Annotated in this window: 53 protein-coding genes and 2 pseudogenes; 14 read left to right on the top strand and 41 right to left on the bottom strand. The window is 59.0% G+C overall.

Features of this window, described 5'->3' with window-relative positions:
* Positions 1–47 precede the first annotated feature (47 nt).
* Both ACP5E6_RS02590 and ACP5E6_RS02585 read left to right on the top strand, forming a co-directional pair.
* Positions 48–182: pseudogene (locus tag ACP5E6_RS02590) on the top strand (IS1595 family transposase); the annotation flags it as partial.
* Between the two features lie 15 nt (positions 183–197).
* Positions 198–350: pseudogene (locus ACP5E6_RS02585) on the top strand (IS5/IS1182 family transposase); the annotation flags it as partial.
* 22 nt (positions 351–372) lie between these two features.
* On the opposite strand, the gene ACP5E6_RS02580 reads toward ACP5E6_RS02585, so the two are convergent.
* The 3 genes from ACP5E6_RS02580 to purM form a co-directional block, all read right to left on the bottom strand.
* Positions 373–534 carry a hypothetical protein gene (locus tag ACP5E6_RS02580; protein WP_427951261.1) on the bottom strand — a complete coding sequence of 54 codons (162 nt, stop codon included), beginning with the start codon at positions 532–534 and terminating at the stop codon, positions 373–375.
* Between the two features lie 89 nt (positions 535–623).
* A complete protein-coding gene (purN, locus tag ACP5E6_RS02575; RefSeq protein ID WP_427951259.1) occupies positions 624–1,244 on the bottom strand; it encodes a phosphoribosylglycinamide formyltransferase in 621 nt (206 codons plus the stop codon).
* Entirely contained in the window at positions 1,241–2,311 is a 1,071-nt protein-coding gene (purM, locus tag ACP5E6_RS02570) for a phosphoribosylformylglycinamidine cyclo-ligase (protein ID WP_427951256.1), read from the bottom strand. Before purM ends, purN begins: the two co-directional genes overlap by 4 nt.
* Before the next feature lie 79 nt (positions 2,312–2,390).
* Here purM and ACP5E6_RS02565 point away from each other — a divergent pair, with 79 nt between their 5' ends.
* Genes ACP5E6_RS02565 through ACP5E6_RS02550 form a run of 4 tightly spaced genes read left to right on the top strand, consistent with a single transcriptional unit; the run spans position 2,391 to position 7,088 of the window.
* The gene (locus ACP5E6_RS02565) at positions 2,391–3,038 is read left to right on the top strand and encodes a CDP-alcohol phosphatidyltransferase family protein (RefSeq protein ID WP_427951254.1); all 648 of its coding nucleotides are present in this window, start codon (positions 2,391–2,393) and stop codon (positions 3,036–3,038) included.
* Entirely contained in the window at positions 3,035–4,129 is a 1,095-nt protein-coding gene (locus ACP5E6_RS02560) for an AI-2E family transporter (protein ID WP_427951251.1), read from the top strand. Before ACP5E6_RS02565 ends, ACP5E6_RS02560 begins: the two co-directional genes overlap by 4 nt.
* A complete protein-coding gene (locus ACP5E6_RS02555) occupies positions 4,122–4,874 on the top strand; it encodes a DNA replication protein (protein WP_427951249.1) in 753 nt (250 codons plus the stop codon). The genes ACP5E6_RS02560 and ACP5E6_RS02555 overlap by 8 nt, the downstream gene beginning before the upstream one ends.
* 30 nt (positions 4,875–4,904) lie before the next feature.
* The gene (locus ACP5E6_RS02550; protein WP_427951246.1) at positions 4,905–7,088 is read left to right on the top strand and encodes an RNA degradosome polyphosphate kinase; all 2,184 of its coding nucleotides are present in this window, start codon (positions 4,905–4,907) and stop codon (positions 7,086–7,088) included.
* 246 nt (positions 7,089–7,334) lie between these two features.
* On the opposite strand, the gene ACP5E6_RS02545 is transcribed toward ACP5E6_RS02550, so the two are convergent.
* The 29 genes from ACP5E6_RS02545 to ACP5E6_RS02405 all read right to left on the bottom strand — a co-directional run bounded on the left by ACP5E6_RS02545 (position 7,335) and on the right by ACP5E6_RS02405 (position 33,452).
* Entirely contained in the window at positions 7,335–7,715 is a 381-nt protein-coding gene (locus tag ACP5E6_RS02545) for a hypothetical protein (RefSeq protein WP_427951243.1), read from the bottom strand.
* Positions 7,716–7,726: 11 nt separating this feature from the next.
* Positions 7,727–7,948, bottom strand: a complete 222-nt coding sequence (locus tag ACP5E6_RS02540) for a hypothetical protein (RefSeq protein ID WP_427951241.1) — start codon at positions 7,946–7,948, stop codon at positions 7,727–7,729.
* Positions 7,949–7,964: 16 nt separating this feature from the next.
* A complete protein-coding gene (locus ACP5E6_RS02535) occupies positions 7,965–8,318 on the bottom strand; it encodes a hypothetical protein (RefSeq protein WP_427951239.1) in 354 nt (117 codons plus the stop codon).
* Positions 8,319–8,322: 4 nt separating this feature from the next.
* Positions 8,323–10,467, bottom strand: coding sequence for a hypothetical protein (locus ACP5E6_RS02530; RefSeq protein WP_427951237.1), 2,145 nt, complete (start codon positions 10,465–10,467; stop codon positions 8,323–8,325).
* Between the two features lie 2 nt (positions 10,468–10,469).
* Positions 10,470–12,362, bottom strand: coding sequence for a collagen-like triple helix repeat-containing protein (locus ACP5E6_RS02525; protein ID WP_427951235.1), 1,893 nt, complete (start codon positions 12,360–12,362; stop codon positions 10,470–10,472).
* A 47-nt stretch (positions 12,363–12,409) separates the two neighbouring features.
* Positions 12,410–14,953 carry a right-handed parallel beta-helix repeat-containing protein gene (locus ACP5E6_RS02520; protein ID WP_427951232.1) on the bottom strand — a complete coding sequence of 848 codons (2,544 nt, stop codon included), beginning with the start codon at positions 14,951–14,953 and terminating at the stop codon, positions 12,410–12,412.
* 10 nt (positions 14,954–14,963) lie between these two features.
* Positions 14,964–15,455, bottom strand: a complete 492-nt coding sequence (locus tag ACP5E6_RS02515; RefSeq protein ID WP_427951230.1) for a hypothetical protein — start codon at positions 15,453–15,455, stop codon at positions 14,964–14,966.
* Positions 15,456–15,470: 15 nt separating this feature from the next.
* Positions 15,471–16,799 (bottom strand): glycine-rich domain-containing protein, encoded by a 1,329-nt coding sequence (locus ACP5E6_RS02510; RefSeq protein WP_427951228.1) that lies wholly within the window; start codon positions 16,797–16,799, stop codon positions 15,471–15,473.
* On the bottom strand, positions 16,778–17,455 hold the full coding sequence (locus ACP5E6_RS02505; RefSeq protein ID WP_427951226.1) for a hypothetical protein: 678 nt from the start codon (positions 17,453–17,455) through the stop codon (positions 16,778–16,780). The genes ACP5E6_RS02510 and ACP5E6_RS02505 overlap by 22 nt, the downstream gene beginning before the upstream one ends.
* Positions 17,456–17,458: 3 nt before the next feature.
* Positions 17,459–18,583, bottom strand: coding sequence for a baseplate J/gp47 family protein (locus ACP5E6_RS02500; RefSeq protein WP_427951224.1), 1,125 nt, complete (start codon positions 18,581–18,583; stop codon positions 17,459–17,461).
* A gap of 142 nt (positions 18,584–18,725) precedes the next feature.
* Positions 18,726–19,088 carry a hypothetical protein gene (locus tag ACP5E6_RS02495; RefSeq protein WP_427951222.1) on the bottom strand — a complete coding sequence of 121 codons (363 nt, stop codon included), beginning with the start codon at positions 19,086–19,088 and terminating at the stop codon, positions 18,726–18,728.
* Positions 19,088–19,633: a phage baseplate assembly protein V gene (locus tag ACP5E6_RS02490; RefSeq protein ID WP_427951220.1), complete on the bottom strand. Its 546-nt coding sequence runs from the start codon at positions 19,631–19,633 to the stop codon at positions 19,088–19,090. The genes ACP5E6_RS02495 and ACP5E6_RS02490 overlap by 1 nt, the downstream gene beginning before the upstream one ends.
* Positions 19,633–20,646: a hypothetical protein gene (locus ACP5E6_RS02485; protein WP_427951218.1), complete on the bottom strand. Its 1,014-nt coding sequence runs from the start codon at positions 20,644–20,646 to the stop codon at positions 19,633–19,635. Before ACP5E6_RS02485 ends, ACP5E6_RS02490 begins: the two co-directional genes overlap by 1 nt.
* 1 nt (position 20,647) lies before the next feature.
* Positions 20,648–20,839, bottom strand: coding sequence for a hypothetical protein (locus ACP5E6_RS02480; RefSeq protein WP_427951216.1), 192 nt, complete (start codon positions 20,837–20,839; stop codon positions 20,648–20,650).
* The gene (locus ACP5E6_RS02475) at positions 20,836–21,522 is read right to left on the bottom strand and encodes a hypothetical protein (RefSeq protein ID WP_427951214.1); all 687 of its coding nucleotides are present in this window, start codon (positions 21,520–21,522) and stop codon (positions 20,836–20,838) included. Before ACP5E6_RS02475 ends, ACP5E6_RS02480 begins: the two co-directional genes overlap by 4 nt.
* Positions 21,523–22,672: 1,150 nt before the next feature.
* Positions 22,673–22,978 carry a hypothetical protein gene (locus ACP5E6_RS02470; protein ID WP_427951212.1) on the bottom strand — a complete coding sequence of 102 codons (306 nt, stop codon included), beginning with the start codon at positions 22,976–22,978 and terminating at the stop codon, positions 22,673–22,675.
* Positions 22,975–23,403, bottom strand: a complete 429-nt coding sequence (locus ACP5E6_RS02465) for a hypothetical protein (protein ID WP_427951210.1) — start codon at positions 23,401–23,403, stop codon at positions 22,975–22,977. Before ACP5E6_RS02465 ends, ACP5E6_RS02470 begins: the two co-directional genes overlap by 4 nt.
* 12 nt (positions 23,404–23,415) lie before the next feature.
* Positions 23,416–24,972 (bottom strand): phage tail protein, encoded by a 1,557-nt coding sequence (locus tag ACP5E6_RS02460; protein ID WP_427951207.1) that lies wholly within the window; start codon positions 24,970–24,972, stop codon positions 23,416–23,418.
* Positions 24,973–24,975: 3 nt separating this feature from the next.
* Positions 24,976–25,113: a hypothetical protein gene (locus tag ACP5E6_RS02455; protein ID WP_427951204.1), complete on the bottom strand. Its 138-nt coding sequence runs from the start codon at positions 25,111–25,113 to the stop codon at positions 24,976–24,978.
* 9 nt (positions 25,114–25,122) lie between these two features.
* Positions 25,123–25,785: a hypothetical protein gene (locus ACP5E6_RS02450; protein WP_427951202.1), complete on the bottom strand. Its 663-nt coding sequence runs from the start codon at positions 25,783–25,785 to the stop codon at positions 25,123–25,125.
* Positions 25,786–25,967: 182 nt separating this feature from the next.
* On the bottom strand, positions 25,968–26,612 hold the full coding sequence (locus ACP5E6_RS02445) for a hypothetical protein (RefSeq protein ID WP_427951199.1): 645 nt from the start codon (positions 26,610–26,612) through the stop codon (positions 25,968–25,970).
* An 8-nt stretch (positions 26,613–26,620) separates the two neighbouring features.
* Positions 26,621–27,025 carry a hypothetical protein gene (locus tag ACP5E6_RS02440; protein WP_427951196.1) on the bottom strand — a complete coding sequence of 135 codons (405 nt, stop codon included), beginning with the start codon at positions 27,023–27,025 and terminating at the stop codon, positions 26,621–26,623.
* A 1-nt stretch (position 27,026) separates the two neighbouring features.
* Positions 27,027–27,176, bottom strand: coding sequence for a hypothetical protein (locus ACP5E6_RS02435; protein WP_427951194.1), 150 nt, complete (start codon positions 27,174–27,176; stop codon positions 27,027–27,029).
* Positions 27,177–27,348: 172 nt separating this feature from the next.
* The gene (locus tag ACP5E6_RS02430) at positions 27,349–28,671 is read right to left on the bottom strand and encodes a DUF4043 domain-containing protein (protein ID WP_427951192.1); all 1,323 of its coding nucleotides are present in this window, start codon (positions 28,669–28,671) and stop codon (positions 27,349–27,351) included.
* Positions 28,672–28,871: 200 nt separating this feature from the next.
* A complete protein-coding gene (locus tag ACP5E6_RS02425; RefSeq protein ID WP_427951189.1) occupies positions 28,872–29,276 on the bottom strand; it encodes a hypothetical protein in 405 nt (134 codons plus the stop codon).
* The gene (locus ACP5E6_RS02420) at positions 29,273–30,685 is read right to left on the bottom strand and encodes a phage portal protein (RefSeq protein WP_427951187.1); all 1,413 of its coding nucleotides are present in this window, start codon (positions 30,683–30,685) and stop codon (positions 29,273–29,275) included. The genes ACP5E6_RS02425 and ACP5E6_RS02420 overlap by 4 nt, the downstream gene beginning before the upstream one ends.
* A 2-nt stretch (positions 30,686–30,687) precedes the next feature.
* Entirely contained in the window at positions 30,688–32,109 is a 1,422-nt protein-coding gene (gene terL, locus ACP5E6_RS02415) for a phage terminase large subunit (protein WP_427951185.1), read from the bottom strand.
* Positions 32,110–32,255: 146 nt separating this feature from the next.
* Complete coding sequence (locus ACP5E6_RS02410) at positions 32,256–32,540, bottom strand: hypothetical protein (RefSeq protein WP_427951182.1); 285 nt, start codon at positions 32,538–32,540, stop codon at positions 32,256–32,258.
* Between the two features lie 654 nt (positions 32,541–33,194).
* Complete coding sequence (locus tag ACP5E6_RS02405; RefSeq protein WP_427951179.1) at positions 33,195–33,452, bottom strand: usg protein; 258 nt, start codon at positions 33,450–33,452, stop codon at positions 33,195–33,197.
* 275 nt (positions 33,453–33,727) lie between these two features.
* Between ACP5E6_RS02405 and groES the strand changes: the two genes are divergently transcribed.
* From groES to ACP5E6_RS02390, 3 genes are all read left to right on the top strand, one after another.
* Complete coding sequence (gene groES / locus ACP5E6_RS02400; protein WP_029312329.1) at positions 33,728–34,045, top strand: co-chaperone GroES; 318 nt, start codon at positions 33,728–33,730, stop codon at positions 34,043–34,045.
* A gap of 39 nt (positions 34,046–34,084) precedes the next feature.
* Positions 34,085–35,734 carry a chaperonin GroEL gene (gene groL, locus ACP5E6_RS02395; RefSeq protein WP_427951176.1) on the top strand — a complete coding sequence of 550 codons (1,650 nt, stop codon included), beginning with the start codon at positions 34,085–34,087 and terminating at the stop codon, positions 35,732–35,734.
* Between the two features lie 115 nt (positions 35,735–35,849).
* Positions 35,850–36,425 carry a TMEM175 family protein gene (locus ACP5E6_RS02390; RefSeq protein WP_427951174.1) on the top strand — a complete coding sequence of 192 codons (576 nt, stop codon included), beginning with the start codon at positions 35,850–35,852 and terminating at the stop codon, positions 36,423–36,425.
* Positions 36,426–36,722: 297 nt separating this feature from the next.
* Here ACP5E6_RS02390 and ACP5E6_RS02385 read toward each other — a convergent pair whose 3' ends face one another.
* The 5 genes from ACP5E6_RS02385 to ACP5E6_RS02365 form a co-directional block, all read right to left on the bottom strand.
* A complete protein-coding gene (locus ACP5E6_RS02385; RefSeq protein WP_427951171.1) occupies positions 36,723–37,751 on the bottom strand; it encodes a WD40 repeat domain-containing protein in 1,029 nt (342 codons plus the stop codon).
* A 342-nt stretch (positions 37,752–38,093) separates the two neighbouring features.
* Positions 38,094–39,104, bottom strand: coding sequence for a CobW family GTP-binding protein (locus ACP5E6_RS02380; RefSeq protein WP_427951169.1), 1,011 nt, complete (start codon positions 39,102–39,104; stop codon positions 38,094–38,096).
* Complete coding sequence (locus ACP5E6_RS02375) at positions 39,101–40,426, bottom strand: O-antigen ligase family protein (protein WP_427951167.1); 1,326 nt, start codon at positions 40,424–40,426, stop codon at positions 39,101–39,103. Before ACP5E6_RS02375 ends, ACP5E6_RS02380 begins: the two co-directional genes overlap by 4 nt.
* 7 nt (positions 40,427–40,433) lie before the next feature.
* Positions 40,434–41,480 (bottom strand): glycosyltransferase family 4 protein, encoded by a 1,047-nt coding sequence (locus tag ACP5E6_RS02370; protein WP_427951165.1) that lies wholly within the window; start codon positions 41,478–41,480, stop codon positions 40,434–40,436.
* Positions 41,481–41,524: 44 nt separating this feature from the next.
* Complete coding sequence (locus ACP5E6_RS02365; RefSeq protein ID WP_427951163.1) at positions 41,525–43,324, bottom strand: PHA/PHB synthase family protein; 1,800 nt, start codon at positions 43,322–43,324, stop codon at positions 41,525–41,527.
* Between the two features lie 110 nt (positions 43,325–43,434).
* Here ACP5E6_RS02365 and ACP5E6_RS02360 point away from each other — a divergent pair, with 110 nt between their 5' ends.
* From ACP5E6_RS02360 to recJ, 5 genes are read left to right on the top strand one after another with little or no spacing between them, the layout of a single operon-like run.
* Positions 43,435–44,046, top strand: a complete 612-nt coding sequence (locus ACP5E6_RS02360) for a hypothetical protein (RefSeq protein WP_427951161.1) — start codon at positions 43,435–43,437, stop codon at positions 44,044–44,046.
* A 33-nt stretch (positions 44,047–44,079) separates the two neighbouring features.
* Positions 44,080–45,288 carry an LL-diaminopimelate aminotransferase gene (locus ACP5E6_RS02355; protein ID WP_427951159.1) on the top strand — a complete coding sequence of 403 codons (1,209 nt, stop codon included), beginning with the start codon at positions 44,080–44,082 and terminating at the stop codon, positions 45,286–45,288.
* Positions 45,285–46,568, top strand: coding sequence for a homoserine dehydrogenase (locus tag ACP5E6_RS02350; RefSeq protein ID WP_427951157.1), 1,284 nt, complete (start codon positions 45,285–45,287; stop codon positions 46,566–46,568). The genes ACP5E6_RS02355 and ACP5E6_RS02350 overlap by 4 nt, the downstream gene beginning before the upstream one ends.
* 30 nt (positions 46,569–46,598) lie before the next feature.
* Entirely contained in the window at positions 46,599–47,585 is a 987-nt protein-coding gene (gene glpX, locus ACP5E6_RS02345) for a class II fructose-bisphosphatase (RefSeq protein ID WP_427951154.1), read from the top strand.
* Positions 47,570–49,372 carry a single-stranded-DNA-specific exonuclease RecJ gene (recJ, locus tag ACP5E6_RS02340; protein WP_427951151.1) on the top strand — a complete coding sequence of 601 codons (1,803 nt, stop codon included), beginning with the start codon at positions 47,570–47,572 and terminating at the stop codon, positions 49,370–49,372. The genes glpX and recJ overlap by 16 nt, the downstream gene beginning before the upstream one ends.
* A 179-nt stretch (positions 49,373–49,551) precedes the next feature.
* On the opposite strand, the gene ACP5E6_RS02335 is transcribed toward recJ, so the two are convergent.
* The 4 genes from ACP5E6_RS02335 to ACP5E6_RS02320 form a co-directional block, all read right to left on the bottom strand.
* Entirely contained in the window at positions 49,552–50,334 is a 783-nt protein-coding gene (locus ACP5E6_RS02335; protein WP_427951149.1) for an oxygenase MpaB family protein, read from the bottom strand.
* A 133-nt stretch (positions 50,335–50,467) separates the two neighbouring features.
* A complete protein-coding gene (tldD, locus tag ACP5E6_RS02330; protein ID WP_427951146.1) occupies positions 50,468–51,925 on the bottom strand; it encodes a metalloprotease TldD in 1,458 nt (485 codons plus the stop codon).
* Positions 51,925–53,001 carry a COX15/CtaA family protein gene (locus ACP5E6_RS02325; protein WP_427951143.1) on the bottom strand — a complete coding sequence of 359 codons (1,077 nt, stop codon included), beginning with the start codon at positions 52,999–53,001 and terminating at the stop codon, positions 51,925–51,927. The genes tldD and ACP5E6_RS02325 overlap by 1 nt, the downstream gene beginning before the upstream one ends.
* Positions 52,998–54,101, bottom strand: coding sequence for a COX15/CtaA family protein (locus ACP5E6_RS02320; RefSeq protein ID WP_427951141.1), 1,104 nt, complete (start codon positions 54,099–54,101; stop codon positions 52,998–53,000). The genes ACP5E6_RS02325 and ACP5E6_RS02320 overlap by 4 nt, the downstream gene beginning before the upstream one ends.
* Positions 54,102–54,377: the final 276 nt, after the last annotated feature.

Genomic DNA, 54,377 nt, shown 5'->3' with positions numbered 1-54,377 from the left:
TCTCGACCGGTCAGCCTTAGCTTAAACACCTGTCCAAAAAATCGGAGCCGCCGCACCTCGCCGAATTCGAGTACCGCTTCAACCGCCGATACGATCTCGCCAGCATGATCCCACGACTCGGATACGCCATCGTGCAGGCGCCACCGATGCCGTATCGCTTGCTCAAATTGGCTGAGACTTATGGGTACGCAGGAAGGCTTTACCGGAAGCGCAATCTCGTCGAGCGGTTCTTCAACAAAATCAAAAATTTCAGAGCCATAGGAACCCGCTTCGAGAAACATGACGCCAACTACCTGGCTCTCGTCAAACTCGCATCAGCCCGAATTTGGATACGATTTATGAGTTGGTGACCTACAGTCCAAGCTCAAACCTCTAGCTCCAGACGGTGAATGCCGCAATGAGAAGCAAAATCACCACGAGACTGATAACGGTAATAACTATAAATCGGGTAAAACCGTTCCAGCCGGATTGGCTACCTTGTTCGAGCTGCTCCAGACCGATCGGGAGATTGTTCGGTGTTTCAGTATCAGCCATCATTACCGCCTTGACCCCTTCGAATCGTAATCTCACCCCGTCGTGTCACACGAATTCGTGACAGATTCAATGGATATTTCGTATGAGCCTCAAGCGCAAGGGCTGACAAGTGCGCGATCGAACGATGCGGCAACTGGGGAACGTCCGAGATGATGGGCGAGCGCCATCGGATAGATGATATGCTCCTGTTCAAGGACTCGGGCACTCAGGGTTTCCACCGTATCAGTAGGCATGACCGGGACGGCGGCCTGCACCAGAATTGGCCCTTCATCCATAACCTCCGTCACCACATGGACCGTGCACCCGTGGATTTTCGAGCCGGCCGATAGTGCACGGGCGTGGGTATCAAGACCAGGAAATGCCGGCAGCAGCGAAGGGTGGATATTCAGCATTCGCCCCGACCATAGCTGCACGAAATAAGGGGTCAGTAAACGCATGTATCCGGCCAAGCAAACGATCGTGCATCCGGCGTCGGTAAGCGCTTGATGCATCTGCGCTTCATGGGCCATGCGATCAGTGGGGAAATTGCGGCTGGGAACTATCTGCGCCGTTACACCGAGTTGGGCGGCGGTCACGAGACCTTCCGCGGCAGCGCGATTCGACAATACGAGTCCGATTTCAGCCGGGAAATCGGGTCGGGCCGCAGCACGAATTAATGCCTGCATGTTCGATCCCCGACCCGAAATTAGAATGCCGACACGCGGTTTCATACGAACAAGGCGCTGGGGTCAGCGATGTTAACGGCAGACGGTCCCTCAGTCGCGACGATTCGACCAAGGAGCATGGGGACGACGCCCTCGGCCGCGAGGCAAGCGAGGGCGGCTGCGTGATCGGACTCACGAACGACCAGAACCATGCCGATGCCACAGTTGAATACACGCAGCATTTCGGCCGCCCCAACACCTCCGGTCTGTGCAAGCCATCGAAACACTGGCGGAATAGGCCATGGCCTATCGAGGATGGCAGCACAGGATTCGGGGAGAACGCGAGGCAGATTACCGGGCAGGCCACCGCCGGTGATATGGGCCGCAGCACGCAGTAATCCTGCACGCGTCAGTGAGAGAACCGGGCGGACGTAAAGCGCTGTCGGCGTCATCAGCGCGGCGCCAAGAGTTTGATCCGGGGCAAAGGGTGCGGATTGACCGAGCGGGATGCCGGCAGTTTCAATGATACGGCGTACGAGCGAAAACCCGTTGGAGTGAACACCCGAGCTGGGCAGTCCGAGCAGAATGTCACCGGGCGCAACTCCATCTGGAAGCAACGTGCCGCGCTCAGCGGCACCAACCGCAAAGCCCGCGAGATCGTAATCACCCTTACTGTACATGCCGGGCATCTCAGCCGTTTCGCCGCCGGTCAAGGCACACCCGACCTGCCGGCACCCTTCGGCGATGCCGGCGATGACCTGTTGTGCGATTGAAAGATTGAGATTTCCGGTTGCGAAATAGTCCAAAAAGAACAACGGTTCTGCCCCTTGAACGACCAGATCGTTGACGCACATCGCCACTAGATCAATCCCGACGGTGTCATGGAGTCCGGTGTCGAGCGCAAGCCGCAATTTGGTACCGACGCCATCTGTGGTGGCAACCAGAACCGGATCAGAATAGCCTGCCTCCCGCAGATCGAACAGCGCGCCAAAACCGCCGATGGAGCCGATGACGCCGGCACGGTTGGTGGTCTTAGCCAGGGGTTTGATTATTGTGACCAACCGTTCTCCCGCTTCGATGTCGACACCGGACTCCCGATAAGTAACATTGTTCCCGCCGTCACTGCTGGCCATGCACGCCTCCGATGCGCTATTCATCATTCATGAATGACCGGCGTACAAATGTTACTGGCAATGGGACGCCAGCAATCGGATGGCAGCGCGGCCGACACTCGGCGCGGTTATCACCACAACCTATGCGGCAGCGCAACCGGCCAGGTGTCGTGTGCCCGACGGATTGAACGGTCAGAGACTGGTGGCGGCTCCCTCCAACGATGTCGTCACCATTGCCAATGTTATGACCTTCGGGCGGATCTGCGCGGTACCTGTTGCGATCTGGCTGGTGCTGCGCGGCGCGTGCGCGATAGCGACGGTGCTGTTCATTGCGGCCGGTCTCACCGATGCGCTCGACGGTTGGCTCGCGAGGCGACAGGGTCCGTCGGCCTTGGGAACCCTGCTCGACCCCTTGGCGGACAAACTGCTCCTGACGTCGATGTTCATCACACTCGCCGCGGTGGGGTTGCTACCGCTGTGGCTCGCGATATTGGTGGTGTTTCGGGATGCGATCATCCTGGGCGGAATTGGACTGCTGCGGGTGATCGGGCGGACAGTAGTCTTCACACCGTTGATTGTGTCAAAAATTAACACGGTCGCCCAGATCAGTCTTGTGGGTGAGGCTCTTGCAGAAGCTGGATTTGCCATGCATCCGCCATACGTCCAGACCATTTTGATAGGTCTGGTCGCATTGACGACGTTGATCTCAGGGGGGGCTTACGTAATGCGCGGCACAAGACTGGTATGAGCGGACAGTTTGGAAACGGCTTGCGTTGGCAGCGGATTATGGCCATCGGAGCCGCCATTGTGCTCGTTATCCTGTTCCTGCGGCTATTTTCATCGATTTTGCTGCCATTCGTTGCCGCAGCCGGCATCGCCTATTTTCTTGACCCTGCAGTTTCCGCGCTTTCACGTCTGCGAATACCACGCTCGCTGGGAACCGCCATCATGCTGTTAGCATTGATTGCCGGTGTCGCATTATGCGTTCTGCTTTTATACCCGCTAATTACCGCGCAAATCAGCCTACTTAGTCAGCAGTTGCCGGATATGATTGCAGGGTTGCAGAGCTTCGCGACGCACGAAATCAGTAATATCCAGAAACGGTTCGGCCAAGGCTTCGTCTCCACCAAGCTTCAGTCGCTGGTCAGCAACGAAGCCGGTACGATCATGGGGTTTGCAGGTTCGGCAGCGCGCCGCGTGGTGGGTACCGGTTTCGTTCTAATCAATATCCTGACCCTACTGATCATCACCCCGATCGTAGCCTTCTATTTCCTGCGTGATTGGCCATTCGTGATTGCCCGCATCGATTCCTGGCTACCCCGATCGCAGGAGAGCGTGATCCGCAATTTATCCCTGGAAATTAGCCGCATTCTGAATGCTTGGTTACGCGGCCAAGCGATCTGCTGTCTCTTTCTGGCCGTTTTCTACGCGACATCGCTGAGCATTGCAGGCCTCAATCTCGGTCTGGTGATCGGGTTAACTGCGGGATTGCTGTCATTTATTCCATATGTGGGAACTATCGTCGGCGCCATATCATCGATCGTGCTTGCGCTTGGCCAGTTCAGCCGGATCGACCACGTCATCATCATCGCCGTGATCTTTGTGGCCGGCCAGTTGCTCAACGACTATGTCGTTGCGCCAAGGTTCCTGGGCGACCGGCTGGGATTATCTGCGGTTTGGGTTATTTTCGCTCTATTTGCCGGTGCTGAGACGTTTGGCTTTCTCGGCGTCATGCTTGCCGTGCCGGTGACCGCCACACTTGGCGTCCTCGCGCGGTTCTGGTTGCACCACTATTTACAAAGTTCACTCTATTTGGACCCGCCAAAATCCGGTGTCTGAGGATTTGACATGCGCGCGACAACTCGCTCTGCCGTTTGACGAACCCGTCCATTTTGGTGCTGGCGATTTTATTGAGGCCGACTCGAATCGTGCCGCAAGGTTAGCCCTCGCCGCGTTGGACACTTGGGTGAACGCCAGACTTGTGCTCTGGGGCGAGGCGGGGTGCGGCAAGAGCCATTTGGCTCACATCTGGGCAAAGCTTCATGATGCCGTGGTCATTGACGCAGCTCGATTGAGAGAGCCGATCTCTGCTCAAAGTGCCGCGATTTTAATTGAAGATATCGATACTACGGCTGCACCGGTCGCGTTATTTGCCACATTGGAACGGGCCACAGCCACTCAACAGTTCGTGTTGATGACCAGCCGAACGGCACCGGCGCGGATGGTAATCGAACTGCCGGATCTGAGAAGTCGCTTGCGCGCGAGCCTGACAATCCAGATCGACCCCCCCGAGACGGACTTGCTCGACACTCTATTGTTCCACCTAGCGGCAACGAGACAACTCTCCTTACCGCTCTCGCTACATCACTTCCTGCTCAACCGGCTGCCGCGCCGTCCATCCGTGTTGCGTGAGGCAATCGCTCGGCTCGATCGTTACGCCCTTGCCTTGGGCACAGCACCGTCTCGACGCATCGCCATGCGCCTGCTTGGTGAGCTCGCCGATCCGCCCGAGACCGAACACGAGACCGACATTAAGGGGAATCGTGACAGATTTTATGATTCCGAAACACCGTCCTTGCTTTAGTCGCGCAAAAATTCATGCCAATAATGATTTATGGACCATAGCACACTTGTCGACGCGGAAGGGGTGAAAATTCGCATGAACGATCCCGCCCGCTTCATCAATCGCGAACTATCGTGGCTTGATTTCAATCTCCGGGTTGTCGAAGCTGCCGAAAATCCACGATATCCTCTGCTGGAGCGGTTGCGTTTTGTATCGATTAGCGCTTCTAATCTCGACGAATTCTATTCCGTTCGAGTTGCAGGTCTGATCGGTCAGGTTCGGGCCGGTTTGGTTCTCCATTCGTCCGACGGCCACACCCCAAGCCAGCAACTGGCAGAGGTCAATCGTTGCGCTCGCGGTCTCATGGAGGCGCAGCAGCGTGTGCTGACAGAATTACGCAGAGACCTTGCCGACGTTGGTCTTACCATTGTCACCACCACAGATCTGAATGCCGACGACCGTAGATACCTCGACGCTTACTTCATGGAACGGGTGTTCCCTGTCCTGACCCCGCTGGCAATCGATCCCGCCCATCCGTTTCCATTTGTACAAAATATGGGATTGGTACTTGCACTTAAACTGATCCGTGATGAGGACGCCGGGGTGATGCGGGCGCTAATCCCGCTTCCAGCACAGATCAAGCGATTTATCCGATTGCCGAATGCGTCACCAGCGTTGATTCGCTTCGTCATGCTAGAAGATTTGGTCAAACTATTTCTCGATCGCTTATTCCATGGCTTCCGCCTTGCTGGCTCTGGACTGTTCAGGGTCTCGCGCGATACCGACGTTGAATTCGAGGAAGAGGCGGAGGATCTGGTACAGTCCTATGAAACCGCTCTGAAACGGCGGCGGCGCGGCGTTGCGATTCAGCTCACTTTAGCGGCAGATATGCCTGAGGACCTGCGAACACTGGTGGTCGACGAGGTCGAAGCACCAGAAGATGAATTATTCAGTGAATCAGGGATGCTAGGGCTGGTCGATCTCAAGGAGATGATCGTCGATGACCGACCTGATTTATTGTTTCCCGGTTACACACCACGATTTCCCGAAAGGATTCGCGATTTTGGCGGTGACTGCTTCGCCGCCATTCGCAACAAAGATATTATTGTCCACCATCCATTCGAAAGTTTTGACGTGGTGGTTCAATTTCTGCGCCAAGCTGCTGGCGATCCCAACGTTGTTGCGATCAAGCAGACCGTATACCGAACGAGCCGCGATTCCCCGATTGTAGGCGCGCTGATCGAAGCAGCCGAATCCGGTAAAAGTGTTACAGCGATGGTGGAATTACGGGCTCGCTTCGATGAAGAGGCAAACATCCGCCTCGCCCGCACCCTGGAGGCCGCAGGCGTACAGGTCGTCTATGGATTTCTGGGTTTGAAGACGCACGCCAAATTGTCTTTGGTCGTGCGGCGCGAAGGCTCGGCGATGCGTGCCTATGCTCATTTCGGTACCGGGAACTATCACCCAATCACTGCCCGTATCTATACTGATCTATCATTTTTTACCTGTGATCCCGAACTGACACGTGACGCCGCCCGCTTATTCAATTATATGACCGGTTACGCTAGACCGGAGCATATGGATCAATTAGTTTTCAGTCCAATCACCATGCGCAGAACTTTCGAGAGCCTCATTGACTCGGAAATTGATGCTGCGCGTTCGAAGAGGCCGTCAGGCATTTGGCTCAAACTCAACTCACTGGTGGATGAACGGCTGATTGATCATCTCTACCGTGCTTCAACAGCGGGGGTCCAGATTATATGCGTCGTCCGCGGTATTTGCTGTCTGCGGCCGGGTGTGCCCGGTTTGTCCGAGCGGATTCAGGTCAAATCTATCATCGGCCGCTTTCTGGAACACGCGCGGATCGCGGTTTTTGCCAACGGTGCCGAGATGCCAGATCGTGACAACAAGGTGTTTATCTCAAGCGCTGACTGGATGACACGCAACATGGACTGGCGCGTCGAAACCCTGGTTCCCATCCACAATCCCACCGTCCATGCTCAGGTGCTTGACCAGATCATGGCCGTCAATCTACGTGATGATGTCGATTCTTGGAGCCTCGGTGCCGACGGACACTGGTCAAAAATTCCCCAGGGTAAACATCCAGTTTCAGCCCACGAATACTTCATGACAAATCCATCACTCTCGGGTCGAGGATCTTCGCTGCGAAACCCCATCAATCGGCAGCAGCGTGAACGCAACCGCTATCGTAAGACCTTCCTGATCAATGAGTGACAGTAGGCTGCTGCAGGGCATGACGGACCGCCGTCAGGTGATCATAGCAAATGGCGTGGGCCCGCCATAAAACCGCCACATAGTCGGCTACTTGGGATTGCTGGATTGCCACGGGTACAGCCGGACTTGAAGGACATGTGAGTAGCGCATCGGGGATATTTGGTTGAACCATTTTGAGCTTCGTGATTGTTACCGGTGGCACCGCCGCGCATCCGGCAAGAAGACAACAGAGTACAGAGACCCTGATCATGGTGCGATTCCCTGTTCTTTGGCGATCGCCGCCAAGGTGGCGGACAGCACAGGTGCTACGGGTGCATTTTCGGTCGTGGGCGTTGCTGAGATCGTGGCCAATAGCCCGTCGGTGAAATGAGTGATCTTATTATCCGATGCAATTGTAGTTGTCAGCGTTGATTGCCATGCCTCGTTTTCAGCCTGAAGGCGTTTCAGCATAACGAGATTTTGCTGGTTGGTTGCCCTGAGTTGATTGATTGTGCCCTCAGCAACGGCAACATCTTGGTGAGCGATCGTCAACTCATCTTGCAGATGCCGAATATAGATAACGCCTCCCACAACAAACAATCCTGCCAAAATCCAAGGCAGGAATCGGATAATATACGGAATCAGCATTGCTGGCATCATCAACCTCCAAACCGCGAACTTAAACCCATCCCAATGGCTCCGGCCGCAATCGCGGAACCAAGTCCCATCCCGAAGCGCTCAGGTTCAAACTGTTGATGGCGCACCAGAACAGTAAACAACTCCAGCCCAATAAATGTTAAGACCCCGATAATTGACAATACGGCCATCTCGTCTGAGCGGCCATTCGCATCCGATACGAGCTCAAAAAAAAATCGCTTCATGTCGACACCACGTCTTTCAATGCATTTCGTGTAAGAAATGGGCTGAAACGCTTCCAATCACTGCCGACAACAGTCCAACGACAATCATGGTTACTCGCTGGCCACCAGATTGTTCGCCGCGAAATTGCGCCAAATCCGCATGGAATCGTGACAACTCCTTTACGAGTTCGTCGCTCTTCCCAACAAATCGATCCTGCGCTGTCGCGACCTGCATCTCAAACCGGCTGCGCCACGTCTCCAGTGCCATGTGCCGTGCCTCGATGGCTGCGATATCACGACGCGCCGAAGCAACCTCAGTCTGAAGAAGAGAGAGCTCGGAACGCAAATCGGCCATCGCATCGCGCAAGAGCGAAATTGCATCCTCTGCCATCAAATTATGCCGGCGTCGTTGCCAGCGTCAGGCCATAGGCAGTCGCCTGAAGCGGCATGTTGATGGCAAAAGCGGCGCCGAGGTCGTTTGCCATGGACCAACCCGCCGGAGGTACTATTGTCGTCAAGTTGTCCGTCACGGCATCACCTCTACCAATCTGTGTGCTTCCATAAGGATAATAAAACAAGCATTGATCCGCTGGATTTACCGGTACTTGTGCCAAGGTAACGGCAATATGGGTGGAATCGACGCGTAGCGCCGCTGTCGCTGTAATAATCACACCGGGGTTCGCGACTGAACCTCCATCCATGACGGCAAAACCCGCACCATTGGCCGCTTGTAGCGGAACAATCAAATCGTTTCCTGCATCATGCTGAATTGTGAGAATTATTTCGGTGGGTGCCGACTGATAAGCATGAATAATACTCGGCCCACCATTTTTCGGCAACCCGACCATAGGAACGTCGCTTGCCGGGATCGTGTCAGACAAACCCAGCGTCAACGCGACCCGCCCCGCCATGTGCGATCCAAGACGCCCGTAGCGCAACAGATCGGGTTGATCTCGGTGCTCGGGGTCACCTCCCGAGAACAAGCCTGTTACAGGATTCCAGCTTGAATTGAGTGGGTTGGAATCGGCAGTTTGAGGAGCGAAAATAAAAATGCCCTGCGTAGGGTCAAGTGAAAGATCAAGGACACTCTCACGCACCATCTGCACACCGCTATTGGTTTCGTAAGGAATAGCACTCCACATCAACAGTGGCATCTGATCTGCGGAACGGCCGAATAATGCGCGCGTCAAACTTGCTAGCCGAGACACGCTTCCCTTATACAACGTTTTATTTGTATAGGGCATTGTACTGTCCTGTTCGGACCACGGCCACAGTAGAAACGCAATATCGCCTTCATCGATCGACGAAACGAGCGCTTGTGCCCCAGTCAGATATGCTGTCAATGCTTGACCATCTGGTCCCAGTGCCCACGTCGTTGGCGATGAACCGTCTCCTGGATTGGCAAGAAACGTACCGTTAGCCAAACCCGGTGGAAATAACGGTGGCGACGAGTTGGAGATCGGATGTCCCGAGACCATCGAATAACGCGCTGGACTGTTGTAGTTGCCGGAGGGCATGGATGTCGATGCCCATGCTGCGGCGCCAAGGTACCACGCTACGCCCTGCGCAAGTGCCAGTGGCGCACCGGCCTGGACAAACCACTCCGCATTCGACTGGCCCATGACAAGCAAGTTCACACCACGGCGCGCGCCGAGCACCCACCGTCCTTCGCAGGCGTTCAAAGTCGCAATCGCAGCCGCATCCAGCGCGTGAGTCCAACATGCCGCCTCATGAAACCAACACTGCGCCGAGCCCTGCACTGTATTATCATGGAACAGCAAAATCTGCCCCGGCATAGTCGCAGGTAACGGATTGATGGCAGCCGTCACCACTGCGACACCATCGAGCCACACGTCGATTCCGACGCCAGGTGTGTTTCGGAGGATCAGAGCATGGGTGTGACGCCGCGCCAACGTTGCTGTGATTGCGACGCTTTGAGGCGTACCGGGAAACAACACCAACCCACCGCCCGCTGGTCCCGCCGCTTGAATAACAGTCGTCCCCGCCGCCATCGAGTGAAGCAGCGGTGTCGGATTATTGTTAACCTGAATTGTTCCCTGCCGCCAATTCGGCCTTGTCCAGACCAAATAAAACGTCCAGGCTTGTCCGCTTCCCACGTCGAAATCAGCGAGCGACAATCCCCAGTCGGGATCTAAGCTTGGTCCGTATTGAGCAATCTTCGGATCCGGGCTCCCGACCCCCCCCAAAAATCCGTTTACCCGCGGCACGGCGAGTGTTGGATTGGGGGTCGTGTCCGCGATAAAATGAAACGGCAGAAGCGGCGCATTGTTTCCTGACTTGTCCGCAAGCGAGCCCACCGTACTGTTAAATGAGCTAAGAACATTCCCATTCAAATCCAAAACGGAACCCAGAGTCCCGGCGTCCCACCAGCCTGAGAGCCCGCTGATGGCCGATGGGTAGGGTCCGGAAAATGTAGCGGAAGCGGGCACGCTCGATGCGCCCATGCTGATCGCTTGTGACAAAATCGGCCCGCCCGGATTTGTCAAGGGGGCTCCGCTCGCAACGGCCATGACTGCCATTCTCACGTCACCGTAATCGAGAACGATGAAGCGATCGCCGCGGCGCCGCTGGTCGTCTCAACCCACACGTAATAGGTCCCCGGTGTCGACGGTATCGTGGCATATGCAGCCCAAACAGCATTATTATCGATTATCGAAACCACCTGCCAACCGGCCGTCGGAGGAGTTGTATTGCTGGTTGAAAATGCAATCTGTGCGGCTGTCGTCTGTGGTGGATTGATTCCACCATTGAGCGCGATCGTACCGGAACCAGCGACGACGCTAACCGTCGATGGCTTATTGATCGTGTAGGAAACTGTCGGCGCACTCGCGGTAACCGTTATTCCGGTTGAAATCGCCTGAATCGTGAGATCATTGCTCTGTCGGGCCCAGACATAGAACGTTCCGGCCGCCGAACCGGCCGTCAATGACACAGTCCAGTTGGTCCCGTTGACGCTTGCTGTCACGAAACTTGTTGGTGATGTCGTCGTACTAGTCGACAAACCGACCTGAACAGACGCACCGCTTGGAGCAACCATCCCACTCACAGAAATTGTTCCACCGGATGTAACCGCCGCAGTCACGGTCACGATGCTGATTGATGCCGCTGCGACAATGAATGGCGGACTCGTCCCAAATACAGCAATATCGCTATGATCACGCACCATAATGGAATATGTTCCTGCAGGCAATCCGGGTACCTGGAAGCTATATCCACTTGCACCTATCACTGGTGTTGACGCGGCAACCCAGGTCGTTCCATTGGTTGAATAATCAAGAGCGGTCGGCACCTCATCAAACAACCCGCCAGTTACCAAAAAGGCGGCGTTCGGTGCCGGTGCTGCAATCGCATTGACCGTGATCGTGGGTGACGACGGCGCAACGCCGCTCCACCAGACGATCGAGCCGCCCGAATAGGTCAATCCGACAATCTCGGTCGCTGCACCTGGTGGCAATGACCTACCACCCGTCCCCGAAGTGATCCCGGTTCCCATGGTAACAACACCTGCCGATAAATTAATCAATCGGCAATTAAATCCACTCCCCATATTGGTAAAATTGGCAGACAAGGTCAGGGGTTGACTCGCCACTAGAAGACTTTCATTATGGTTAGTGGCATCTAATACGGTGTTCGTAATTAACTCTACTACATTTGTACGCATCGACGGAATTTTCTGGGCAACATAAGTCCAGATTGCCGCAAAACTCTGACTTGACAAGGATGTGCCACCCTGAGCGACCAGTAGCTGATCAGAGTCTGAGGCCGGCCCCGCTGCCGGCAATTGATCAATCGTCTGACCACCGATCAACTGCTGATAGGTTATCCAGGCATTCGCACCGTTCTGCCAAATTGCGACATAATCAGTGCCTGCGATGGTACTGGCCGCGTTGGCAACCCCCGGGGCCAGGAGTCCCGCCCCCTCCGGTCCCGCAGGACCCGCGATGCCCTGCGGGCCGGGCGATCCTTGTGGTCCTTGGGGGCCGATCGGCCCTGCGATCGCACCGACCGTCACACTGAGCGTCCCGTTTGGATCTATCGCGATTCCGGTGCCTGCCGCAAACAACTCCCGAATTGCCGCAACCGGCAGACGCGACGGGGTGCCGCTGGCATTCACGATCACTTCGTCGGAAGTCGAGAAACTTTCGAGCAGAGTGAAGCCAAGATGATCGATCCCGGTTGCCGAGAGTGTCGTGGTGGCGAGTCCCAACCCTGCGCCCAGAGAGAGTGCTTCCGGTTCGCCCGCCCCCACACTAGCCCGACCCAGCAACTCGCCCGTCGGAAGAACAATCTCGGTCTGCAAGCCAGAAGTGATTTGCTCGATCGAAGCGGCATACAGCGAACCGCCCTGCGAAAGCGGAACGAGATCGGCTGGTCCCACGGTTGTAACCGGTGGAAGCTGGGGAATCGTCGTCATGTTATATTATCCTTATTGACCGGTTTAGTGGCGGCTACAGCGGCCTGTTAGGCAACCGCTACCCAACCCGTCGCGTCCGTCGCGGTTTGTTTGACCCAATATGTCGCGCCAACACCACCATTGAGGTTTCGATAACTCGAACCCGGAGTAGCCGTCACGGCACCGAGTGGCGATCCACGTCCGATCAATGAGACGCAACCCGTTGGTTCAAGAGCAGAAATAAGACGCACACCGCCCCCGCTGGCCGGACACAGTTTAACGTCCCCGCTCTGGCTCTGGAATGTCACGCTGCCGTCACCGTCCGGCGAAACATAATCAGACTGCATAAACCGCACGGCCTGCCACGCACCACTCTCACCTTCCCACTCGATCGAGGCACCGGTGGGCACGGTAATTGGCGCGTCGGTCCAGTTTTCCTGAGGCGGCGCGCTGCCCGCCGCAGCAAAGCCAACCGGTGCGAGGCAATGAACGGTCAACCGCCGTCCCTGCACTACGGGCAGCCCAACCTGGACAACGACAGTTGCGCCCGTCCCATTACCACTAATCACCGCGACGGTACCTGGCCCATACCCACTACCCGGATCGTTAATCGCCACGCCAATCACGGCGCCACCAGCGATCCAAACTTGTGCGGTTGCACCACTACCCGTACCCGTAATAGAAATAGTAGCGCTTGTGTAATTCGTCCCACCATTAGTTACTTTAATGAATGTAATCTGTCCTGCGACACTCTGGGCCGTAGCGCTCTTGACACTCTGTACCAAACCTGTGCTTTGTGAAACAACAACCCTATCAATCAGATCAGGAAATATGATTGTATTAATGCCACTTGCAACAATCGGGTTCACGGAGATGGATTCGGCATAATTTATCGTATTACCCTTCACGATCATTGAGTCAGTGTAGGGAATTAGCGCACTCAGCGGGTTACCTGCGGTACCCGACGACACGACGTTGTCAGTGATGACTACAAGCTGCGGCGCATCCCGGAGAACAATCCCCGATCCTCCGGCACCATAGCCTACATAATTGCCTATGATCGACAGATTATTACAGCTGATGCCAAAATTATTGCCTCGTCCGTCGGACTCTACATTCAACGCCATAATCCCGGTCGTACAATCCTGAATGTAATTTCCCCGCACGGTACAATTCTGTGAGCCACCAATCCCGACCCCAATCGTTGGACCATCAATATAATTTCCAGTTATATCGACATAAATTGAACCGCCCGCATCAATACCAAACCCACCCGCTCCCGTTATCATGTTATCTGCAATCCGGCAGTATCCCGTGTTTGCCAACATTCCACCGCCAGCCGGTCCATTATTTACAATCAGGTTGCCGCATACTAAAATATTGCGACCTGAAATTGAAATGCCATAACTCGTGTTATTAAATGTGCAGTTATTCGCAACCAATCCGCCAAGAACATCGGGATTGGCATTGCCATACACGCCTGGCTCTGTGTTGGTCGCGTTAAAATTTCCGATCGAAATGCCGGTCTGATTGTTCCAACACGTATTTCCGACTACCTGGATATCCCGTATTTTCAGAACGAACGTGGGATCCTGGCTATCAACATAGATTCCGTTGCGCGCGTTATCATGCGCTCGGCAGTCCGTCACTGCCACCGAATCACACGCCGCAACCCACATACCATCAACGGCATTGGCCGTGAATTCGCAGTCATGAATATGGTGACGTGTTAGTGTCGGGTCGCTCGGGGCGATCGCGAGCCCCCAGCCATAGATTGATCCCATTGCATTACGAAACAGTGAACGCGTGATATTGGCATTTGTGCAGGACGACTGCACCACCACCCCCCACGTGTCGGCCGTGATCGACCTGTTGGCATCGAATACGATTCCATCGGCAAAAAACTGCGTGGCACTCACGCTGATCCACGCAGGATTGGCCGAACTGCCCGTTTGACTTTGCGCGCCCCGCGTCAGCACTGTACTGCCGGGCACACCGATGAGCACAGAGCACGCTCCCCCGATGTCGCATTCACCGTCAATGCGATATGTCTTCGGTCCCAATCTTACCGGATTTCCAGAGGCCAACGCAGCAATCAACGCTCCGGCATCATTTGTAATTCCGTCTCCGGCAGCACCAAAATCCTCGATCGCAACGGCGTTCGCGGCAATCGCATCCAGAGTCCGCAGCGTGTTTGCGCCGGCTGCTATCGCCTGAAACGCCCCAGCCTGGATTCCTGAAACAGCCGAAATGCCCTGCATAAAGGCTGCATAAGGTAGCGATGTATTCGCACTGTCCTGACCAATCGGCACCAGATCATCGGAAGCCGGCGTCGTGCCGGCGGGAAGCGCCGCAATCTCAAACGGCGCCGCTGTGGCGGACAAAGTGGTTCCGCTTAGTGACAGATTTGCGCCTATGCTGATCGCGACGGGGCTGGCAACACCTGGTCCCACACCACCTAGTAGACTGCCTTGAGGCAATGCAAGTGCCTGCTGCATTCCAGCCAGAATCTGCGCACGCGTTGCCGCAACCGTCGCGCCATTCTGGAATACCGGTAGTTCATCGCTGTCCGAGACCGAAGCGGCGGTCGGCAACTGTCCAATCGTTGGCATGAATACCTCTTCAATCCGCAGTAATCGGCTGGCCGGATGGGCTGGTCAGTGGCATACCACCCAATGTTGTAATGGCGGTCGGCGGTGCTGGCACTGATGCCAGTGCCACTACCGGCAAAGCAATGCTCCGGGCTAAGCTCCGCCCGCAGATTGTGGAAATTCCAATGGTTACTGTGTAGATGGTCCCGGGTTGCCCAGCGGTCAGCCACAGGACCGCTCGGGTACCATCGGCAGCCGAAGACGCTAATGTGAGGTCTCCCGGATTATTTGGGGAGATCGCGACGGTCATTGAGGCGATGGCATCGCCCGAGTTGCCCGTCAAAGCTGGTGCGATTTCAAAGACGTAGTCGAGCGTGTCGCCCGGGTCCTTTTCCGGCCAAGACAATGGCTGCGGCGGCAGTAGAGCAAGTCCTCGTGGTGTCGGAATGAAGCCTTCGATCTCGATCAGTCGTGCCGAAGAGACCTGCCAAACATGACTGGCTGGTATTGTCGATCCACTCATGATTCTGTCTGTCCCCTAATACGCAACGACAATGAGGCCAGGTGCACCCTGTCCACCTGGGCTGCCGACGGGATTGCTTCCGCCAATCGTGGTCCCGCCCCCGCCTCCGCCGCCCCCGAACCCGGTCGCGGCAAACCCCACGACCGGACCACTGCCGCCACGGCCACGGCCATCTCCGCCGCCATCACCTCCCCGGCAAGCTACAGTGATCCCGTCTGATCCCATGGCGCCACCCTGAATGATTCGTGCACCCTGCCCAATCCCTCCGGCTCCACCCGCGGTCGCAAACAACGTTGCAGTGCCACCCTGGCCACCACCCCCGCCTGAGGCAGACAGAAAGGTCCCAAAACTAGAAGTACCGCCACCTCCCCCGCTCCCCGGTGACGCAGGTGAAATACCACCGGCACCGACAGTCACGGGAATTACCTGCCCCGGAGTTAGGCCCGTTATGATATCCATAGCCATGCCACCCTGGCCACCACCTGCACCCGGCAACGTCGCGTGGTAGCCAGCGCCACCGCCACCGCCAATGGCACGCACCTTCACTTGCGTGACGCCTGCGGGCACCGTGAAACTACCCGACTGCTCAAACACCTGCATCGCCGAGAATCCCGGCCTCAATTGCGGGAGTTTGAAGCTCAGAAAAGGGGCGGTTGGAAGCGTCGTAATATCTGCCGCAGTGAGCGCACTTTGCCCATAATTGACGGTCACGACATAGAGGCCAACCCACCCGGCATCTACCGCCGGAGTCGGCTGCGTCCCTGCCATCGCCGCCGCACCTGGCTTTACCTGAAGCTGTACCCGCTCAATTCGCATCGTGTTCTGGGCACCACCCGAATTATTCGGCCCCGAATAGGGCACTGACGGATTGGCAGCGTTCACATAAGGCAATACTACGGGCAACGTATCGGTCTCAGAAAACGTTGCCTCAATGAGGTAATTCACCGACTGACCCGAACTGCTCGGGGCCGCAAGCGTGAAAGTCACCGGATCAAGATTAATGCCGGTTTTGACGGTCTGTTCCGAAAGATCAGCCGCCAAGCTGCCATAAGCATTGGGGTCGACAGATCCATATTGCGTGATAGAGCCAGGAGCCACACTAACGGTCAACGAAGGTGGCACGGTCGGCGAGCATTCAAGCCCATCAGCAACCACCCCCGTACCGAATACAGCGGCGTTCAGGGCGCCGATTCCAATCAGAACATTGCGATTGATATTAAGAATGTCGGTGTCGAGCGGAATGGCACCTGGATAGACGATCGTGCGATCCATGAAATACCCCTTGATTGAAACAGAAGTCTCGTTACGAAAGTCATACAGAATTAGTCGGATAGGCGCGTCCATGCGACTGCGTTGACAGGTAAAACGGCTACGATGGACGCGTATATCTCTGAATCCGTAATTAATCCTGGGTCATTCGAGAGATCGCTCCACGCCATCGGTGAAACACCATAACCACCTGGGCCGGTATTGTAGCCACCATCATTTCCAGAACCGGCTACAATCGGTCGATAGGCCGTAATAAAGCATTGATATGGCAATAAGAGGTTTCCATAGCCGCCGCTAGTATTATATCCCAAAGCGCCGCTGTTGTATCCACCGGTATCGCCGGTATTAAAAGGCTCAAAGACGGCTGGTATCCGTCCGGTCTGAGCCGTTAGCGTCGAAATTAGTGCGGATCGAGTTGCGCGTGGAGCCAATAGGTTGGCACGGATCCGAACACTGAAAGCGGCGTCCGTCTCGCCGGCTCGTCTCATCAAAGTGCTACCGAAGTAATCCTGCGCGGCAATATCCAAAAATGGTCCATTTGCTGTTGCAATACGGGTCTGTGTTGCAACAAAGCCAATCAGCGAATATAAAGTACTCCATAACGTTGCAACGCCGCCTAACACGATATCGAGCACAGGCGTTTCATCGGCAAACCAGCCAGATGGCAACACCACTTTAAGGCGCGCAAGCATGTCTTTTGCGCTACCTTTGTTAGTCTTGGATTCGCTCATGGATCAAGCCACAGTAATCGTGCCAATTCGTACTACCCCGAATAAAGGTGGTACAAGGTCGGCCGATCCGCCATTTAATAAAATACTTGTGACGTTGGTAACCGCTGTTGAGGTATCATAGGCAATCTGTGCAAGTCGAGAATAGGGAAGGGTTGCTTCGACAGACATACTTTCGACATAATTCGCCAAGGCGTCATTGACCGCAGCAATCACGACCTGCGTTTGAGTTCCAGGCGCCAACGTGAGCGTCATCGAGATATCAGCATTTACGACTACGGGCCCTTGCACAGCAAACCGTGTCCCGATCGGTCGCACGGCGTTGACTGCCTGTGCCACGGTTGAGAGTAAACCTGCTGGTGGAGCACCGGTGCCGTTGTCCACTGTTACAATAAAGCTGCCCATGCTGACTGCGCCAGTCTGATCGACATTCTCAGCAATCGAGACAGACAATCCCTGCTGCACTCCTGAAACGGTTTCCTCAATTGCTCCCAACGTCGCCCGCGACAGACTAGCCAGATAGTTTCCGAATCGAGCCTTAAACGCAGCGTCGCTTTCGGCGTCCAGCCCTCCCGCCATCGGTGCCGCATTGCTCACGGTGTCGATCCCCGGAATGGCGGTGGTCAACAATCCAATCGTGCCTGCTAACACATCGCCGGCTGCGCCGGGAAGCACTGCAATCACCGGCAGATCGATCGACGCTATCCCCGCCGCTAAGTTATATCCGCCCAACCCCCCCGAATAGGCCGGATTCGTCAAATCGGCAGCCACTGTAAAGCTTTGACTGCCATCGCTGGTCATCACATTCGTACCCACCGGCACGAACGCCGAGAGCACAGGCGCGAACCGCGCAAATGTTACAACTCCAGCAGCCGGTGACGCTGGAAGTCTAACAAAACCAAAATCAGCACCGAAGCTGTCGCAATCAGGCCCGACGCTGGTCGCCAGACGGGTCGTCTGCAATACTTCGACAATCAGCCATTGTAACCATAATCCCAAAGACGCGTTCGCTTCGAGAAGCGCCCGCAGCACCGACCCGACGGTCAAATCAAGGACCTGAATCGCGGCCCCCTGCACGGCGGCCGCCATCTGCTCCACCATAGCAGTGAAGTTCTGCAACGATAATTGCATGAAATATCCTCTGAAGCGACTGATTACATCCGTTCAAAAACAATCAGGATTCATCATCATTTGGTAGAAATGTACTTACGCATTCGGTTGCCACAAATGTGCCAACCCCAGATCATGCCGCGCAAAAATTCGAAACTTTTGATCAGCCAGGCAAAGTCACGGCTGTACTCTGTCCGGTGATTGCATCCTGATAGGTGATTGTCATCGCGATTCCAGAAGGATGGCCTTGATCTACAGCAATCTGCGGTAGTGGTGATTGCGAAACCCGACTCTCAGCCTGCATTTGCGCTCGCGACACCGCCGCCACGGCTCCTACAGCACCAGCCACACCGACAAACTGCCCCAGTCCCGCCCCATAGGACAGTTGCCAGATATAGTCACCAGGATTTGTCAAGAGACGTCTTAGGACTCGTTGTTCGGTCAAAGCGGAGCCCCCGGCCACCGCGATATCACCTGAGGCTCCGATCGCAAGATCGCCACCAAACACCAACGCCGCGTCGGCCATTACACCACCACCGATGTTGTGCCGGTCTGACCACCTTGTGGGTCTGAATGCACGTGCCGATCATATGCTTGGCGCAGCGTGTCAACACTACCGTATTGGCCACCCAAATCCGAAATCTCACCACTCACCATCAGATTTCCATCGATCGAGACTGTGCTCGCCTGCAACGCGATTGTCCCGTCATTCTTCAGCTTGATGAATGACCCGCTCTGATGCACCAGCCAGAACTCACCAACCGGCGCCCCCGGCGTCGGTTCCGCGTTCGACCACACACGCCCGATGACCACAGCCTGCTCGGCATCGCCCTCCTGACCAAGCACCATTACCTGGTCGCCCGGTGACAATGGCGCCGCCATGCCCCACCCCGCACCGATCCAAGAACTCAACACTGGTAACCATCCTGACAGCAAATTCTCCGGTTGCATCATCACCCTTGCGGAATAGGCGGAGGCATCGAAACTCGCGACTACACCAAAACGCGCCTGTCCACTCATCCCATCCAGCGCCGCGGCCCGAGCCTTCACGGCATTCCAGAAAGCATCCATCATGGCACCTGTAACGCTTCAAGCCGCTGGATGAATCCCTGATGCATATCCACACTCCGTTCGATCGTTCGCACAACATATGTCTGGTCGAGGGACGTGTTGGTCCCCTGCAACAAGATTGTGCTGCCTGGTGCTAGTGACAATTCACCCGGTATACTGGCCCGTAACAGCACAGCCTGTGCCGCCAATGCCGTCTGCTGTGCCGTTACCTCCTGATTCACCTCCGCCTGAGTCAGATTAGGGCGAACCAAAGTCACCCCACCCATCGTGCCTGTGCTCCCCGAAAAACTCTGCTTCAATTTTGGATTCCAACTCGACACCGTTACCTTTGGTTCCACTAGGCTCAATGCCCGATCAACCATGAGCGACAAAAAATCCTGCCCAACCGTCATGAGCATCGGAGCCGAAGCCGTTGGCGGTCCGAAATTCAATATCGTTCCGGTAACCGACAATGAAAACTGTTCGATCGCCGCGAACGATGCAAGTAAATCCCACCGGGTCACATGTCGGGTATGCAGTCCCAGCCCCGTTCGCATATGTGCCAATTCATAATATTGCCCCACCGGCGTACTTGTCTCTGTTATATTAACATCAAGACCGGCGTCCCCCGCAAATATTGTCGCAATCTGACTCGCCGTTTGATTTGAAAAACTCTGAACTACCTCCGAATCGATCAACCGTGCCGACAAATCCCGGCCCGACAACACGACATGGCCTGAACTAAAATCGACGACGATATTGTCGATCTGCCCTGTGAGAAGGGGTGAGCCGGCCACGCCGAGAGCCCCAATCTCGATCCCAATTGTCACAATTCCTGCCTGTAAACTGGCATATGTGGCGGCGCCTCCCGGCGTCGCCCCCGTCGTGAGCCACACGCGAAACCGATCTGCCGCAAAATGCCCACATTGCACCAACTCGAGCCGCTCAATCCCAGTGACCGGTGCACCGTTGATCGTGACCGCCAATGAAATTTCACGTGATCTCGCCGCCAGCCCACCAAGCGTCCCCACCATGTCAGACACTCGGCACCCCACCGGTAGCCGATACATCGACTGGTGGCATGATCAGGGTCACCACACCATCGAGCACCGGATCATTCATGTTGTTGATCTGAGCAATTCGGATCCATTGCGTTGCATCACCCAGATACTGGGCGGCGATTGCAAACAGATTGCCGCCGACCACGGTCACTGTTGTTTCGCTCATAGCGCCCCCAATCCAGCATTCGCGATAGCCCGCCCAAGATAAGCCTGCGCCGCAGCAGCACCGGCCAACGACGATGAGACGCTGCCCAAGACGCTCATCGCCGCAATTGGTTGCGCCGCACCGGCACCTTCCGAAAATGATGTGACCGCCGCATTCAAAGCTGAACCGGCGCTACTCACGACGCCCGCCAAGTTCACCTGTGCGGCCGCAATCCCCACTGGATTGCTGATCGACAAATCGCCCAATGGCACACCGGCCATACCGTCGAAACCAACAGCACTTGCAAGATCAAGTCCTGCCTGCGCCAAGGCGGTGGGCAATGCGGTAACTAAATTCTCAATTGAAACCAGAATTATTTCGAATGGAATCCACCACGGCTTCTGGTACGATGCCGCGAAAGAAGCAATCACGACCTGATACGCAAACCCCCCCCAAGCCAACGGAAGTGTTGTGCCCGCATCAAGTGCGGCGTTAAGCACCTGCGCGCGCAGCTCGGCGTCAGGTCCTGAAAAAGTCCCGCTAAACCGAATCTGACCGGTCGCGGCTCCGAGAACATCGATTACTTGGCCTCCACCGACCGGGTGATGCACCGCCAACCGTTGCTCGCCACCGAACAAAATTTCGGCTGGCATCTCGAAATCCCGGAATGCAACGCCGCCCAGCGTCACCACTACCGCTGCCATGCAACACTCCTGACTTTAAAATCCCGGTTTGCGCCCGGCAAATATCGGCGACAATCGACCATCGAAACCAGTTACCCCCGAAGGTGGTCGCCTTGCCTCGTCGCCAAACAAATCACCCATCATCCGGGCCATTTCATATGCCGGGATGGCAATATCCGAGCCCGCCGACCGTGGGGAGCTATTGCCGGTCTGCACCGCTCTGCCCCTTGTAACCCCGCCGATCGGACGATCAGCCGACGGTTCTTGAACACGGAAGTCCGGGAGCGAGCGACCTCGAACAACCGAGAAATCAACCCCTGATTGAAATCCCTGATGAGGTTTCGATGCAGATGACCCACCTCGACGCCACCCGGAATCACGCGCTATCGGCGCCATCGCCCGATCGGCTAACATACCGCCATGTGAAAGAGCCGCATAATGATCGGCCCGCCATCTCGGTGACCTTACCGGCCTTCCCGGGGGTCCGATATGATGCACCAGGTGGCCCCCAATTGGCGCAGTCATCGTATCGCCGGCGCGAATCATGCGGTTCGAACGATAATGATTCCCCGCCACGCTAGCAAACCGCGTCATCAGCCACACGCCCGACCGATCATGACGCGTTGGGTCTGCATTTCGATTGACCGTTAACCGCGGCCCAATTGGCATCGGCGCCATCACGGTCGCGCGACGAGCGGACCGAGTCCACGCAACCCCCGTCTTCCCAGCAAAAACGGGCCGCACAACTAGCCCTGTCGTCGTCGGCTTAAATGGTCGCACCATGCGATCATTTGCGGTGCCATTATGCGGCACAAATCGCTTGACGATCCAGTTCAACCCGACAAGAGAAATTGGCCGAGATAGCCCTCCCGACCGTCGACTTGATCTGACGATCGCTCGGCGCGGCGCAAACCTCATGCTATAGCCTATTGCGGCGGGAGTATTGGAATATTTCCCACGCCCATAACGCACAAAACGTACCGCCGCCCGATCCAGCGCCACCTTTACTCGATTTCCCATCGCATGGTTTTCCAATCGAAATCGAGTCCGTCCAATTCGCCACACGCCACAACAAAAGCCAAACGTTCCGCCTCACCGAGCGAGAACGCCACATCGAACGGCACCCCGCGCCCGACCAGATACAAACAGTCGATTAACCCAGGGTGCCTACTCAGTTTCCCGCCAGAGCCTTCACCGAAGCGGTATCGCTCGCATCGAGAGCTACAGCGACCGCCTCAATCCCATCCTCACCCAACCGCTCGACTGCATTTTCCACCGCCGCCTCGTTGGTCGGAAACAGCAGTGGCACGCCGTCAACCGCCGTCACTGAGGCCGCAAGCGATGCTACACCGAGATACGCTTCGTTGAGTGACAACGTGCTACCTAACGCTTTGAATAATCGCAGACGATCCAACATCGTTAAAGCGCGTAAAGATAGTTGCCGGCCCCGCGCATCCTCGATCACCCGTTCACTCATACCCGTTTCCTCGTCGAAGCAAAGAAGTCAAGCTTCTGCGCCACAGGCATATCGCCTCGAAACATTCCGGCCGAACTCAATTTAAAAACTACACCCTCGTACTGATAGGTCGAGGTCGAGCCGTCCACTTCGCTGATATATTGATACAGGGTCCCCGGTGGTATCGCTTGCCCCGATAGATAGGCAAGTTCGATCTGCGCCATGAAATCATCGGCGACGGAGGTCCCGCGATCTAACGAAAAACTGCCTTGCCATCCACGAGGCAGTTCCGCTCCCAATTGGACTCCATCAAGCCGATCAACCCGCACACTCTGAGTCACCTGGCTCACCTCGAACCCTGTAACATACGCAAGATCGATCCGGCCGAACGGGCCCATCACAACAACTTGGCAGTCATTGCCAACAGAGAAACTATTATATGGCATATTCTACTGTCCTCACACTGTGCCTTGCGGCAATGTCTGCTGACTGACCTGCACGGTCTGCCCGCCCTCGACATTGACGATGAATTTCTCGTTGATCGATTGGTACTGCACCTGAACATCCGCCTGCACATACCCAAGGCTCGTGCGCGCGGGGGGATTGTTCGAAATGTCGCACACCACTGCAAATGGCAGCGCCCCGGTCGTCGAACCGAGCATCCCCTGTCCGAGCATGGCATTCAGAAACGACAGCAATGTCGAGCGGATATTCTGAAATAGTGTCGTATTAACCAATTGCCCCACGTAGGCACCCATACCCGCCGAGAGCGTATCAGCAATATAATTAGTCATTCTGGTGTAATTATCACCATTTACCGCGCTATTCGACGATGTATTATGTCCACCTCGCACGCCCCAAAATGCACCACCTGGCTGCGGATTACTGATAACGTCAATCCCGGCAGCCAATAGTACTGACAGATCAGCAGTTGAGTAAGTATTGCTACTTCCTGCAACTGCCAGCCCCGATTTCTGACTGCCAACGACCCCGTATAATTGTTTATTGAGCGATGATTGTTCCGGTGACAAATTTGCTAATATTCCAGCGACGAATCCTTGCGGTGAAACCAGACGTGTCACCGCGTTAGTCTGATCGTACCACCAGATCCAATCACCAAACATCAATTTTGCCGCATAAGAGTCGATCCCCGCGGTCTGCATCGTCGATACGGCATTGGTGATTGTATCACCCGGCGGCCCAGCCAAGATCATATAGCAGCCTTCGTCGAGCCCAAAAGCAACCTCAACACTCCATTGAGTCGAATCATCAAGGTCCGCCAGAACGACAATGCTACACCCCTGCCCACGCAGTGCATACATCCCCGATCGCGGCGACACGTCCTGCCCGACCATCGTGCCCGAGGTTATGCCCGTCGCACCGTCACTCCCAGGTGTCCCAGCCGAGAAGGGAAACGATCCAGCCGAGGGCGCGATCGACGAAGTTCCCGCACTTGCAACGACCAGTTGCGAAGCGCCTCGGAGGGGGCCGGTGCCACTGTTGATCGCGCTTGCCACCGCAGCCCAGAACGCCGCTCCAGTACCGATGATGTTATTATAAACTTCAACCGCGCCACCCGGCAGGGCGATTGTCACCTGCCAGGAGTTGGCAGCCGAACCTGAAGAGAGAGTCGCGACCAGATTATTGCCGAGGCTTCCGGTATACAAAGCCGTCAGTGTCAGTGCCCCCAGGATCGACACCGAGGCCGCGGTATCAGTACCGTCAGTCACCCGCACACAGCGGAAATTCGAGGCACCCTGCTGGACTCCGATCGCCACAACGGTCCCCATGTCGTACTGACGTGCCAGAATCGGCCCGAACGATGTCGCATAATCGCCCATGGAACCGACGATCATCGGCTGATCTACCGGCCCCCAGCTTGCGCTACCCACCACTCCAAGCACATTAGTCGGCACGCCGTTGAGCAACAGCGTCTGCGGGGGCACGATCTGCACATACAAATCCGGCACGATCAGCGCGGTCGTGTTCAATGCGCCAGCTTGTGAAATCGGCATTTGTTAGCCCTCCGCCATAACGCGCACGACCGATTGCGCTTGGCCTTCAGCCAGGATTTTCGCCATCGCTGTTGAATCGGTGATCACATCACCCCTTTTGAAGCCGCCGAACGGCTTCACCACTACGAATTTAATTGTCATGAATTCTCCTTAACCGGACATCCCGGCAATAAACGCGCCATTTGCCTCGATATTGCCAACACCAAACAACATCGCCGGCGTCAATGCTGCCAATGTCGTTGGATATTCAACAGTATAGACAATATCTCTCCTATATAGAGCCGCGTCGGCACCTGCGTCCGTCGTGGTTCCACCCACATACGCAATATGCCCGCATGATCCATCTGCAAGCCCAATGAAATTCGGCGTCGCCAGCGCAGGATCGACCACCGCCGCAACAGCATCGCGCGTCAGCGGATCACCACACCATAGCGAAACCCTGAATTCCTGCGCCTGGCGCTTGATTTCCTGCAGCGATATACCGCCGGCCACGACTCGCGCGGTAAACAAGCGCGCCGCTGGCACAGTGACGGTCGATCCCGCATACTCGACCAACCATCCGGCCGCTCGCATCATTGCCGCGAGATTGCTTGCAACAGTCGGAGGCGTATCCGTCGCCTGCACGGCATAAGGAAAAATCGTCCCGTCAACCGCGATTCCCGCCAATTGCCCCGCTGCACAAATCCCTGAAAACGTCGCCGACAAATTGTCGACGTTAACGCCAAGCGTGGCCGGCACAGGTGCCACCTCCTGCCAAACACGAGGAAACCGCGTGGTGTTCCTCACCGCCGTGGCCGTGGCGAACACTGTCACGTGTATCGCTCCCTGAGCCAAATCGGCTTCCAGTGTCGGTCCGTTCGGCATTCCCCGATACACCCGGCATGTCACCGCCCCACCTGGCCCGACCACCACCGAAGGCTGCGACGATCCATTTGGATAAATCGCTGTCGCAACCAATGATGTCAGCGCTGTCTCGACATCCGCTTGATCTGCCATCAAATGACACTTTCGGTCAGTGCTAAGCGCCAAATGCCCCCGTAGGCCACCACCGCGTCCACCACGAATTGCCGCCCGCGTGCGTCGCGCACGAGATCCGCCACCTGAGGTGCCAACCCGTCAACCGCAGCCACCGCCCCGATATATCCCGGCAATTTGGTGTCATCAGGCAGCCCCGCGCGGGATCGATCACTAACGCCGCCCGGCAACAGCGCCGCCGGAAACCCCGACAGGATAGCGGTCGCCGCACCAGCCAGAATCGCCCCATACGGATTGACCCCCGCCAGCACAGGCCCTGAAGGGCGCCACACGCTCACGGTCTCGTTACACTGCACCCCCAACACCGGTGCTGGGGGTTCATTCGTCGCCACCAAAAGCGTTCCCAATGGCCCCACGACATAATCCCCAGCTGCGACATAAGCCTGATCCAGCACGAGCTGCCGATACGGCACCCCAAACGGCGCGGGTCCGCGCGCTGACCCTGAGACCGGCACCGAAAGCACTGCCAATCTCACCGTCCGGTTCACCGCCACCACCGGACACCCGCCATTGCGCGGCCGGAACGCGTCGCAGATCACCCCCGCCTTGCGCGCGGCCATGCCACCGCCGTACGCAATGCGATCCGCCAGTCTCACGCCGTCCATAACGATCCTCAAACGATCAAGGTAATGCCGCTAGATTCCAAGGCCCCACCCGGTGGGATTCCGATGAAACCACACAATCGTCTTCGCCAGCCGTCGAACAGCGCGTCCCGGTCGTGCACTTCGCGTTGGTTATGCTGCCAGCTTGCGGCCGCTTCGGTGTCAAGGTTGGCGCTCGCCAATGGCACTGCCGCCTCAAGGGCGTTCAACGTGTTCAGATAGTTCACCACAACGGCTATTTCCGCCGGAGCAAAGTTGTTCATCCGATATTCCAACGTGCCGTAGGCCTGAAAGAAGCGCCACGATTGGAACCCGGCGGCCCCGGCGCCATATGCCGGATACCCGCAGAACCGTCGTATATCGACCTTCTGTGCCTCAGTCAGCGTTCCCGGCGCACTGTCATAAACGCCTGACATTTCAGTACACCGACCCATCACCGCGGGTGAAAAACACTGAACCGGCGCCCGATGCCAGCACAGCGCTGGCATAGGTCGCCAATTTCCCCACATCCAGCAGTACCCGTCCACCCGCTGGAACCGGCAAATCGCCGGCAATCGTGGCCGTCACGCCCTCCATCCCAAACCGTACAAATGCCACGCCACTTGCCGCATTAAACACCAATACGCTTGACCCGCCCCCCATCAATGCGACGGCAGCCGCACTGGTCGAAGCCGCAACCGATGCCGTCCCGGTCGGCCGGAACGGTAACGATGCCCCCGTTGACATAGCTAAATACCCCTCAACCGATATGCTCGATCATGACGGCACGCTTGAAATTCGAGTTATTCGCCGTGGGAACGGTAGTCGATGTCGTGGTGGTGTCAGAGGGTGCACAGAAACCACCGATCCAATACCACGATTGCGCAATAATCTGCTGCAACCGATCGATCGGCTCGCGCGTCACCATTGCGACATTGTCGATAATGCTAACCAGCGCATCTTTTGGTGCCACATCCTCGGCGCCCATTCCCGCGAAATCCGCCTCGATCAACGCACCCTTGCCACAAATGATCGGCCGTCGCACCGCAAGCCCCGATGCGACCCCAGCCGTCTGCACGTAGGCCTCGTTTGTGGTAATGAATCGCAGCCCCAGGAAATCGTTCACCATGCCCTGACGGAACACCGGGTTGCTCGACGTTGCGCCCTGGAACAACTGCCGGAAATCAGGATCAGAAAATAACTGCCGAGCGGATACTGGATCAAGATAGCAGTTATAGGCACCATCAAGTTCAGGTACGGCGTTCTGCCGCAACGTTGCCACAGCATCAAGCAAAACCGACATCGTCAAGCTGTCTCCCGCTTGCAGCGCCGCCGTGGTCGGGCGCCCCGAGGGTCGAACGATTATGCTCGCCGTGCCCGCTACCACCGGGTTTCCAGCAGTCGCGTCACTCACCGCCAGATCAGTCGCGAAAGTTAACTGGCCAGAGATGCCGGTCGGCGCAGTCGTTGTGTTGCTCAGATCCGGAGTCACTGAAACCAAGGTGTATTCGTTAGACCCCACCATCACGGCAAGGGGATTTGCTGCTGAAACCGCCGTTTGCACACCGTTGACATAAACGGTCGTGAATCCACGAATGTCGTCAACCGCAATCGTCGGCCCGGGGGTAGCCAAAGTCGTCAGGACTCTGGTATTTCCACCAAAATAAGGCCCAAACAAAGCATTCCGCGCGAGTTCATCCAAGCTTCGGGCAGCCTGCTCTCCATTGGTCGAGGCATTCTGCAAAAACTGCGACGCGATGCCGACCCGGCTTGTCACCATGTTCAAATCCTGCGTCGCTGCATAGAAATTCAGCGTCACAGTATATTGCTCGACACCCCAGCCCTGCGGCGTCAAGCCATTGTCCAGATTTGTATTGGTACTTGCCGCCATCGGCGTTGTTACCGAAGGCTTCAGGCCCGCTCTTGTCTTGGTCAACGTTTCGCCAATGCCGACCGAAAAACTCTCCCGGTCCGCAACCATCCGGTATCCTAGCCGCGACCGCAAAGCCTGCTCGAACTCTCGCTCCAGGAAGCCTTGCTGAATGATCGGCTGAAGTGAAGCCGGAAAATTCGAAATACCCATGTTTGATCCCCTTGCGAATGACGCAAAAAAAGCCGCGCTCCCGATCGGAAGGCGGCAGTGAAGAATGCGGTCCCTTTTATAAAAGCGAACCAAAAAAAATCGGCACGAACCAAGCCTGCGCCAGATAGATTGGCCACACCCAATCAGACTAATCGTGTTATTCTTCCTTTTTTATTCAAAGGAAGCTGTAAGTTATGCTTCTACCCGCCCGACCGCCGCAACATCTCAGCCCGTGCCGCGCGCCACTCAGCCTCGCTCAAATCGCGCGCATGCCGCGCCCGTGCGGGTTCAGCTCGCGGTACCGCAGCCGTCGAGGACGAAGAAGCGCCCCCGAACAACCATGGCTTTTCGCGCTTCAGCTTGGTCATTACCGCTGGGGCATCGGGAACTGAGCCATCTTCTGCCAGAACAATCTTATCAAAATCGATGAGCTTCAACCCATCGAGATCAACCATGCCAGCCCTCACGGCTTCAATCTTCAATTCAGCCCGTTTGAGCTTTTCTGAATGTTCACGTTGCATTTTCCCGAGCGCTTGTTCGGCCACCTCGGCACGCGTCCGCCAGTCGTCTAGCGGTTGGTCTTCACTCTCAATTTCATCCGTCATGCGCTATCCTGTTGCATTTGATCTCCGTCATTTTCGATCCGATCGAGTTCAGCGGCCACATCAGAGATCGCGTGTGTAGCTGCCAAGCTCTTCACAGCTGTCTCTCGTGAAAGCTGACCGGCATTGACCAGTATGGCGATCGCCTGCGCCTCCTTGAGCCGATCATCTGCGGATGGCGGATACCAGCGCGGCCAGCGCAGATTGAGCCGGACGTCTGTCTCCACCAAGGGTATCGCCTGGCCCATCACGGTCAGTGGAAATCGTGCCCGTGCCCGCAACACCATTCGTAGCAATGCTAATAATCCGCCCTCGCCATATGAAATTCGCAAATTATCCGCAAGCCAGATCAGCCCCTGATTCATCAGCTCCAGAGCCCGCCCCGATTGCGCCGCACTCAGTCGATCAGCATTGGCTCGATTGCCATGAACACTCTCAAGCGCCATCTCACGGAGCGTCCGTACGTATTCGATCACTGCGGCCGAGGCTGTGCCGCCAATCTCCAACAGCTTGGCGTCGCCTTTTTCAGAGACAATCAAGGCATTTCCCGCGCCCTTGACCAACTCGCGATCCGTCGTTGCCGGTTCTTTGATCAATAGCGTTGGATCGGACGCATATTTTAGCCCACGCCCCGCCTGCGAGAGCTGATAATCGATCTCAATGCCGGTTTCGATCGCAGCGCGAAACGTGCAGGCTCCGTCCACCCCGTCGCCTCCAGGCAGATTACGAATCCACACGATCGGCACAAATCCGAGGCCATGCCTCACGCTCCGTTCGTCATCGATTTCAAGCGGCAACGGATCGACGACGCTCTGTGGTGCGTACCAAATCTCACCGGACGCATCCCAGGTTCTCTGGAACCAGTAATACTGGGAATCATCGATATTCGTATATCCCTGTTCCAGTAATTCAGACCCTTTAACCTTGTATCTTTCAGTCACCGAAGTCAGTGTGTCGGGAGCATCCTCGCGCCAAACCGGCGTCAGGTATTGCGTCTCCAATACCGAAAAGAACAGCCTGCCCTTCAGTACACGCAACAGCACCGCAACAGATCCCACGGCACCGCGCAGCGCCGCATCGATCATCACCTCATTGAGCCGGCATTCGCGCACGACATCGCCAAGCAATGCCTCAACCGCAGAGTTAGCACACTCCACTGCCGGAAAATGCCCCGCGCTGAACAACAGTGATACCGAATCCTCCACGACGATGCGGCACAACCCGTACCGCACCGAAGGACGTCGCGCCCGCAGGGGAATATATTCCCCCGCGCCGTTCCTCTCATCTCCGAACGCATAGGGAAGCCCATCATAGATCGTGCCATCCAGTACGCGGCGGTATATCTCCAGTCGTCGTGCCCGCGGAGCCAAGTGCGGGTCCACTGGAATCGTCTGACAGATCGTCTCGAACATCTTTACCGTCCCATCAGAGTATGTCGCACCACTCGGCTAACCATTGGTACAGCCGCAATCGTCGCCACCGCGCGTGACAACGCGTCAACCTGATCATCCTTCTCTCCATCGGGAAACGCTTGCAATTCAGCGAGCAGCGCAGGCGTCCAGCTGGCCTCGACGACCAAAATCTGGCCTGCTCCCATGAGGGCCGCCGCGGGCATGGCGCGTGTATGTTTGGGCCCCGTTTCCGGACTCGACAACACCGTGAAACCAAGCAACCCACGGCGCAAATAAGCAATCTGCGCAACCCCTGCCTGGCCAGGGTCCTGTGCCAAAGCGATCGTCGTCGCCACTCCATCCGCCCGCGCGGTCTCAAGCATCACCCGCTCGACCTCCGCAGGCGCCGCCCGCAGTCTCACAATATCAAGCACCACAAATCGCGCATCGGCGAGCAATCCAAGCTTCAACCCCACAGTCCAATCCGGATCCCGACCCGCCGTCGCGACACTCGCCGCCAAATCCCAGGCGCGCACCGAGCGCACCACGGCTGGTGTTTCGGCCAGCCGGATCAGCCGGGTCACATCGAACACCTGCCCAACATCAGTAGTAGGGTTTTGCTGATAGAGCGCGCTGAAAACCCGTTCACCCACGGCACAACGTTTCCGCGAGATCGCGGCCGCAGACTCCCATTCCGGCCAGAGTGCCTCCCCGACAGCGCGCCCGAGCGGGTCGGCGGCCTCGGCGAGCGCCGGCAGACGCAGCACAGTCCAACCTTCGTCCCGACGGATCAACCGTCCGGCAAGATCATCTTCATGCCAGCGCGTCATGATCAGAACGACACGCCCGTTTGGTTTCAATCGAGACAGCAACTCGGCGCGGTACCAGTCATACAAGGCATCCCGCGCCGTCCGGCTATCGGCCTCGGCCCAGGTTTTCACTGGATCATCGATTAAAATCAAATCGGCGCGCCGCCCGGTGATCGGTCCGCGCACCCCGGCCGCAAAATACTGTCCACCATTGGCAAGACCAAATCGTGTCGCCGCGCGGCTACTCGCTTCGATCGTTAATCCGATGCCTGGGCCGTGTTCAGCGATCAGACTACGTAGCCGGCGCCCGAAATGTTCGGCCAGCGACGCCGTATGCGACGTGGCTATCACTTCGCGATGCGGCTTCGCCGCAAACCAAAATGCCGGAAACAAAACAGAGGCATATGTGGACTTCGCTGCCCCCGGCGGCATCAGCACCATCAACCGATCGGTCGCTCCTTGCGAAACACGCTGAAGCGCGTCGATCAAGGCGCCGTGGTGCCGTGCCGGGCGCTGATTCACCGTCAACAGGACAGACTCGGCAAACGCCCGGAAACCAGCGGCCTCGATCGTACCGGTGTCAACAACCGGCCGACCGTCCTCCGTCGAACACCTCACCACGGTGTCCGTACACAAAGCCTCATCATGAAAAAACAAATAGCCCAAACTGGGGTGGGTGGGAAAGTGAAAATAACGTCTAGTTAGAAATTATTTTCAAACCGCCCAAAAGCCAGCCGTTCTAACGAAATCTCACCACAACGACCGCTCACCATCAGATATTATCAAAATCCTAATGCCACACCAACCTCGCTGCGAACCACCAGAGTGACGCTCGGCGGTTCATAGAGGCTGTCATTCAACCCGGATCCGCCATAGTTGAAATGCCGCACACCGAGATCGGCGGTCAGATGTATCGCATTCCCCAAATCCCAATCGCCTCCGAGGCGCACGGCCTCCTCGCCGCTGGTGCCAAAATCTCCTGCGAAACCGGGAACCGGTGCCGAAGCCCGTCCTCCGACCACGGCCAAATCCTCCGCCATTGCCGACATCACCAGGCGGTCCGTCACAGCGGCCTCAAGTCGCGCCCCTACCCCCGCGATTGCAGCCCGATAAAATGCGCCATAACCACCACCGAAATCACGATACCAACTTTGGAATCCGGCCGTTGCAAACGGAATCAAATCGATCACCGGTGACACAACCACCGCTTTGCCCAAGCGAACCTCGAATGTATTGAATCGCGTATGATCGGTTGCATCGTAAGAGGGCAACCCGAAACCGGGGCTGCTCTGGTGATACCCATGATAAGCCAGAGGTCCGCCGGCGAAATCATAGATGACACCGGTATAAATGCCTGGAATTCCTAAAACGGGCCCCACACGCGTGACGGCCGCCGAAAATGCCGGCAGGGACCCTCGTTCCTGACCTGACGTCTTACCGAAATTTTCACGATACTGCGTACATTGCACAGCAATTCCGAGCGAAATCCGTGTTTCGGCGGCAACGATGCCAGGATTCAGTCCGACCAACGAGCCATCGGACCAGGCGACCGGGGATGCCGCCAAAAACAGCCCCGATGCAGTCGCCACTCTGAAGACCCAATTGAAACGCGACATGAAACGACCTCGTGCTGAGGTATCTAACGCATTGAATCGTTAAAAAGCGCCTAACAAACGCGGCGCACGTTTCGGAAATTCTGCTCTGTAACCGCCGTGCTACGCTTACTGTAACGTCAGGAGTGTGCCGTGCCGCATCTCGCTGGGCGAAATCAGCGCCGCAGATCCTACCCGCACCGAATGCAGCTTCCCCTCGATCTGACGCGCCCAGAATGCCAGAAAGTTGTTCAACACCGGATACCGCGGCGCGATGTCCAATTCCTGCCATACAAAACTCTGCAACACCCCCGGGTGATCCGGCAAATGATACAAAATCTCCGCAGTCGTCAGTCGATATCCTTGTAATTGTTTGCTTAAGTTCATTGAATCCCCTCGTCAAAACCGGTTGGCCGAACCACGAAGTGGCGTCCCGTCCCAATGACAATGCCATGACAACCAGGGGGTTTGGCAAGAAAATTATGCGTTATCAACGTATTAGCACTCACCGCCCGAAAGTGCTGCCGGACTTGACAAAAAACCGCCCTGGCTATAATGGATTGGCACTCTCCGGATGAGAGTGCTAGCAGCGTGTGATGCCTTTTAAGGGTCAGCGTTGTTGAGCCAGTCAATCACATACGACGCAAATCAGGAGCGATCCGATGAAATTCCGTCCCCTCCACGACCGCGTGGTCGTCCGCCGGCTGAACGCCGAGGAAAAGACCGCCGGTGGCATCATCATCCCCGACACCGCCAAGGAAAAGCCGATGGAAGGCGAAGTCATCGCCGTCGGTGCCGGCGCGCGCAATGAAGCCGGCGCCATCGTGGCGCTCGACGTCAAGGCCGGCGACCGCATCCTGTTCGGCAAATGGTCTGGCACCGAAGTGAAGCTCGACGGCGAAGAGCTGTTGATCATGAAGGAATCCGACATCATGGGCGTCATCGAAGGCACCCCGGCCGCCAAGAAAAAGGCCGCCTGAGCCTTCCCGACCTCATAATTCTCTAAAAGGAACACAATCATGGCTGCTAAAGACGTTCGTTTTTCAGCCGATGCCCGTGAGCGCATGCTCCGCGGCGTCGACGTTCTCGCCAACGCGGTTAAAGTCACGCTCGGCCCCAAAGGCCGCAACGTCGTGCTCGAAAAGAGCTTCGGCTCGCCGCGCATCACCAAGGACGGTGTCACCGTCGCGAAGGAAATCGAGCTCGCCGATCGTTTCGAAAACATGGGCGCCCAGATGGTCCGCGAAGTCGCTTCGCGCACCAACGACCTCGCCGGTGACGGCACCACCACCGCCACCGTTCTCGCCCAGGCCATCGTCCGCGAAGGCGTCAAAGCCGTCGCAGCTGGCATGAACCCGATGGATCTGAAGCGCGGCATCGACAAGGCCGTCATCGCCGTCGTCGAAGAACTGAAGAAGCGCACCAAAAAGATCAACAACCCGACCGAAACCGCCCAGGTTGGCACCATCTCCGCCAACGGCGAAGCCGAAATCGGCAAGATGATCTCCGAAGCGATGCAGAAGGTCGGCAACGAGGGTGTCATCACCGTCGAAGAAGCCAAAGGCATCCAGACCGAGCTCGATGTGGTCGAGGGCATGCAGTTCGACCGCGGGTACGTCTCGCCCTACTTCATCACCAACCCGGAAAAAATGGTCGCGGACCTGGATAACCCCTACATCCTGATCCACGAGAAAAAGCTCTCCGGCCTCCAGCCGATGCTGCCGCTGCTCGAATCCATCGTCCAGTCCGGCAAGCCCCTGCTGATCATCGCCGAAGACGTCGAAGGCGAAGCCCTCGCGACCCTGGTCGTGAACAAGCTGCGCGGCGGCCTCAAAATCGCAGCCGTCAAGGCGCCGGGCTTTGGTGATCGTCGTAAGGCGATGCTGGAAGATCTCGCGATCCTCACCGGCGGCCAGGTCATCAGCGAAGACCTCGGCATCAAGCTGGAGACCGTCACGCTCGCCATGCTCGGCCGCGCGAAGAAGGTGTTGATCGAAAAGGAAAACACCACCATCGTCGAAGGCGCCGGCAAAAAGGCCGACATCACCGGCCGCTGCAACCAGATCCGCGCACAGGTCGAGGAAACCACCTCGGACTACGACCGCGAGAAGCTGCAGGAACGCCTTGCCAAGCTCGCCGGCGGCGTCGCGGTCATCCGCGTCGGTGGCGCCTCGGAAGCCGAAGTGAAGGAGCGCAAGGATCGCGTTGACGACGCCCTGCACGCAACTCGCGCAGCCGTCGAAGAAGGCATCGTCCCTGGCGGCGGCGTCGCCCTCGCCCGCGCCTCACTGATCCTCTCCAAGGTCAAGGCCGACAACGACGATCAACGCTTCGGCATCGATATCATCCGCAAGGCCATCCTGGTCCCGATGCGCCAGATCGCCGAAAACGCAGGTGAAGACGGCGCCGTGATCTCCGGCAAAGTGCTTGACAAGGACGATTACGGCTGGGGCTTCGATGCCCAGTCCGGCGAGTTCAAGGATCTGGTCAAGGCCGGCATCATCGACCCGACCAAAGTTGTCCGCACCGCCCTGCAGGACGCCGCCTCGGTGGCCGGCCTGCTGGTTACCACGGAAGCCATGGTCGCCGAACGCCCCGAGAAGAAGGCGCCTCAGGGCGGCGGCGGCGGAATGGGCGGCATGGGCGGCATGGGCGATATGGATTTCTGATCCATCGCCTCCCGCTGATACGTCAAAAGGCCGTGGAGCAATCCACGGCCTTTCTTTTTGTCGAACCATCCCTCCCACGTTGCACCGATTTCCAAACCATGAAAAAATCGCGTCGATGGAAAAAGACCGCCTCGCCGCCTTCACCGATGGCGTCATCGCCGTCATCATCACCATCATGGTGCTCGACCTGAAACTGCCGCACGGCACCACCCTCGCCGCGCTCGCAACCGCAGCCCCAACCTTCGTCAGCTACATCCTCAGCTTCATCTACGTCGCAATCTATTGGAACAACCACCACCATTTCTTCCAGCTCGTCCCCCGCGTCACCGGCTCGATCCTCTGGGCCAATCTGCACCTGCTGTTCTGGCTGTCACTCATCCCCTTCGCCACCGCCTGGGTCGGTGCCCACCACACCGCCCCGATCCCGACCGCCCTCTACGGCGTCGCCCTGCTGTTGCCGGCCCTCGCTTGGTACGCTCTGCAAACCGCCATCATTCGCACCCAGGGCAAGACCTCTGCCCTCGCGAAGGCGCTCGGCCGCGACATCAAAGGCAAGGTCTCGCCCCTGCTGTACCTAGGCGGAATCGGGCTTGCGTTCATCGACACGGCGCTCTCCGATGCGCTCTATGCGATCGTGGCACTGCTCTGGCTGATCCCGGATCGCCGGGTTGAAGCCGCCATCTCCGCATAACGCGCTTAGAGCGTTATGCTTTCAGCCTAACGCTCTAGCTCTATATTTTTTCGAGCGATTTCATGCGATTATGCTGCCGCTGCTGCGTCAACTTAATCGCATATCGCTCTAAGCGCGGCATCGTTCTGAATGACAGGGACCGACCCCTTGATCGACTGGCAGGACCAGGACGCCACTACCCTCGCGGCGCTGATCCGCGCGGGCGACATTTCCGCCGCCGAGCTCCTCGAAGCGGCCCTCGCACGGATCGCGGCAGCGGCCGCCCGACGGCTCCTCCGGCGGGGTATCGGATTGCGGCTACCGCGCGGGGGAAAAATCCACAACCGCGGTGAAGCCCGTTTCAGTGCCAAAGACCAGGTGGCTACCGCTGGAATTCCAGGCCAGGGCGGAGACCGGGCCGTTGCCGGCGGCGGCGATCGGCAGGACGCGTTCACGCGTGATGTCCGCCACCACGACCATGCCGTCAGCATAGCCGGCGGCGACGATTTCGTTCTGTGGATGGCAGGCGATGCGCTTGACCAACGAGGCAGAGGCGGCGAGTTCGAGCGGGGCCTTGCCCATCGGGCCGCCGCCGAAAAACGGCCATAGGATGATCGCCTCGGCCCCGGCACTGGCCAACCATTTGCCAGAGCGGGTGAAGCCGAGCGATTCCGGTTTGCTCGGGTAGCCGCTCATGCGCATGTGCTGACCATCAGGCAGTTTCCAGCCGTGCAATGCATTTTCCTGCATCGCAGTGACAATGGCATCGAGATCGGGATGCAAAGCCACGCCGATGTGACTGCCCTTCCATTCCAGCACCTGCGGTTTGGCGTTCTCCGAACGGACGAACCACAGCGAGGCACCGTTGTAATGCGACGCGGCAATCCGGCGCGCCTTGGCATCGAACGCCAGCCCCGACACGGTGGACGGATGCGCCAAGGTGCGGACTACCGCCCCGGCGCTATCGATCAGATGCACATTCCGGCCGACCGCAGCGGCGCGGAGCGGGGATTTGCGATCGGGCACGGTGGCGACATGATCGACCCATTTCATCCCATAGCTTGCGATGATGCTCGGACCGGTCGCTGGATCGATGCGACGGAGATGCCCATCATCGCCGCCGGTCAGAAAACCCGCCGCATCAACGTCCGGCGTGAGCGCGAGAACCACACCATCGTGCAACGCGTGCTCGTGCCAGCGTCCGGCCGCGATGTCGCGCAGGACGACACGGCCATCGCCCAATGCGACAGCAAAATGGGTGCCAGCGCGGTTGAAACAGGCGGCTGTGACGTGAGCGTCATATTCATGGATGACGCCGCGTTTTTGCAGGAGTTCGTCGGGGGTCATTGGAGGTGGGAAAGATTAGGGGAGAAGAAGGCTTCTTTTTTGTAAAAAAGAAGCAAAAAACTTTTTTTAATTTGGGGCATGGGTGGTCTCAAGACTGGGGGCCAGATGGATGGAGGTTTTTGGGTTCGTTTTTACGGACGGGGACCGTTTGCTTTGCCTTTCTTTGCCTGTCGTTTTCATGTCGTCACGCAACGTTCGCCGGGTTGCTTGTGAAGAGGAAGCAGAGAGATTTTTTTATCTGGGACATGGGCGGTTTCACGGCTACAGGCCAGACGAATAGAAGTTTTTTGCTTCTTTTTTTCAAAAAAGAAGTGCTTCCCTGCCTTACCTGCGCGTTCTTCCTCAAGCTGCCACGCAGCTTTCGAATCCACGGCGCAGTTGTGGGCGGTTGAGATTGCGGCCGATGAAGACGATGCGGCTTTCGTGGGGTTCGTCGGGTTTCCAGGGGCGGATGAAGTCGCCGTCGGCCATCATGTGGACGGCTTGGAAGGCGAAGCGGCGGGGTTCGTCTTCGAAGGCGAGGATACCTTTGGTGCGGAGGATATCCTGGCCTTGGGTGGCGAGGATGCCGCCGATCCAGGCGTTGAATTTTTCGGCGTCGAGCGGGGTTGTAAGGGCGAGGCTGATGCTGGTCATGTGTTCGTCGTGGGTGTGGGCGTCGTCGTCGAGGAAGTCGGGGGTGGATTCGAGGATTCGGTCGAGGCTGAAGGCGTTGATGCCGAGGAGTTTATCGGCGGGGATATCGGCTTTGGTGGCGTGGTGGATTGTGGCGTAGCGGTTGATGCGGCGGATGTCGGCTTCGACGGCTGTGAGTTCGTCCTGGGTGACGAGGTCGAGTTTGTTGAGGACGATGACATCGGCGAAGGCGATCTGGTCGGTGGCTTCCTGGCTGTCGCGCAGGCGGGCGGGGAGATTTTTGGCGTCGACGACGGTGACGATGGCGTCGAGTCGGGTTTTGGATTTGACGTCTTCGTCGACGAAGAAGGTTTGGGCGACGGGGGCGGGGTTGGCGAGGCCCGTGGTTTCGACGATGATTCCGTCGAATTTGCCGCGGCGTTTCATCAGGCCGTTGATGATGCGGATGAGGTCGCCGCGCACGGTGCAGCAGATGCAGCCGTTGTTCATTTCGAAGACTTCTTCGTCGGTATCGACCACGAGGTCGTTATCGACGCCGCGTTCGCCGAATTCGTTGATGACGACGGCGTAGCGTTTGCCGTGGTGTTCGGTGAGGATGCGGTTGAGCAGGGTGGTTTTGCCGGCGCCGAGGAAGCCGGTGAGGACGGTGACCGGGACGAGGTCGGTCGCGGCGGTGGTCGCGCTTTCGGTCACGGGGGCGGTCGCTGTGTCGGTCATGGGGGCGCTCCTGTCAGGATGAGGGCGTGTCGTTCGCGCTGATATAGGGCCTGGGGTTCGGGCGGGCCAGATTGCGGCGGGGATTGCGGGTCTGCGCTGGTGAAGGCGAGGCCGAGGCCGAGCATGACGAAGAGCCATCCGGCCATGGGGAGGACGGCGAAATTGTCGGTCGAGGCCAGCGGCCAGGCGTAGGTGAGGACGCCGATGAAGGCGCCGAGCTGCATCGGCTGGCGGAGCATGCCGCGCGCCAGGGCGAGGAGCCAGGCGAGGTTGAGGGCGGCGAACAGGGCGAGGCCGCCGATCCCGGCGTCGATCGCGGCCTGGAGGTAGAAATTATGGGGGTGGATGTTGCACGCCCCGCGGGCGAGGTTGGTCGGGCCGATGCCGAGTGCGGGGAGCCCGGCGTCGAATTTCGGTTCGGGGCAGAAATAGAGGAAGCCGTTGAAGCCGTAGCCGTGCCAGGGCGAGTGTTCGATCATGACTGTCGCACGGGTGTAGAGTTCGCCGTAGGGGCTTTTGGCGAAGTGGCGGATCTGGAGGCTGGTTTCGCCGACCAGTTTGTCGAAGCTGGGGGGTGAGACGATTTTGAGGGCGGGGATGGCGAGGATGACCAGGATGCCGAGTGCGATGGCGGGCAGGCGCACCGGGCGGAAGGCGAGTGCTGTGACGACGAGGCCGAGGCCGGCGAGCAGGAAGGGCATGCGCTGGCCGATGATCAGGGCGGTGGCGAAGCCGATGATGGCGAAGGCGGCGGCGGCGAGTTTTGGGGCGGTGCCTTTTCGCGCGATCAGGGCGGCAACGATCGGGAGGGCGGTGAGAAACAGGAGGTGGGTGTAGGGCGGGCCGGCGCGTGGCGCCCAGAACGGGCCGGTGAGCGAGCCGTCACCCCAGCGGTGGTCGCCGAAGATGTTGACGCCGAACAGTTCCTGTTGCCAGCATTCGAACAGAATCCAGGCTTCGCAGGCGGCGATGACCGCCCAGAACGATTGGCGGGCGCGGGGGGTGTCGAGCACGAAGGTGCCGAGGGCGGCGGGCAGGAGCAGCAGGCGGATCAGGACGAGGGCCTGGCCGAAGGATTTCCAGCCGCCGGGGCCGAGGCCGAGGGAGGGGATGGGCAGGGAGCAGAGCATTTCGGCGGCCCACCAGGCGAGTGCGATGAGGAACCAGGGTTGGCGCGCCCAGGCCCAGGTTCGGGTGCGGGCTGAGTGGGTGAGGAAGGCGATGTCGATGGTGGCGATCGCGAATTCCGCGCCGGCGCGCGCATAGAGCAGGCAAAGCGGCAGCAAAATTGCAGCGGCGAGGGCAAGGCGCTTGGCGATCATGGCACCGTCATAACGGCGTTTTCTCGGCGCGCAACGCCTCGAGGCGGGCAGCGATGATCGCTGTATCGAAGCCAGCGGCGCGGACTCGCCCGTTGGCGGCAAGAGCAATGCGCGCGGCCCCATCGGTGGCAAGATGGATAATCGCACCGGTGAGGGCGGAGCTGTCGCCAGGAGGTATCATCATACCAGCATCGCCGATCACTTCGGGCAGGCCCCCGGTATTTGTGGCGATCAGGGCGGCACCGCTCGCCATCGCTTCGAGGGCTGTGAGGCCGAACGGTTCCGGCCAGCGCGACGGTACAACAACGATGGCAGCGCGCGCCATGGCGGTGAGCACGGTGGCGTGGGTCTGATAGCCCGCGAAAGCGATGCCGGCGCTGATGGCAGCGGTTCGCATCGCGGCGACATAGCGGGTTTCAGAACTGTTCGGCCCGAACCGGTCGCCGCCGATGATCGCGGCGGACCAACCCGGAAGCTGCGGCAGGGCTGCGGCACAGGCGGCGATGAAATCGGCAATCCCCTTGGATTCAACGATGCGGCCGGCAAACAAAATCAGGCGATCTCGCGGTACCGTGGCGGCTGGCAGATCCATGAGGGTGAGCGGATTGGGCAGGACGGCGAGGCTGGATGTTGGTTCGATGCCAAGCGCGTAGCGGGAGCGCAGGTAATCCGAAACGCAGATCACGCGGTGAAGGGTGGCAAGGGTGCGGGCGCGCTCGGCGCGACGACGCAGGCCGCGCATCTCCAGCGGGTCGTTATGGATAAACAGCATGACGCGGGCGCTTGGAAACAAACGCGCAATCAGCCGTGCCAGGCGGGGTTGTTGGTGGATTTCAATGACATCGGGTCTCTGTGCGCGAAGCTGGCGGATCACGCCGAGTGCGTAGAACATTTTGCTACCGGCTGAGACCGGATGATAGTCGATGGCCGGGTAGGTGGCGGAATTCCGGCGGCCGATCACACCGGCGCCAGCCGCCCCGGCAAGGCGCCGCACCACCAGCGCGATCGCGCCGGCACGATCGGGCGCGAAACCCTCGCTCGCCGGCAACACCATAGCAACTCGCGACGATGCGTTCCCGGTAGGCGGTTCGCCTGGCGTCAAGGGGCGCGGACTTTGACGTAGTCCCCCGGTGCGTCAGCGAGAGCGGGCAAGGCGCCGGTACCGGGGATGCGTGGGGCCACGCGGGTTTTTGCCCGCGCGGTGATCCAGCGTTGCCAGTCCGGCCACCAGGAACCGGCGACTTCGGTGGCGCCTTCCATCCAGGCTTCGGCGGTTTCGGGCAGGGTGTCATTGACGAAATGGCTGTATTTGCCGCTGCCCGGCGGGTTGACGACACCGGCGATATGACCGGAGGCCGCGAGCACGAAGCGCTTGGGTCCCGCCATCACCTGGGTCGCTTTGTAGGTGCTGGTCCAGGGCGCGATATGATCCTCGCGGCAGGACAGGAAATAGACCGGGATGGTGATGCGGCGGAGATCGACCTTGGTGTTGTCGAGCGTCAGGCCATCGGGTTCGATCAGCCGGTTCTTCTGGTACATGTTGCGCAAATAGAAAGAGTGCATCGCCGCCGGCATGCGGGTGGAGTCCGAATTCCAGTACAAAAGATCGAACGGGAATGAATCGTTGCCAAGCAGGTAGTTGTTGACCACGAAGCTCCAGATCAGATCGTTCGAACGGAGCATGTTGAACGTCGTCGACATTTCGGAACCTTCGAGATAGCCGCGCCTGTTCATTTTGTCTTCCAGCGCGCCGAGTTGCTCCTCATCGATAAACACACCAAGTTCGCCGACATCGGTAAAATCGGTAAGCGTGACCAGGAAGGTGGCGGATTTAATCCGCTCATCGCCGCGTGCCGCCATCACCGCGAGAGTCGCCGCCAGCAATGTGCCGCCGAGGCAGTAGCCGATCGCATTGACGCTGCGCTCGCCTGTGGCTGCCTCGATCGCATCGAGCGCGGCGAACACGCCTTCGTTCATGTAATCGGGAAAATCCTTCGCGGCGAGACGTTCATCGGGATTGACCCAGCTTGCGACGAACACGGTATGACCCTGTTCGACCGCCCAGCGGATGAAGCTGTTTTTCGGCTTGAGATCAAGGATATAGAATTTGTTGATCCACGGCGGGAAAATCACCAGCGGGGTCTTGATGACCCTTTCAGTCGTCGGCGCGTACTGGATCAGCTCCATCAGCTCGTTACGAAAAATCACCTTTCCCGGAGTCACGGCGATATTGCCGCCAACCGTGAATTGCTCGGAATCGGTCATGCGGATATGCAATTTGCCGTGGCCGGCCTCAAGGTCGCGCAGCAGGTTTTGCAACCCACGCAGCAGATTCTCGCCGCCGGATTCGACGGTCTTGCGCAACACCTGTGGATTGGTGAACGCAAAATTGGACGGGCTCATCGCGTCAATGAACTGGCGGGAATAGAAATCGACCTTCTGCGCCGTTTTCGGATCGAGCCCGTCGACCCGTTTGACCACGTCCTGAACGAAGCGGGCGGACAGCAGGTAGCTCTGGCGAATGAAGTCGAACACCTCGTTCTGTTGCCAACCCTCGTCCTGGAACCGCTTGTCCCTTGGATCAGCGGGCACCACCGGGGTGGTTTCGATGCCCATGATCCGGCGCGTCGAATGCTGCCAGAGCGTCATGTAATCCTGCCAGAATCCCATCTGCGCTTCGATCAGCTTGGTCGGATTGGCGACCAGCCGCGCGGTCATTTCCATGAACGCACCACCGATGTTGAGCGGATCGGCGGTGATTCCCTGGTCAGACTGGCGTTGCAGCCAGTCGCTGACGATGCGTTGTGATCGGGCGCCGATGTCGGCCATGGTGCGCGTATAGACGGCGGGATCGGGCAAAATGAAATTGCCAGACTCTTGATTTTGATGATCGGCCATGGACGCTCCTTCCGGCTCCGCAATCCAGGCGCTAAAGACAGCCAGGATGAGTGAGGAGCCGACGTGACCTATAGCGAAGTTTTGCCCAAGGCTGAAATGGGGGGAAGCGTATGAGCGCGGCATGGCGTCGCGGTGCGCGACTGATCGTTCTGGCCGGCGTGCTCGCGGTGTCGGGCTGTGCAACCTACAATCCGATCACGATGTTTCATCGTCTCGAAGGAAAAGCGGCACCGCCGCCACCGCCGGCGCCGGGTTTGGACCAGCCATCACCCAATCTGGCCTCGGTGCCACCGAAACCACCCGTGCTGTCGCCCCAGGTCCAGCGGTCGATCCGGGGCGAGTTGCTGGCGGCGAATACACGCCAGAATGCATTGCCAGCACCGGCAGGTGGGCGAGCGCCGGCGTTGAAACCGGTGCCGCCGGTAATCGGTCAGATGGCGCCGGTATTGGTCGCGTTTCAACCGGGGCGTGCAATCGTGCCTAACCGTGATCTGGCGGCGCTCCGTGCGGTCGCGGCTCATCGTGGTCGCGCGACAATTGTCGCCATCGGCTTTGCCCCCGCGCGAAGCGCCGCCGGACTGCATCTGGCGCTGCTGCGGGCGACCGCAATCGCCGATATATTGACTGCGGCAGGCGCGCCGGGTTCCGTCGTTCGAATCGAGGCGCTCACGGCGGGTCGCGGTGGTGCGGCACAACTGCTATACCCGTCGCTCCCGCAATAATCTTCTCCCAGCCGCCGCGCACCAGGACCGAACATGACCGAGGAATTCCATCGCATCCGCCGCCTGCCACCCTATGTGTTCGCCGAGGTCAATCAGGCCAAGGCGGCGGCGCGTAACCGGCGGGAAGACATCATCGACCTCGGCATGGGCAATCCCGACAGCGCGACGCCGCCGCATATCGTGGCCAAGCTGATCGAAACCGTCGCCGATCCGCGCAGCCACCGCTATTCGACCAGCAAGGGCATCCCCGGTCTGCGCCGCGCGCTGGCCGCCTATTACGATCGCCGCTTCGGCGTGAAGCTCAACCCCGAAACCGAGGTGATCGCGACTCTCGGCTCGAAGGAAGGCCTCGCCAATCTCGCCAACGCGATCACCTCGCCGGGTGATACCATCCTGGTGCCCAACCCATCGTATCCGATCCATCAATTCGGTTTCATCATTGCGGGAGCTTCGGTGCGCTCGGTGCCAGCGACGCCGGACGAGACCATGCTGCATGCGCTGGAGCGTGCGGTGAAGCATTCGGTGCCAAAGCCGACCGCGCTGATCGTCAATTTTCCCTCGAACCCGACGGCGTATCTCGCGACTCTCGATTTCTACAAGGACATCGTCGCCTTCGCGCGCAAGCACGAGATTTTCATCCTCTCGGACCTCGCCTACGCCGAGATCTATTTCGAGGGCGAGCCGCCGCCGTCGGTGTTGCAGGTCAACGGGGCGAAAGAATTCACTGTCGAATTCACCTCGATGTCGAAGACCTATTCGATGCCGGGCTGGCGCATGGGGTTCGCGGCCGGCAATCCACGCCTGATTGCGGCCCTGGCGCGAATGAAATCCTACCTCGATTACGGCGCCTTCACCCCGATCCAGGTCGCGGCGACGGCAGCGCTGAACGGACCGCAGGATTGTGTCGATCAGATGCGCGCTCTGTACAAGGAGCGGCGCGACGTGCTGATCAAGGGCCTCGCCCAGGCCGGGTGGGATGTGCCGAGCCCTGCCGGGTCGATGTTCGCCTGGGCGCCGATCCCCGCGCGCTACGCTCATCTCGGCTCGGTCGATTTCTCGAAACTGCTGCTGGAACGCGCGAAGGTCGCGGTCGCGCCGGGAATCGGGTTCGGCGAGTATGGCGATGACCATGTCCGGATCGCGCTGGTCGAGAACACGCATCGGCTGCGCCAGGCGGTGCGTAACATTCGGAGTTTCATGGCGCCGGGCAACATGGCGGCGGCGGAGACCGAGGTGGCATGAAGCCGGCGCTTTCAGTTGGAATTGCCGGCCTTGGCACGGTCGGCGCGGGGGTCGTGCGATTGCTGCGCGACAATGCAACGCCGATCGCCGCGCGCGCCGGACGCTCGATCGAGGTGGTCGCGGTTTCGGCGCGGGATCGGAAACGGGATCGCGGCGTCGCGCTCGAGGGGGTGCGTTGGCACGATGACCCCGTGGCCTTGGTGGCGGACGCGGCCGTCGACGTCGTGGTCGAATTGATCGGCGGGGCGGAGGGTGCGGCCTATGATGTCGTGATGGCGGCGCTGGCGGCGGGAAAACCCGTGGTGACCGCCAATAAGGCCCTGATTGCGACGCGAGGCAGTGCAATCGCCGCGTTTCCGAATGCCAGTCTGCGGTTCGAGGCGGCGGTTGCAGGCGGGATTCCGGTGATCAAGACACTACGGGAAGGGCTGGCGGCGGATCGGATCGCCAGTGTTTCGGGGATTTTCAACGGTACGTGCAATTATATTCTGAGCCGGATGCGCGCGGAAAAGCTCGATTTCGCGACGGTGCTGGCCGATGCGCAGGCACGCGGCTATGCCGAGGCCGATCCCTCCTTCGATATCGATGGCGTCGATACCGCGCATAAACTCGCGATTCTGGCCGCGATCGCGTTTGGCCGGCAGGTCGATTTCGCATCGGTGCATGTCGAGGGGATCAGGGGCGTCAATGCCCTCGATATCGCGTTTGCCGAGGAGCTCGGCTACCGGATCAAGCTGCTCGGCATCGCGCGGGCGACGGCGGCGGGCATCGAAACACGGGTGCATCCGGCAATGGTCCCGCTGACCTCACCGCTGGCACAGGTCGACGGCGTCAATAACGCGGTGGTGATCCAGGGCGACCCGGTCGGGCAGATCGTGCTCCAGGGGCGCGGCGCCGGCGCCGGCCCGACGGCATCGGCCGTGGTGGCCGATCTGATCGATCTGGCGCGCAACCGCGCCGCACCGCTGCTAGGGGTCGAAACCGGGTCGCTGCAAGCCTGCGCTTCGGTGCCGATGGCGGTTCATCAAGGTGCGTATTTCCTGCGCCTGATGGTCGCCGATCAACCCGGCGTGATCGCGGATGTGACCGCCGTGTTGCGCGATCACAGCATCTCGCTTGAATCGATGCTGCAGCACGGCCGTAGCCCCGGCGACGCCGTTGCGGTGGTGCTGGTGACGCATGTGACGCATGAAGCCGCCATGGCGGCGGCGTTGGCGCGGCTGGCGGCACTGGCAGCGGTGCGCGAGCCGCCGGCACTGATCCGCATCGAAACGGCCTGAATTTCAATCAGCCTCCAGGAAAGTGACATCATGACAAAAGATAAATCGCCGAGCCAATCCGACCGCAATCTTGCTCTCGAACTGGTGCGGGTGACCGAAGCCGCCGCGCTTGCGGCCTCGGTCTGGATCGGGCGCGGAGACAAGAACAGCGCCGATGGTGCGGCGGTGGGGGCGATGCGTCGGGCATTTAATGCCGTGGCGATCGATGGTCTCGTGGTCATCGGCGAAGGCGAGATGGACGAGGCGCCCATGCTCTTCATCGGCGAGCGGGTCGGTGCCGGCGGACCGGCGATGGACATCGCGGTCGATCCGCTCGAGGGCACCGTGATCGCGGCCAAAGGCGCGCCCAATGCGATCGCGGTGATCGCACTGGCCGAACATGGCAATTTCTTGCACGCTCCAGACATCTATATGGATAAAATCGCCGTGGGGCCGGGACTTCCGGCTGGTGTGGTTTCGCTCGAGGCTTCGATCGGGGAAAACCTGCGCAATCTGGCCCTCGCCAAGAAATGCGATATCGCGGATCTGATGGTCTGCACGCTCGATCGGGATCGTCATGCCGAGATCATCGCGCAATGCCGCGAGGCTGGGGCACGGATCACGCTGATCGGCGATGGTGATGTCTCCGGCGTGATTGCCGTGTCGCAACCCGATGCCGGCATCGATTTGTATATCGGCTCGGGTGGCGCGCCGGAGGGCGTGCTGGCGGCAGCCGCACTGCGTTGCATCGGCGGGCAGATGCAGGGGCGGTTGCTGTATGAGGATGACGCGCAGATCGAGCGTGCGCGGGGAATGGGCATTGCCGATCCCCACCGGATTTATGCGCTGGAGGACATGGCCCGCGGTAATGTAATGTTCGCCGCGACCGGCGTCACGACGGGACCGATGCTGCGTGGCGTGCGGCGCTCCGGCATCGGCGCAATCACCCATTCGACCGTGATGCGCTCGCAATCGGGGACCGTGCGCTACATCGAGGCGCATCATAATTTCGAGACCAAAGGATGGATCGCCTCCTGAACCCATTGCAGATCGCGTTCGGGGTCGAGCAGAGTCTGACGGGGCGGCGTTGGGTATGGCGCGCCAGCGAGGAACGGGTTGCACAGGCCATTGCACAACGTTTGGCGGCGCCCGAGCTGATCGGGCGTCTGCTGGCGGCACGCGGCGTCATCTCAGACCGGGCAGCCGATTTTCTGGACCCGACGTTGCGGGCCTTCCTGCCCGATCCCTCGGTGCTGACCGATATGGACATCGCGGCGGCGCGTCTGGCCGACGCGGTGCAGACGGGCGAGACGATTGCCATTTTCGGCGATTATGATGTCGATGGTGCCTGTAGCGGGGCGCTGATGGCGCTGGGGCTGGGCGCGCTGGGCGTGCCGACGATCAATTACGTGCCCGATCGCATCCGCGAAGGGTACGGGCCGAACGCGCCGGCTCTGCTCGCCCTGGCAAACCAGGGGGCGCGGCTTGTCGTCTGCGTCGATTGTGGCGCGACGGCTCATGAGGCGCTTGCCGCATTGCGCGGGGCGGCCGACGCCATCGTGCTCGATCACCATAAACTCGACGGGCCACCACCGGCAATCGTCGCGACGGTCAATCCCAACAGGCTCGATGATCGCTCCGGGTTGAACAACGTGTGCGCCGCGACGGTCGCGTTTCTGACGCTGATTGCAACGCAGCGCGTATTGCGCCGGCGGGGTTTCTTTGATGGGCGCGCCGAGATCGATCTGTTCTCGATGCTGGATCTGGTTGCGTTGGCGACGGTGTGTGACGTGATGCCCCTGACCGGGTTGAATCGCGCGCTGGTGACCCAGGGTCTGAAAATCATGGCACGGCGCAGCCGGCCGGGCATTGCGGCGCTGCTCGACATCGCCGGGGTGAACGAGGCGCCGGGGGCAATGACCTGCGGTTTCGCGCTGGGGCCGCGCATCAACGCGGCCGGGCGGATCGATCAGGCGGATCTGGGGCTGCGCGCCTTACTCGCCGCCGATACAGGAACGGCGATGGATCTGGCCAAGCGCCTCGATGAAATCAACCGTCAGCGTCAAGCGGTCGAGGCTGGTCTGCTCGATGAGGCAATGGACATGGCCGCGGCACAGTTCGCCGCGGGAGCGGCGGTGGCCCTGGTGAGCGGCGTGGATTGGCATCCTGGTGTGGTCGGAATCGTTGCCGGTCGGATCAAGGAGGCGTTCAACCGACCCGTGCTCGTGGCCGGGATCAGCCAGGGTCGTGCGACCGGTTCGGGGCGGTCGATCACCGGCATCGATCTGGGAAGCGCGATCATTGCGGCGCGGGAAGCGGGACTCCTGCTCAAGGGCGGCGGCCATGCCATGGCGGCGGGTTTCACGCTGGATGCCGCACAACTCGACACGCTGCATCAGTTTCTCAACGATCGCCTCGCCGCCGCGGCGTTGCTGCCGATTGCAACGGAGCTGACGCTGGATGGCACGATCGCGGTCGCGAGCGCGACCGAGGCGCTCGCCGAGCAGATCACCCGGCTAGGACCGTTCGGTGCCGGCAATGCCGAACCGCTGTTCGTGGTGCCGCATGCCCGTGTGGTACGTGCCGATCGAATCGGACGCACCGACACCACCGTTCGCGCCTATGTCGATGGTGATCGGGGCGGACGGCTGAAAACAATGCTGTTCCGCGCCAAGGATGATGCGCTGACGGCCGCCCTGCTGGACCGATTCGGCGCGCCGCTGCACCTCGCGGGCCATATCCGCGCGGAACGCTGGAACGGCAAGACCACCACCAGTCTGATCCTGCATGATGCCAGCCCGGCGACATGCCAGCCCGGCACATGACGGCATCGCCCTGGCCGAGACGGTGCTGGGGGTATCGTCTACCGAAGGTCGCCCCATCTGCCGAATGTCGCCCCGGCTAGAGCGTTATGCTTTCAGCTTAACGCTCTAGCTTTATGTTTTTTCGAGCGATTTCATGCGTTTATGTTGCCGCTGCCGCGGCAACTTAATCGCATATCGCTCTACCGGAACGCCCAGCGCACGGTTTGCGCCACGCCGAACGTGCTGGCGCGGATCACCGGGCGGCTCAGCGCGCGGCTTTCAAGGCGGTGCATCCGCCGGGCCCATGTGGGCAAAAGATCAATCGCGGCCTGCATCGTCAGGGCCTGAATCGATCTGCCAAGCATGGTCTTCGTCGGTTGGCTCTTCAGAATCCGCATGATCTCGCGGGTTCGGTCATCGTAAAGCAGCCCGGCGCGCATGGTACGGAACAGAAGTCGCGTTGCGGCGCGGGTGTGGGGAACCGGATCAGCGCCGAGCGCGGCGCCAATCTGAGCCATTTCGGCAAAATAGCGATCCTGATCCGCCATCGACATGCCGGGTTCGGCGTAGCGCATCCAGGCGTCGAGAAAACAGGTCGTCTCGGTCAGATGCACCCAGGCCAGCAGGGTGGGATCATTGGCCCGATACGGCCGGCCATCGGGCAGTGTCCCGTTAACCCTGTCATGAATGCGCCTGATCCGGCCGATCACCGCTTCAGCCTCGGTCCGGCCGCCATAGGTGGTCAGGGCGATGAACCGGGCGGTCCGGCGCAGGCGACCTTGCATGTCGGTGCGGAAATTCGAATGGTCCCAAACGCCGGCGAGCACGGCGGGATGCAGCATTTGCAGCATCAGCCCCGCGACGCCGCCGACCATCATCGAGGTCACGTCGCCGTGGACACGCCACGCCACCGCGCGCGGGCCAAACAAACCATCTGGCCTGCGCGGAACCGGCGTTTCGCCCCGTGTGCGATCATTGAACATGTCCACCACCTGCCCGACGATGGCATGCTTGAGCGGGCGCAACGGGTCAGCCAGCGGCGTGATAATGGGATTGCTCCTCCCCAACGCGTATCACCCGATCTCGCGCGACAACGGGCAAACAGATCCTCGACCTTCAGCCGGTACCGCCGACTGTAAGGCCGCTGATTTTGATGGTGGGTTGTCCGACGCCGACAGGAACACCCTGGCCGTTCTTGCCGCAGGTTCCGATGCCGGCATCGAGTTCGAGGTCGCCACCGATCATCTCGACCTTGGTCAAAGCGTCCGGCCCATTGCCGATCAACGTCGCGCCCTTGACCGGCGCGCCGATTTTACCGTCTTCGATCATATAGGCTTCGGAGGCCGAGAAAACGAATTTGCCAGACGTGATATCAACCTGGCCGCCGCCGAAATTGGCGGCGTACAGGCCGCGCTTGACCGAGCGGATCATGTCGTCGCGCGTCGCCTCTCCGGCGAGCATGATGGTGTTGGTCATGCGCGGCATCGGCAGATGGGCATAGGATTGCCGCCGGCCGTTGCCGGTCGGGGACATATTCATCAACCTCGCGTTCTGGCGATCCTGGAGATACCCGGTCAGGATGCCGTCCTCGATCAGCACGGTGCGGTTGGTCGGCGTGCCTTCATCATCGACCGTCAGCGAACCGCGCCGGTTGGGCAAGGTGCCGTCATCGACGACGGTAACGCCTTTTGAGCCGACGCGCTTGCCCATCAGCCCGGCGAAGGCAGAGGTTTTCTTGCGGTTGAAATCGCCTTCAAGACCATGGCCGATCGCCTCATGGAGAAGAATCCCGGGCCAGCCCGCACCAAGCACCACCGGCATTTCACCGGCGGGCGCGGCGATGCTTTCGAGGTTCAAGGTGGCTTTACGGATCGATTCATCAACCGCGGCACGCCAGAAATCCGGCGCGGTGACGCTCGCGTAGGTCTCGCGGCCACCCGCCCCATGACCCCCGGACTCACGCCGGCCGTCCTGCTCCATCACGACGGACACATGCAGCACCACAAGCGGGCGTACATCGGCGACGCGCACGCCATCGGCGCGCAGAATTTCCACGACCTGCCACTCGCCGAACAGGCTCGCCATCACCTGCACCACGCGGGAATCCTTGCCGCGGGCGTACGCATCGATGGCGCCGAGCATGTCGGCGCGGGCGGCGAAGGGCATTTCAGCGAGAGGGTTGAGCGCGGTGTAAAGCGATGGCCCGGCCTTCGGCGGTGCCACGGCGACAACACCGGCCTCGTCCGGCCGGGCATCCCGCAGGGTCGCCACCGCGCGCGCCAGGGCGGTATCGGTAATTTCGCCGGCATGGGCATAAATCGCCGCCTCGCCGGTAACCGAGCGCAAGCCGAATCCACGCCGATTATCGAAACTCGCGTTGCGGATGCGCCCGTCATCGAGACTGACCATCTCAGACTCGCGATACTCCAGAAACAGCTCGCCATCATCCGCCGGGTCGAGCACCGGGGCGATCGTCCGCCGCGCCTCGAACGCGCTCAAACCGTCGTTGCCGTGAAACAACCGGTCGGCGGTGGCCAGGGCGTCGTTCGGAGGGGCGATGAGCGTGTCGGGCATTATTCGGCAGCTTTCATGGCAAGAGGGTGGCCGGCCGGCAACGAAGCGACGGAGAGTGCGCCCCGCAAGGCATGGCGGCAGGCGATACAGACGGCAAGCAGCAACACGGCATTCAGTTCATGGAGGTAACCGAGCCCGGACATGCCCGAAACCAACGCGGTCATCCCCAGTATATATTGGAGCGTGACCAATCCTGCCAATGATAAAAACAAATCCCTTGTCTTCGGCCCCAGAGGCGCGCGCAGGCCCATGACGGCGGCGACCATGACAAGAAGTGCCGTGATCGTCGCGACCAGGCGATGATCAAACTGCACCGTCGCCTGATTTTCCAGGACATTGAGCCAGAGCGGGTGCAGTTTCATGCCGTCTGGCGGCAGGGCGTGGCCATCCATCAGGGGAAAGGTGTTAAAAACATGGATGCCGCCGGTCGCCGCGACCAGCGCGCCGAGGCCGATCGTGAGGATCAACAAAACGATCGAGGTGCTCAGGAGCGCGCGCAGCGTGGTGTGTCCGGCGATCGGCGCGGGATCGGGATTGCGAATGGTCAGCGCGGTCCACAGCATCGCGGTGAAGATCAACATCGCCAGAATGAAATGTGGCCCGAGATACAATGGCGAGGGGTGCAGAATATCGCTGGTCATGCCCTGATACGTCATGTACCAGCCCATCGTCGCCTCGACCGCACCCGCCGCGAACAGACCGAGCAGCCATAGCGCCAACCGGTTCGACACCCGGCCCCGCCACCAGAACACACCCAGCGGCGCCAGAAACACCAGCGCCATCAGCCGCCCCCAGTCGCGATCGAGAAACATCGGCATATAAATCGCCTTGAACTGCGCCAAATTCATCGCCGGGTGCAGCACGCGAAACTGCGCGGTCTCCTGATAAAGCCCAAACGCCCGCTCCCACGCCGCATGGGTGAGGGGCGGGATGATGCCGGTCATCGGCCGCCAATCCTGAATGACGAATCCCGCGTGGATCGTGCGGGCATGCCCGCCGCCGACCACCATGCCGAAAATCATGAAGCAAATAACCAGCAGCCAGTTACCGACCGCGCGGTCCGGTTTCGCGTTCATGCCTCCCGCCGCCCCCTCAGCTCGAAATACGCCCAGACAGCGGCCGCCAGCAGCAACACAGCGTTCAATTGATGAACGATTCCAATATCGAGGCTTTTTGACACCAGGGTCGTCACGCCCAGAATATATTGCACAATGAGCAATCCACCCATCACCAGAAACGCATCCCGCGCCCGCCCGGGTAATTCGGCGCGTATCGCCACCACAACGGCTGCCAGCACAACGAGCGCGGCGATTGTGCCGATGACCCGATGATCGAATTGGGTGGCGGGTTTGCTTTCAAAAAAATTACGCCAGAACGGGTGCAAAGCTCCGTAATGAGGCGGAATCCACTGCCCTTGCATCAGCGGAAACGTGTTATCGATCGTGTAGGCATGGGTGCCGGAGAGAAAGGTGCCCGCGAAAATCGCAAGACAGATCACCACGATCGACGCAACGGCAAAGCCGCGCGCGAGTTTGAACCGGGAAGCGATCTCCGGCGCCAGACGATCTTCATTTGGCTTCAGCACGACCAAGCCAGTGGTGAAAACCGCAATCGCCAGCATCGTCGCGAAACAATAATGGATCGACAGCCGCCAGACCGAAACCTCGGTCAGTCCCGGTTGAAATCCGGACGCGACCATCCACCATCCGATCAATCCCTGAACGCCGCCGAGCATGAACAACGTGGCAAGCCATGGCCGCAGGCGCCCTTCCAGCCGGCCGGTCCACCAGAACCACAGGAGCGGAACGCCAAAATCGAAGCCGAGCAAGCGTCCCCACATACGATGGATCCACTCCGGCCAGAAAATCGCCTTGAAACCCTCCAGATTCATGTGGCTGTTGAGCAGCTTATACTGCGGAATCGTTTTATAAAGGCTGAACATCCGCTCCCATGCCGCATGGGTAAGTGGCGGAATGATGCCGGAAACCGGCTGCCATGCCATGATCGACAATCCGGCATTGTCGTTCTGGACATAAGCCCCGATACCGAACATCTCGACGATCAAGGCGAAGCTGATGAAAAGCCAGGTCGCGACGATCCTTCGGTTATTCGCCGACGATGCCCGCTCCGCGCGGCGGTCGCCGATGCTCAGACCGGCAATGGATTGTGACGCCATCGATGGACCCTCGGATTTTGAATATATAGTGAGCGGCATTTGCACCCGTGCGGCGGTTTGTAAACCCACGGCGCCGCAGGTGCCGTACACATTTCACGGCACTGCCGGTGCCGTACATATTTCAAAGCGCCGTGGCTCAGTCGAGGCGCGGCTCGATCCGCCGTCCAGGCGCGGTGCGTGGCGGCGGCGGCGGCGGCACGACAGGGCGGCTCCGACTGATCGGTTCACGGACAGGTTCACGGACAGGTTCGCGGATCGGTTCACGAACCGGCTCGC

Source organism: Acidiphilium sp. (genome assembly GCF_049977125.1).
Lineage (GTDB): Bacteria > Pseudomonadota > Alphaproteobacteria > Acetobacterales > Acetobacteraceae > Acidiphilium.
The sequence above is the reverse complement of the archived record's forward strand: the minus strand, read 5'-3'. Positions and strand labels throughout refer to the sequence as shown.

Bases quoted from the DNA above. Each gene is read 5' to 3' on its own strand.
- ACP5E6_RS02505 (WP_427951226.1), bottom strand. From the start codon at position 17,455: ATGAGCGAATCCAAGACTAACAAAGGTAGCGCAAAAGACATGCTTGCG.
- ACP5E6_RS02455 (WP_427951204.1), bottom strand. From the start codon at position 25,113: ATGACAATTAAATTCGTAGTGGTGAAGCCGTTCGGCGGCTTCAAAAGG.
- ACP5E6_RS02440 (WP_427951196.1), bottom strand. From the start codon at position 27,025: ATGTCAGGCGTTTATGACAGTGCGCCGGGAACGCTGACTGAGGCACAG.
- ACP5E6_RS02355 (WP_427951159.1), top strand. From the start codon at position 44,080: ATGACCGAGGAATTCCATCGCATCCGCCGCCTGCCACCCTATGTGTTC.
- ACP5E6_RS02560 (WP_427951251.1), top strand. From the start codon at position 3,035: ATGAGCGGACAGTTTGGAAACGGCTTGCGTTGGCAGCGGATTATGGCC.
- ACP5E6_RS02495 (WP_427951222.1), bottom strand. From the start codon at position 19,088: ATGGCCGACGCGGCGTTGGTGTTTGGTGGCGATCTTGCGATCGGAGCC.
- ACP5E6_RS02460 (WP_427951207.1), bottom strand. From the start codon at position 24,972: ATGCCGATTTCACAAGCTGGCGCATTGAACACGACCGCGCTGATCGTG.
- ACP5E6_RS02325 (WP_427951143.1), bottom strand. From the start codon at position 53,001: ATGAACGCGAAACCGGACCGCGCGGTCGGTAACTGGCTGCTGGTTATT.
- ACP5E6_RS02490 (WP_427951220.1), bottom strand. From the start codon at position 19,633: ATGGATGCTTTCTGGAATGCCGTGAAGGCTCGGGCCGCGGCGCTGGAT.
- ACP5E6_RS02420 (WP_427951187.1), bottom strand. From the start codon at position 30,685: ATGTTCGAGACGATCTGTCAGACGATTCCAGTGGACCCGCACTTGGCT.
- purN (WP_427951259.1), bottom strand. From the start codon at position 1,244: ATGAAACCGCGTGTCGGCATTCTAATTTCGGGTCGGGGATCGAACATG.
- ACP5E6_RS02470 (WP_427951212.1), bottom strand. From the start codon at position 22,978: ATGAGTGAACGGGTGATCGAGGATGCGCGGGGCCGGCAACTATCTTTA.
- ACP5E6_RS02320 (WP_427951141.1), bottom strand. From the start codon at position 54,101: ATGGCGTCACAATCCATTGCCGGTCTGAGCATCGGCGACCGCCGCGCG.
- ACP5E6_RS02530 (WP_427951237.1), bottom strand. From the start codon at position 10,467: ATGGCAGTCATGGCCGTTGCGAGCGGAGCCCCCTTGACAAATCCGGGC.
- ACP5E6_RS02565 (WP_427951254.1), top strand. From the start codon at position 2,391: ATGGCAGCGCGGCCGACACTCGGCGCGGTTATCACCACAACCTATGCG.
- recJ (WP_427951151.1), top strand. From the start codon at position 47,570: ATGGATCGCCTCCTGAACCCATTGCAGATCGCGTTCGGGGTCGAGCAG.
- ACP5E6_RS02485 (WP_427951218.1), bottom strand. From the start codon at position 20,646: ATGGTGGGGACGCTTGGTGGGCTGGCGGCGAGATCACGTGAAATTTCA.
- ACP5E6_RS02390 (WP_427951174.1), top strand. From the start codon at position 35,850: ATGGAAAAAGACCGCCTCGCCGCCTTCACCGATGGCGTCATCGCCGTC.
- ACP5E6_RS02365 (WP_427951163.1), bottom strand. From the start codon at position 43,324: ATGGCCGATCATCAAAATCAAGAGTCTGGCAATTTCATTTTGCCCGAT.
- ACP5E6_RS02445 (WP_427951199.1), bottom strand. From the start codon at position 26,612: ATGGACGGCGTGAGACTGGCGGATCGCATTGCGTACGGCGGTGGCATG.
- ACP5E6_RS02385 (WP_427951171.1), bottom strand. From the start codon at position 37,751: ATGACCCCCGACGAACTCCTGCAAAAACGCGGCGTCATCCATGAATAT.
- ACP5E6_RS02335 (WP_427951149.1), bottom strand. From the start codon at position 50,334: ATGTTCAATGATCGCACACGGGGCGAAACGCCGGTTCCGCGCAGGCCA.
- ACP5E6_RS02520 (WP_427951232.1), bottom strand. From the start codon at position 14,953: ATGCCAACGATTGGACAGTTGCCGACCGCCGCTTCGGTCTCGGACAGC.
- ACP5E6_RS02515 (WP_427951230.1), bottom strand. From the start codon at position 15,455: ATGAGTGGATCGACAATACCAGCCAGTCATGTTTGGCAGGTCTCTTCG.
- purM (WP_427951256.1), bottom strand. From the start codon at position 2,311: ATGGCCAGCAGTGACGGCGGGAACAATGTTACTTATCGGGAGTCCGGT.
- ACP5E6_RS02475 (WP_427951214.1), bottom strand. From the start codon at position 21,522: ATGGCAGCGGTAGTGGTGACGCTGGGCGGCGTTGCATTCCGGGATTTC.
- ACP5E6_RS02375 (WP_427951167.1), bottom strand. From the start codon at position 40,426: ATGATCGCCAAGCGCCTTGCCCTCGCCGCTGCAATTTTGCTGCCGCTT.
- tldD (WP_427951146.1), bottom strand. From the start codon at position 51,925: ATGCCCGACACGCTCATCGCCCCTCCGAACGACGCCCTGGCCACCGCC.
- groES (WP_029312329.1), top strand. From the start codon at position 33,728: ATGAAATTCCGTCCCCTCCACGACCGCGTGGTCGTCCGCCGGCTGAAC.
- ACP5E6_RS02550 (WP_427951246.1), top strand. From the start codon at position 4,905: ATGGACCATAGCACACTTGTCGACGCGGAAGGGGTGAAAATTCGCATG.
- ACP5E6_RS02525 (WP_427951235.1), bottom strand. From the start codon at position 12,362: ATGACGACGATTCCCCAGCTTCCACCGGTTACAACCGTGGGACCAGCC.
- ACP5E6_RS02405 (WP_427951179.1), bottom strand. From the start codon at position 33,452: ATGAACTTAAGCAAACAATTACAAGGATATCGACTGACGACTGCGGAG.
- ACP5E6_RS02425 (WP_427951189.1), bottom strand. From the start codon at position 29,276: ATGACGGATGAAATTGAGAGTGAAGACCAACCGCTAGACGACTGGCGG.
- ACP5E6_RS02370 (WP_427951165.1), bottom strand. From the start codon at position 41,480: ATGGTGTTGCCGGCGAGCGAGGGTTTCGCGCCCGATCGTGCCGGCGCG.
- ACP5E6_RS02510 (WP_427951228.1), bottom strand. From the start codon at position 16,799: ATGGACGCGCCTATCCGACTAATTCTGTATGACTTTCGTAACGAGACT.
- ACP5E6_RS02350 (WP_427951157.1), top strand. From the start codon at position 45,285: ATGAAGCCGGCGCTTTCAGTTGGAATTGCCGGCCTTGGCACGGTCGGC.
- groL (WP_427951176.1), top strand. From the start codon at position 34,085: ATGGCTGCTAAAGACGTTCGTTTTTCAGCCGATGCCCGTGAGCGCATG.
- ACP5E6_RS02480 (WP_427951216.1), bottom strand. From the start codon at position 20,839: ATGAGCGAAACAACAGTGACCGTGGTCGGCGGCAATCTGTTTGCAATC.
- ACP5E6_RS02535 (WP_427951239.1), bottom strand. From the start codon at position 8,318: ATGGCAGAGGATGCAATTTCGCTCTTGCGCGATGCGATGGCCGATTTG.
- ACP5E6_RS02545 (WP_427951243.1), bottom strand. From the start codon at position 7,715: ATGCTGATTCCGTATATTATCCGATTCCTGCCTTGGATTTTGGCAGGA.
- ACP5E6_RS02360 (WP_427951161.1), top strand. From the start codon at position 43,435: ATGAGCGCGGCATGGCGTCGCGGTGCGCGACTGATCGTTCTGGCCGGC.
- ACP5E6_RS02465 (WP_427951210.1), bottom strand. From the start codon at position 23,403: ATGCCATATAATAGTTTCTCTGTTGGCAATGACTGCCAAGTTGTTGTG.
- ACP5E6_RS02430 (WP_427951192.1), bottom strand. From the start codon at position 28,671: ATGGGTATTTCGAATTTTCCGGCTTCACTTCAGCCGATCATTCAGCAA.
- glpX (WP_427951154.1), top strand. From the start codon at position 46,599: ATGACAAAAGATAAATCGCCGAGCCAATCCGACCGCAATCTTGCTCTC.
- ACP5E6_RS02580 (WP_427951261.1), bottom strand. From the start codon at position 534: ATGGCTGATACTGAAACACCGAACAATCTCCCGATCGGTCTGGAGCAG.
- ACP5E6_RS02540 (WP_427951241.1), bottom strand. From the start codon at position 7,948: ATGAAGCGATTTTTTTTTGAGCTCGTATCGGATGCGAATGGCCGCTCA.
- ACP5E6_RS02500 (WP_427951224.1), bottom strand. From the start codon at position 18,583: ATGCAATTATCGTTGCAGAACTTCACTGCTATGGTGGAGCAGATGGCG.
- ACP5E6_RS02380 (WP_427951169.1), bottom strand. From the start codon at position 39,104: ATGACCGACACAGCGACCGCCCCCGTGACCGAAAGCGCGACCACCGCC.